We start from the raw sequence: 57,088 nt of genomic DNA on the forward strand, positions 1-57,088 counted from the left end.
GGCGTGCCGGGGCGGGGGCTGAAGATGAAGCTGAAGGACGCGTCGAAGCCGATGTCGTGCACCAGCTTCATCAGCTTGGCATGATCCTCCTCGGTCTCACCGGGGAAGCCGACGATGAAGTCACTGGCGATGCGGATGTCCGGGCGGATGGCGCGCAGCTTCTTGATCGTGCTCTTGAACTCGAGGGCCGTGTAGCCGCGCTTCATGGCCATGAGGATGCGGTCGCTGCCATGCTGGACCGGCAGGTGCAGGTGGTTGACCAGCTGCGGCACACGGCCGTAGGCCTCGATCAGGCGCTGGCTGAACTCGTTCGGGTGGCTGGTGGTGAAGCGCAGGCGCTCGATGCCGGGGATCTCGGCCGCGTATTCGAGCAGCAGGGCCAGGTCGGCGTATTCGCCCGTGTCGCCCATCTTGCCGCGGTAGGCATTGACGTTCTGACCCAGCAGATTGAACTCCACCACGCCCTGGTCGGCCAGGCCGGCAATCTCGGTCAGCACATCGTCAAACGGGCGCGAGACCTCTTCGCCGCGGGTGTAGGGCACGACGCAGTAGCTGCAGTACTTGGAGCAGCCTTCCATGATGGAGACGAAGGCCGAGGCGCCTTCGACCTTGGCCGGCGGCAGGTGGTCGAACTTCTCGATCTCGGGGAACGTGATGTCCACCTGCGGGCGGCGCTCTTCGCGGCGCGCGGCCAGCATCTGCGGCAGGCGGTGCAGGGTCTGCGGGCCGAAGACCACGTCCACATAGGGTGCGCGTTCGATGATGGCTGCGCCCTCCTGCGAAGCCACGCAGCCGCCGACGCCGATCAGAACGCCTTTTTCCTTCAGGTGCTTGACGCGGCCCAGATCGCTGAACACCTTCTCTTGCGCCTTCTCGCGCACCGAGCAGGTGTTGAAGAGGATCAAGTCGGCCTGCTCGACATCGTCGGTTTTCTCGTAGCCCTGGGCGGCTCCCAGCACATCGGCCATCTTGCCCGAGTCGTACTCGTTCATCTGGCAGCCGAAGGTCTTGATGAAGACTTTTTTGCGGGTCGGGGTGGCGTTGTTGTCGTGGCTGCTCATGGCGGTGGCTCGCAGAAAAAATGGAGAGGCCGGCCTACGCAGGCCAGCCAGATCAAACAATGGAGGGAGGCGCGCTGAAGCGCGGGCTCAGCGCTTGAGCCAGGTCTGGGTGCCCGGCTCAAAAGCCCAGCTGGCCGCTTCCAGCGGCGTGCGGGGCCAGGTCTTGTTGGCCAGCTCCACCGGGTTCAGCACCCAGACATCGAGCACCTGGCCATCGGGCGCCACGGTGTAGTGCACGGTCAGCTTCTGGCCGGCCAGGCTGGCCGGCTGCTGCAGCAGATTGTTGGGGCCGTAGACGCGCGTGCCGGGCGAGAGCCGGGCTGGCTGGCCGTTGAGCAGCACATCGGGTGTTTGCACCAGCTGGAACTCGCCGCGCAAGGTCTGCGGGCTGAACTGGCGGTGGGTCTGTGCGTGCGCGACATAGGGCGCACTCAGCGCCAGACTGGCACCCGCTGCGAGCAGCAGGGCATGGGGAACACAGCGTTGCATGGTATCTGTCCAGGGGCTGCGTGAATCGGAGCGGCTGCGCGGCGGCGGCCAGGTGGGCGGCGCCGGCGAAGGCGCAATCGTGCATTTTAGTTCAGACGAGGCTCAGGGCTCCTGCTGGCCACGCCGGTTCGTCGCCAGTCCTTCACGGCATCAGCCGACCACACCGTCGAAGAAGATCTTCCATTGCCCGTTCTGCTCACGCCAGTACTGGCGCTTGAGGCGGGCGCGCTCGTCCTGGGCGCTCTGCTCACGGTAGGTGACGATGAGCACCGGCTCCGCATGCTGGCCCGGCAGCACGCTCAGGCGCTCCAGCGATTGCACCGGCAGCTCCTGGCGGGCCATGCGCGCCAGATTCGTTTCCAGCTTGTCGCTGCTGCTGTCCGAGCCGCGTTGCAGCCCCGGTTCGTAGAGCTGGCGAAGGGTGGCGGCATCTTGGCGCAAGCGGGCCTGCTGCCATTGCTCGAAGGCCGACTCGAAACCGGCATCCAGCGCCGGCGGGCTGCTGACGCTGCTTTTCTTGACCCAGCGGATCTTGTCCATCACCAGCACCGGCGTCTCGCGCGGCGTCACGGTTTCGGCCAGCAGGCGCATCTCGTCATTGCTGAGCACGATGCAGCCGTCGGTGGACTGCGGGCTGCGCGCGTAATTGCCGGCGCGCTCGCCATGCAGCCAGATGCTGGTGCCGCCGCGGCCGGCCAGGCGGTCGATCTCGTTGGGGTAGTTCAGCGGCAGGGCGGCGGCGCCGTAGCGCGAGGCCGCCTCGTCGCGGCGCAGGCCCACGTAGTAGGTGCCCAGCGGCGTGCGCTGGTCGCCTTCGACCAGCTTGCCGGTGCCCAGCTTGCCTATCGAGATGTAGCTGTCGCGCACCAGGCGCACGCCCTGTGCGCTGTTCTCGAACAGATACAGCCGGGCGCGGCTGGTGTCCACCATGATGGCGTGGCGCACGCTGGGCGAGAGTCCGAACATCTGCTCGGGCAGGGCGTCTTGCGGCGGCCGCTCGACCAGGGCGGCCAGGCGCAGGCGCGCCTCGGTGCGCAGCAGCGCCGCCGGGTCCGAGCTCTTGGCGCCACCGGCCGCGGCCAGCTGGCGCTCGACCGCCTCGCCCTGGCCGCTGCGGGCCAGCAACAAGGTGCCGTAAACCATTTGCGCCAGAGCGAAATCGGGCTGCCGGCGCACCAGCTGCTCCACCAGGGCAAAGGCCTGGCCTTCTTCGCCGCGGGCCAGCAGCTGGTAGGTCTGGATCAGCTGGCCTTCGGGCGTTTGTCCGTCGATCTGGGCCGTCAGCAGGTCGGGCGTCTTGCTGGGCGAGGGGCTTCCGATCTTGCTGTTGGCGCTCTTGCCGCTCAGCGCCGACGGTACGCTCAACTCCACCCGCGCCGAGACAAAACCGACGGCGCCGATGGCGCCCAGCACCGCAGCGGCCAGGCCGGCGATCAGCAGGGGGCGGCGGCGGCCGGCGCGACGGCGCCGGGAGGACAGGCGCTCGGCCAGGCGGTCAAGATCGGAATTCGGAGCCGGCATGGGACAGCAGATTCGCAACAGTGCGGACGGAAATAACGGGGCGCAAGAGGAGGGGCAGGGCGATGTGGCTTCAGACCGGGATCAGCGGTTGGTCTCGTCCGAAATCTGCCAGCGCCCGTTGCGGCCGCGGTTCAGGGTGAAGCTCTTGCCGCTCTTCACGCTCAGGGCGTCGGAGTTGTAGTCCTGGCGCAGGCTGACCGTGGCCTTGTCGCCGCTGACCTTGACCTTGATGTCGCTGAGCGTGACCTTGATGCTCTTCTTGCTGGTGATGCGGTCGCGGCGCTCCTGCTCCCAGGCCTTGCGGCTGGGCGATTTGCCCTTGAAGTCGGGCGCGTAGGCGGCGTAGTAGCCGTTCATGTCACGCGAGCTCCAGGCCTTGGCCCAGGCCAGCATGGTGTTCTCGACCGCCTGGCGGTCGGCAGCGGCGCTGTTCTCGGCCTTGCTCGCTTCAGGCTTGGCGGCGGGCGCAGGCGCTGGCTTGGCGGTCGGTGTCGGAGTAGGCGCCACGACGGCCGGGGCCGGAGCAGGGGCTGGCGCGGCGACCGCAGGTGCTGGTGCAGGCTTGGCCGCCGGCGCAGGGCTTGGTGCTGCAGCAGGTGCTGGCGCTGGAGCCGGAGTCGATGCGGGAGCAGGAGCGGGTGCAGGCGCAGGTGTCGCGGCCGGTGCTGTGCTGGGCTTGGGCGCCTTGCGCGGGTCCACGCTCGATTCAAAGATGTTCTGCACCACGGCCAGCTTCAGCGGCAGCACGCCGTCGTTCTTGTCCAGGGCCAGGGCTTTCTTGTAAGCCTGGCCGGCCAGGCGGGCATAGACATCGCCGAGGTTCTGGAAGGCGGTCGCGTAGGCCGGGTTGGTGCGGATGGCCAGCTCCAGGGCCTGGCGGGCTTTTTCGTACTCGCCCTGGTTGCCGTAGAGCACGGCCAGGTTGTTGTAGGGGCCGGGTAGCTCGGGGTGGGTCTCGATCAGCTTCTGGAACACGCCGATGGCTTCGGCATTGCGGTTCAGCAGCGAGAGCGCAATGCCGCGTTGCAGGCGCAGGCGCGGGTCCTCGGGCTTGGCGGCCAGCAGCTGATCGACTTTTTTCAAGCCCTCGGCGGCCTTGCCGGCGGCCAGGATGGCCTGCACCTCGCTGACCTCGTCGGCGCGAGCGGGACCGGTGCTCATCAAACCCAGCGACAGGGCCAGCAGGCTGGCCAGGACGGTCGGGCGGAACGCGGTGCGTGTCACGGACAAGAGCTTGGAGGAGGGCATGGTCGCGGCCGAGTGGGAATTGGCGCCGATTGTAGTGGGCCGACCCCGGCGTCGCCCGGGCCGGCTGGCACCGGAACTACCCGGGTTTCCCGGCCTTGCTGGGGCTCTTGACCCAGGGGGTGCATGCTAGAGTCAGTCGCAGTTTCTGCTGGAGGCCCAGCAGCCTTGAACCGCCCTGGTGTGCATGCTGCATAACGTTGATTTTCACGAACGGATGTTCCCTCGGGCTCGCGGCCTGGCGCTGCCGGTGCTGTGCTTGCTGGCGCTGGCCGCCGGCCCCAGCCGGGCGCTGGACATCAGTCCGCCGCGTCTGCATTCGGCCCTGGGTCAGCCGCTGGAGGTGCAGATCGGCCTGCGCCTGAGCCCCGGCGACAAGATCAGCAAGACCCTGACCGACCCCTGCTTCAAGGTCGAGTTGAGCGTCGGTGAGCGCACGCTCAAGACCGCCGAGTTCATGCGCTCCATCGATTGGCAGGCGGCCGACGGCAGCATCCAGATGCGCTTGCACACCGCTGCGCCCGTGACCGAACCCCTGGTGCAGCTCAGCCTGGGCTGCCCACGCCAGCAATTCAGCCTGATGCTGGATCCTGCCCTGGCCTTGCCGCCAACGGCGGCCGGCCCGCTGCAGCCGGCGCCCGAGCGCGCGGCCGCTGGCCAATCGCCGGCCAAAGCCTCGGCACCGGCGCGGGGCCATCGCGGCGGCCCTGCCTTGCGCCTGGATGCCTCACTGTCCGAGCGTGCCCCTGACACACCCGCCGCCGCCGGCGCCGGCGCCGACTGGTTTGCCCCGCTGGCCGGCATTCGTCTCTTGCTGGCCCTGGATGTCGGTGGCCCCGAAGGCGCCACGCCCGAGACCCATCCCGGTGTCGAAGGCCCGCGGCCCGATCGCATCAAGCAGGCCGAGGCGCAGTTCCTCGCTTTGCAGAACGAGCAAAGGCAGTTGCAGGCCGAGATGGCCCAGCTCAGCAGCGAGTTGCTGGCCCGTGAGCAGCGCCGTGCCGCTGGCCAGGCGCAATCCACCGGCTGGCTGATCGGCCTGGCCGCCCTGGCGCTGCTGGCGGGGGCGGCGGCCTGGTTCTGGCAGCGCCGCCAGGCCACGGGTCAAGGCTGAGCGAGACCGGCGTCGCCGCCGGACGCAAGACCCCAGAAAAAGGGCTCCCGCGGGAGCCCTTTGCTTTGCTCGCTGCTAGCGGCTGCTGCAATCAGGCCTGGGCCTGGCTGCGGCGGCGCGAGAACAGGCCGATGGCGCCCAGGCCGGCCAGCATCAGGGCGACGCTGGCGGGCTCCGGCACCGGGGTGGTCGGCACGAAGGGCTCGTAGCCCAGCTCCAGGCGGCCGTTCGGGCCGGCGCTCAGGGAGTTGGCGATCAGGGTGCCCTCCAGGTGGCCGCTGCCGATCACATCCGCCTTCACGGCCAGCACGCTGCCGTTGATGAAGCTGGCCACGTTCAGGCTGGTGGCGTTGCTGAAGTTGTAGAGGATGCGGTCGCGGTGCTGGGCCAGCGCATCGCTGGAGTTGACCTGGTGGCCGCCGTAGTCACCGCTGAGCACCACATTGCTGAGCGTGCTGTTGATGATCACATGGGCGCCGGCCTTGACGTTCTCGAGCGTGATGGTGGTGGCCAGCGAGGTGTTGCCGAGGTTGAAGACCTGCGGGTTGTCGCTGCCGTCGCCGGTCAGCTTGAGGCCGCCCGAGCCGGGCAGGGCCTGGAAGCTGCCGTTGGCGCTCAGGCTGGCGAGCTGGGTGGACAGGCTGCTCAGCTGGGTCTTGGCGGCGCCGAAGTCCAGGTAGCTGGCGTTCTGTACGGCGCTGCCGTACTGCCAGTCGCGGGCCGTCAGGCTGCTGCCGTAGACGATCTGGCCGAAGTTCAGGGCGCCCGGCACCCAGCTGGCTTCGGACGGGCCGATGCCGGCATTGGTGTCGATGTCGGTGTTGGGGCCGTTGTAGACGGTGCCGGCCGGTCCGCCCGAGCTGTTGGTCAGCGACACGCCGCCCTTGACCACCAGGCTGGGCTGGGTGGAGCCGTAGGCATTGCGATAGCCGATGTCGAAGCCGCCGGTCAGGTTGCCGCCGACCGCCAGGCGGCCTTCCACATCCGAAGCCGCGTTGACATTGCCGAAGAAGAAACCGCTGTAGCCGCTGGCCGGGCCCAGGTCGATCACCGAGGCTTGTGCCGAACCGGCCATCAGCAGCAGGGTCGCCACGGCAGATACCAGTTTGATTCCGCCGATTGTGCGGAGGCTGTTTGTTTTCATCATGAATCCCTTGCGTAAGAACGGCGTGCAGGCAGGGAAATGCCTGCGCTGCAGCCGGCGGGATTCTAGAAATAACGCGCTATTTACTCACCCCCGGTTCGAGGGATGTGGTTTTATATTGGTATTCTGTTTGGCGCATGGCTGGCGTCACAATTTTGACTGCTGCATGCGCTGGGACAGGGCTTCGGCGCTCTCCTTGCGCTCGCTGTAGCGGTCCACCAGGCAGGGGCCGATGTCGCGGGTGAGCAGGGTGAATTTGTAGAGCTCCTCCATCACATCGACGACACGGTCGTAGTAGCTGGAGGGCTTCATGCGGCCTTGCTCGTCGAACTCCTGCCAGGCCTTGGCCACCGAGCTCTGATTGGGGATGGTCAGCATGCGCATCCAGCGGCCCAGGACCCGCAGCTGGTTCACGGCATTGAAGCTTTGCGAGCCGCCGTTGACCTGCATCACCGCCAGGGTCTTGCCCTGGGTTGGACGCACGGCACCGCTGCTCAAGGGGATCCAGTCGATCTGCGCCTTCATCACGCCAGTCATGGCGCCGTGGCGCTCGGGGCTGCTCCAGACCATGCCCTCGCTCCACAGCACCAGCTCGCGCAGCTCCTGCACCTTGGGGTGGCTGTCGCTGCTGTCGTCCGGCAGGGGCAGGCCGCTGGGGTTGAAGAAGCGCACTTCGCCGCCCATGGCTTGCAGCAGGCGGCCGGCCTCTTCGGCCAGCAAGCGGCTGAAGGAGCGCTCACGCAGCGAGCCGTAGAGGATCAGAAAGCGCGGTGCATGCGTGCTGGGCTGGGCAGGGCGCAGGGCTTCGAGGCTGGGGCGCTGGAACAACTGTGTGTCCAGAGCCGGGAAGTCTTCGGGCTTGATGGGAAGAGCGTCAGTCATGGCGTGTGGGTCGAGGTGAGAGCGCGGGGTAGGAGCGCATGGTGCAGCGCCAGGCCCAGCCCGGCGCCCAGCAACTCGGCCAGCACAAAGCCGGGCGCGCTGGCCGGGGCGATGCCGGCAAAGCTGTCGCTGAACATGCGGCCGAACACGGCGGCGGGGTTGGCAAATGAGGTGGAGACGGTGAACCAGTAGGCCGCGCCGATATAGGCCGCCACCAGGGATGAGGCCCGGCCTGCCGGCGCGCGCAGGATTACCAGCAGCAGGCCGGCAGTGGCGATGCCCTCGGCCAGCCATTGCGCCGGGCCGGCGCGCAGCTTGGCCGAGGTCTGCAGCAAGGGCAGCTCGAACATCGCGTGGGCCGCCCAGGCGCCGAGCAGCGCACCGAGCAATTGGGCGGCGATGAAGGGCGCCAGGCTGGGCCAGGGCAGCTCGCGGCGCCAGGCCATCACCAGGGACACGGCCGGGTTGAAATGGGCGCCACTGATGGGGCCGAAAACCTCGATCAGCACATAGAGCCCGCCCACGGTGGCGGCCGTGTTGGCCAGCAGGGCGAGGGCGACATTGCCGCCGGCCAGGCGCTCGGCCATGATGCCGGAGCCGATGACGATGGCCAGCAGCAGGGCCGTGCCCAGGGCTTCGGCCAGCAGTTGTTGAGTCGACAAGCGTTGGTGCATGGTGAACAGGCCCCCGCCGACTCAGCTGCGCGCAATGGCTTGCAGGGCCGCGGCCAGCTCGGCGCCGCGCAGGCGCTCCAGCGGCAGGGCCAGCAGCTGCAGCATGCGGTAGGCAATCGCCTGACGGGTCAGCTCGAAGGCGCGGCGCTTGCCTTCCTCACCGCCCTCGGCGTTCGACGGGTCGGGGTAGCCCCAGTGCACCTTCACGGGCTGCTGTTCGCCGCCGGAGAAGAACACCGGGCAGGTTTCGGCCGCGGCGCTGTCGCAGACGGTGATGACGATGGACAGCGGCGGCGCCTCCGGGCCCGTGAACTCGTCCCAGCTCTTGCTGCGGTAGCCCGCGACATCGACGCCGGCATTCGTCAAGGCTTCCAGCGCGAAGGGGTTGAGCCGGCCGCTGGGCGCGCTGCCGGCGCTGTGGGCGCGTACATCCCGGCCGAGCTTTTGGGCCCAGTGATTGAGCATGCCTTCGCTGAGCACGCTGCGCGCGGAGTTGTGGGTGCAGAGGATGAGGACGTGGGTGGTCATGGCGTAGACGAGAGGGTGGTGGGGCAGGCTTGATGAGGGTGCGGGATCAGCAGCCGCAGTCCAGCGGCTTGGGCTGCAGGCAGTCCTGGCCTTGGCAGCAGTTCTCGCCGAGGTAGGCCAGCAGGCTGTTCATCTGCGCAAAGTCGGCGCGGTAGACCAGATTGCGGCCCAGGCGCTCCTGGCTGAGCAGTCCGGCGTTGCTGAGTTCCTTGAGGTGAAACGACAGGGTGGCTGCCGGCAGGCCCAGGGCTTCGGCCAGGGCACCGGGCGTCAAGCCGTCCAGCCCGGCGACCACCAGCAGGCGAAAAATGCGCAGGCGGTGGCTTTGGGCCAGGGCGGCGAGGGCGCGGATGACGATGTCTTCTTCCATGTTTTAAATTATTCCATAACTATGGAATTATCGAAGGGTTGAGGTGTTCAGAATCGCTTGACTCTGGACTCACTCCAGGGTTTCCAATGCAAGCCATGGACACACGCGCCCCTTCTGCTTCCCGCTCCGCGACTCATGGTCATGCCCACAGCCATGACCATGACCATGAACACGGTCATGCCCAAGCCCCGGCCACGTCGGCCGCCCACGGCGACTGCTGCGGCCATGCCTGCGAGACGGCCGAGCCGGTGTTGCCTCCGGCCGCGCCCACCGCGCTGACCGGTTACACCCGCTACCGCATCGCCAGCATGGACTGCGCGGTCGAGCAGGCCGAGATCCGCGCGGCACTGGAGCCGATCGCCGGTATCGAAGCGCTGCGTTTCGATCTGCCGCACCGCCAGCTGGCCCTGAAAGCACCGGAGGCCGTGCAGGCCCAGGCCCTGGCTGCCATCCGCCGGCTCGGCTACGAGCCGCAGCTCTTGTCCCAGAATGCCGAGCCGGGCGCTGCCGCATCTTCGGGTCTTGGTGCCGGTATTTCGCGCTTGATCGCCTCCTTGCTGGCGGCTTTGGGTGCCGAAGCCCTGGCCTTTTTCGCGCCGGACACGCTGCCCTGGCAGATCGCCTCCATGGCCCTGGCCCTGACGGCCATCGGCCTGGCCGGGCTGGAGACCTACAAAAAAGGCCTGGCGGCGCTGCGTGTCGGCCGCCTCAACATCAATGCCTTGATGGCCGTGGCCGTCACCGGCGCCTTTGTCATCGGCCAATGGCCCGAGGCGGCCATGGTGATGGCGCTGTACGCCCTGGCCGAGCTGATCGAGGCACGCGCCGTGGACCGTGCGCGCCATGCCATCCAGAGCCTGCTGGCGCTGGCGCCCGAGGATGCCGAAGTGCTGCAGGCCGACGGCCAGTGGCGCCGCTTGCCCAGCGGCGATGTGCCCCTGGGCGCGACCGTGCGCCTGAAGCCGGGCGAGCGCGTGCCGCTGGATGGCCGCGTGCTGCGTGGCCAGAGCGCGGTGGACCAGGCCCCGGTCACCGGCGAGAGCCTGCCAGTGGACAAGCGGGCCGGCGATGCGCTGTTTGCGGGCACCATCAACCAGACCGCGGCGCTGGAATTCGAAGTCACGGCCCTGGCGGCCGACAGCACCCTGGCCCGCATCATCCATGCCGTCGAAGAGGCCCAGTCCAGTCGCGCGCCGACGCAGCGTTTTGTCGATCGCTTTGCGGCCATCTACACCCCGGCGGTCTTTGTGCTGGCACTGGCCGTGGCGGTTCTGATGCCCTGGCTGGCCGGCTGGACCTGGATGCAATCGGTCTACAAAGCCCTGGTGCTGCTGGTGATCGCCTGTCCCTGCGCCCTGGTGATCTCGACGCCGGTGACGGTGGTCAGCGGCCTGGCTGCTGCGGCGCGGCGCGGCATCCTGATCAAGGGCGGGGTCTATCTGGAAGAGGCCCGCAAGCTCAAGGTGGTGGCGCTCGACAAGACCGGCACCTTGACCGAAGGCCGGCCGGTGCTGACGCATTTTGAGCTGCTGCGCCCCGCCGCCGAGTTGGCGTGCGTGCAGGCCTGGGCCCAGGCCCTGGCTGCGCGCTCTGACCACCCGGTGTCCAAGGCCATCGCTCAGGGCCTCACGGTGGCCGCCATGCCCGAGGTCCAAGGCTTCCGCGCCGAAGCGGGCCGTGGCGTGGCCGGCCAGGTCGAGGGTCAGGCGCTGGTGCTGGCCAACCACCGCTGGATCGAGGAGCGCGGCCAGTGCTCGCGGGAACTGGAGGCGCAGATGGCGGTGCATGAGCAGGCCGGCCGCAGCGTCAGCCTGCTGGCCGATGCCGGCGGCGTGCTGGCCTTGTGCGCCGTGGCCGACACGGTCAAACCTTCCAGCCGCCAGGCCGTGGCCGACCTGATCGATCTGGGACTGACCCCGGTCATGCTCTCGGGCGACAACCCGCGCACCGCGCAGGCCATCGCGGCCCAGCTGGGCATCACCGAGCTGCGCGCCAACTTGCTGCCCGAGGACAAGCTGGCCGCCATCAGCGAGTTGCAGACCCGCCTGGGCCCCACGGCCATGGTGGGCGACGGCATCAACGACGCGCCGGCTCTGGCCCGCGCCGACATCGGCTTTGCCATGGGCGGCGCCGGCACGCACACAGCCATGGAGGCGGCCGATGTGGTGGTGATGAATGACGACCTGTCGCGCCTGCCCGAGACCATTCGCCTTTCGCGCCGCGCCCGCGCCGTGCTCTGGCAGAACATCGCCTTGGCGCTGGGCATCAAGGCGGCTTTTTTGCTGGCCGCTCTGTTCGGCAGCGCGACCATGTGGATGGCGGTGTTCGCCGATATGGGCGCCAGCTTGCTGGTGGTGTTCAACGGCCTGCGCATGTTGCGCGGCCCGCGCCGCTGAAATTCAGGGTTGTCCCGCATCGAATTTGCCTTGCTGGCTATACTGCGCCCGCTCTCGTTCAAGCCCTTCATGCGCCGTCTCCTCCTCACCCTGCTGGCACTGTTGATGCTGGCCCAGTCCAGCTGGGCTGCGGCAGCGCTGTGCTGCATCAAGGAGTTCCAGGCCAGTGCGCTGGAGGCGGCCGTGCATCTGCAAGGCCAGGCCCATGCCGAGCCGCGTGAGCCTCAAGTGCTCGGCGATGACAGTGATGCGCTTGAGCTCAGGGCCCAGGATGTCTGTGCCCTCGGCCACTGCCATTGCAACCATTCGCCCCTGGCTCTGTCGCCCGACGCCGATCTGGGCGCCCAGGCCGACGGCGCCGAGCGGCGCCCGCCGCCGCGCTGCGCAGCGGCGCGCTCGCACATTCCCGAGGGGCGCGACCGCCCCAACTGGCTGCGCGCCTGAGCGGCGCGTCGTCCAAGACTCTTTTTCCCTTTTGCTCGTCCTCACGCGGCCAGGCCGTGTGATGTGAGCTCGGCCTGAACGCTTCAGTTTCAGGCCTGCCGGACGCTGCGCCGACCACCCGTATGTGCTGTTTTTCCACACAAACCGGAGTGTTCGATGCGAACCCCTTTTTTGAATTCTGTTGGCCCCGTGCCGCTGCGGATGACACGCGCCGCTGCGCTGCTGTCGCTCTGCGCCCTGGCGCTGCTGAGCCCGGGCTTGCGGGCGCAAACGCCTGAACCTGTCCCCACGGCGAGCTTGAGCCTGCCGCAAGCCCTGAACCTGGCCCTGAGCCACAACCCCGACCTGGCCGCTGCGCGCCTGGAGCTGCAGGCTCAGGAAGCGGCCGAGCAGCAAGCTGGCGTGGGCCCCAACCCAGAGCTCAGCCTGCTGATCGAAGACACGCGCCGTGCCAGCCGCAGCAGCACCGTGCAGTGGAGCCAGGCCCTGGAGCTGGGCGGCAAGCGCGCCGCCCGCGTGGCCGCGGCCGCCCATGCACGCGAGCAGGCGGCCGTGGGCTTGCAGGCTCGGCAGGCCGAGCTGCAGGCCGCCGTCAGCACGGCATTCTTTGAACTGCTGGCGGCGCAGGAGCAGCAGCGCTTGAGCGAATCGGCCATGCAGCTGGCCGAGCGCAGCGTGCAGGCGGTGCAGCTGCGTTTGCAGGCCGGCAAGGTGGCGCCGCTGGAGCTGCACAAGGCGCAGGTCGCGGCCGGCGCCGTGCGTGCGGACCTGGCCCAGGCGCGCAGTGAGCTGAGCCTGGCCCGCCAGCGCCTGGCGGCGCTCTGGGGCGGCGCCGAGGCCCGCTTCGAGCGCGCCGAGGGCCAGGCCGAGCAGATGCCGCCCATCAGCGCCGAAGTCGCGCCCAGCAGCACGGCGCTCGATGAAGCGCCGGCCCTGCGCCTGGCCCGCCTGGACATCGCCCGCCGCCAGGCCCTGACGGCCGGCGAGCGCGCCAAGCGCGTGCCTGATGTGACCGTCAGTCTGGGCGCCAAGCGTGAGGCGGAAACGGGGCGAAGCATGGCCGTGGTCGGCCTGTCTCTGCCTTTGCCGCTGCGCGATCGCAACGAGGGCAATCTGCTCGAAGCGCTGAAGCGCGAGGAGCAGGCGCGCGAGCAACTGGCCGCCGCGCAAGTGCGCCTGCGCTTGGACCTGGCGCAAGCCCAGGAGCGCCTGCGCCAGACCCGCCTGCAGCAGCTGAGCCTGCGCGAGCAGCAGCTGCCGCTGGCGCAGACGGCGTTTGACACCGCGCTGCGCGGCTACGAGCTGGGCAAGTTCGCTTTCATTGATGTGCTCGATGCCCAGCGCAGCCTGTTCCAGCTGCGCCAGCAAGCCCTGCGCCAGAGCGCCGAAGCCTGGCGCGCCGCCGCCGAGATCGCCCGCCTTTTGGGGCTGCCGCCTTTCGCCGTGCAGCCCACCACCCAACAAGACCGCACATCATGAAGAACAGCACCAACACAGAGTCTACAAATCCCAGTCCGGCAGCACGCCCCAAGAAGCAGGCCCTGGCCGTGGCCGTGGTCCTGGCCATGGGCCTGGCCGGCGGCTGGGCCATCCTGCGCGGCGGGCCGGCCGTGGCCGGGGCTGAGGCCCATGCGCACGGCGAAGGTGAGGCGCCCCACGAAGAGGCGCCCTCTGTGGCGGCCCCGCCCGTGGTGGCCGCCTCGGCCCCTGCTGTGGCGGCCAGCTCCGCCGACGGCGGCGAAGAATTCGTCGAGCTCAGCGACGAGCAGCTGCAGCGCCAGGCCATCCGCCTGGAAGCCGCCGGGCCGGCCAAGCTGGCCCGCAGCCTGGAGCTGCTGGGCGAGATCAAGCTGAACCAGGACCGCAGCGTGCTGGTGACGCCGCGCCTGGCCGGCCAGGTCGAGGCGGTGCGCGTCAGCGCCGGTGACCGGGTGCAGGCCGGCCAGGTGCTGGCCGTCATCTCCAGCCAGGCCCTGGCCGACCAGCGCAGCGAGCTGCTGGCGGCGCAAAAGCGCGTGGCCCTGGCGCGCGGCGTCTACGAGCGCGAGAAGAAACTCTGGGAGGAAAAGATCAGCGCCGAGCAGGACTACCTGCAAGCCCGCCAGGCCTTCCATGAGGCGGACATCACGGCCGAAAACGCGCGCCAGAAGCTGCAGGCCCTGGGCGCCGGCGCGGCGGCCAGCGGCACCGCGGGCCTGACCCGTTACGAGGTGCGCGCGCCCATGGCTGGCGTGGTGGTCGAGAAAAAGATCAGCGTCGGCGAGGTGCTCAAGGACGATGCGCCCATCTTCCAGCTGGCCGATCTGGGCACGCTGTGGGTGGAGCTGAGCCTGCCGGTGCAGACCCTGGGCCAGCTGAAGATCGGCGCGCGCGGCCGCATCCAGGGCGCACCGGCCAGCGAGCCGGCGCTGACGCTGAGCCATATCGGCAGCACGGTGGCCGAGCAAAGCCGCAGCGCCATGGCCCGCTTGTTGCTGCCCAACCCGCGCGGCCAGTGGCGGCCGGGCCAGCCGGTGACGGTGGCGCTGCAAACCGGCCAAACGGGCGCCTCGGGTGAGGTGACGGTGCCGGTGGCGGTGCGCAACGAAGCGCTGCAAAACCGCGAAGGCCGTGACGAGGTGTACGTGCGCGAAGGCCAGCGCATGGTGGCCCGCGCCGTGCGCCTGGGCCGCAGCGACGGCAGCCACACCGAGGTGCTGCAAGGCCTGAGCGCTGGGGAGCGCTATGCCTCGGCCAACAGTTTTGTCGTCAAGGCCGATCTGGGCAAGTCGGCTGCGGCCCACGCGCATTGAAAAAGAGCGAGAGGACGCAAACCATCATGTTTGAAAAACTCATACGAGCCGCCATCGCCCAGCGCTGGGTGGTGATGCTGGGCGTGCTGGCCATGGCGCTGTGGGGCTTGTACAGCCTGCAGCGCCTGCCCATCGACGCCGTGCCGGACATCACCAATGTCCAGGTGCAGATCAACACCGAGGCGCCTGGCTACTCGCCGCTGGAATCCGAGCAGCGCGTCAGCTTCCCGATTGAGACGGCCATGGCCGGCCTGCCGAATCTGGAGCAGACGCGTTCGCTTTCGCGTTACGGCCTGTCTCAGGTGACCGTGGTGTTCAAGGATGGCACCGACATCTACTTCGCCCGCCAGCTGGTGAACGAGCGCATCCAGCAGGCGCGCAGCCAACTGCCGGCCGGCCTGGCGCCGGCGCTGGGGCCCATCGCCACTGGCCTCGGTGAGATCTATATGTGGACGGTGGAGGCCAAGCCTGAGGCGCGCCGGCCCGATGGCCAGGCCTACACGCTCAGCGATCTGCGCGAGATCCAGGACTGGATCGTCAAGCCGCAGCTGCGCACCGTGCCCGGCGTGACCGAGATCAACACCATCGGCGGCCATGCCAAGGAGTACCTGGTGGCGCCCCGGCCCGAGCAGCTGGTGGCCCATGGCCTGAGCATGGCCGAGCTGGTGCAGGCGCTGGAGCGCAACAACAGCAATGTCGGCGCCGGCTATATCGAGCGGCGCGGTGAGCAGTATTTGATCCGCGCGCCGGGTCAGCTGGGCTCGATCGAGGACATAGCCAACACGGTGATCCAGACCCGCCAGGGCCTGCCGCTGCGCGTGCGCGATGTGGCCGAGGTGGGTCTGGGCCAGGAGCTGCGCAGCGGCGCGGCCACCGAGAACGGCCGCGAGGTGGTGCTGGGCACGGTCTTCATGCTGATGGGCGAGAACAGCCGCGTGGTCGCGCGCGCGGTGGACTTGAAGCTCAAGGAGATCGCCCGCAGCCTGCCCGAGGGCGTGATCGTGCAGACGGTGTACGACCGCACGGTGCTGATCGACAAGGCGATTGCCACCGTCAAGAGCAATCTCTTCGAGGGCGCGCTGCTGGTGGTGGCGGTGCTCTTTCTCTTCCTCGGCAATCTGCGCGCGGCCCTGATCACGGCGGCGGTGATTCCGCTGGCCATGCTGTTCACGTTCAGCGGCATGGTGGCCAACCGCGTCAGCGCCAATCTGATGAGCTTGGGCGCGCTGGACTTCGGCATCATCATCGACGGCGCCGTGGTCATCGTCGAGAACTGCGTGCGCCGCCTGGCCCATGCCCAGGCCCTGGCCGGCCGACGCTTGAGCCGCAGCGAGCGCTTTGCCGAGGTGTTTGCCGCCGCGCGCGAGGCACGCCGGCCGTTGCTCTACGGCCAGCTCATCATCATGGTGGTCTACCTGCCGATCTTTGCCCTCAGCGGGGTCGAGGGCAAGATGTTCCACCCCATGGCCTTCACCGTGGTGGCGGCCCTGGCGGGCGCCATGATCTTGTCGCTGACCTTTGTGCCGGCGGCCGTGGCCTTGTTCATCGGCGAGCATGTGGCCGAAAAGGAAAACCGCCTGATGGGCTGGGCCCGCCGCGGCTATGCGCCGGCCCTGGACTGGGCCTTGCTGAACAAGCCCCTGGTGCTGGCGCTGGCGGCAGTGTCGGTCAGCCTGAGCGGCCTGATGCTCAGCCGCATGGGCAGCGAATTCGTGCCCAGCCTGGATGAGGGCGATATTGCCCTGCATGCCTTGCGCATCCCGGGCACCAGCCTGAGTCAATCGGTGGCCATGCAGGCCGAGCTGGAGCGGGTGATCCAGACCTTCCCCGAGGTGCAGCGCGTCTACGCCAAGCTGGGCACGGCCGAGATCGCCACCGACCCCATGCCGCCCAATGTGGCCGACACCTTTGTCATGCTCAAGCCTCGCGCCCAGTGGCCCGACCCCAAGCGGCCCACGGCCGACCTGGTGGCCGCGCTGCAGGCGGCCGTGGCCCAGGTGCCGGGCCAGAACTACGAGTTCACCCAGCCCATCCAGATGCGCTTCAACGAGCTGATCTCGGGCGTGCGCAGCGATGTGGCCGTCAAGGTGTTTGGCGATGAGATGGCGGTGATGGAGCGCAGCGCCGAGGCCATCGCGGCGGTGCTGCAGCGCATCCCCGGCGCGGCCGATGTCAAGGTCGAGCAGACCACCGGCCTGCCCATGCTCAGCCTGCAGTTGGACCGCGCCAAGCTGGCCCGCCTGGGCCTGAGCGTGGCCGAGGTGCAGGAGAGCGCGGCCATCGCCATCGGTGGCCAGGAGGCGGGCACGCTGTTCGAGGGTGACCGCCGCTTCGACATCCTCGTGCGCCTGCCCGAGACCCTGCGCAGCGATGTGGAGGCGCTCAAGCGTTTGCCGCTGCGCCTGCCGCCAACGTCTGCCAATGCCGCGCCGGCCTACGTGACCCTGGGTGAGGTGGCGCAGTTCGACATGGCGCCGGGCCCCAATCAGCTGAGCCGCGAACAAGGCAAGCGCCGCGTGGTCGTGACGGCCAATGTGCGCGGACGCGACATCGGCTCCTTTGTGGCCGAGGCGCAAGCCCGGCTGCAGGCCGAGGTCAAGATCCCGCCGGGCTACTGGACCCAGTGGGGCGGCACCTTCGAGCAGCTGCAGTCCGCCGGCCAGCGCCTGAAGATCGTTGTGCCCCTGGCCTTGAGCCTGGTCTTCCTGTTGCTGTTCGCCATGTTCCGCGACCTCAAGGACGGCCTGCTGGTCTTCACCGGTGTGCCCTTTGCGCTGAGTGGCGGCATCGCAGCGCTCTGGCTGCGCGACATCCCGCTGTCCATCTCGGCCGGCGTGGGCTTCATCGCCCTGTCCGGGGTGGCGGTGCTCAACGGCCTGGTGATGATTGCCTACATCCGCAGCCTGCGCGAAGAGCAGGGCATGGGCCTTGATGATGCCGTGCGCGAAGGGGCGCTGACCCGCCTCCGCCCGGTGCTGATGACGGCCTTGGTCGCCTCGCTCGGCTTCGTGCCCATGGCCCTGGCCGTGGGCACCGGCGCCGAGGTCCAGCGCCCGCTGGCCACGGTGGTGATTGGCGGCATCTTGTCGTCCACCGCGTTGACCTTGTTGGTGCTGCCGGTGCTGTATCGCTGGGTGCATGGGCGATGGGCTGCGCGCCAGAACTTGGCGCACAGCGCACAAGCGCACGAAGAGCAACAGTTGCAAGCAAACGCAAGTGCCGCTGACATCCGCGCTTAGGCCTGGCCGCTGCAAATGCTAGGCTTGCCGCCGCCGCCGCTGTTCGCTCGACTGGGCCATGCCGCCCCTTCGGGTGATGGCCAAGGGGCGCGGCGGCGGGCAAGCTGCACAGCTTCGATCGACGCAACAGACAAGAAGGAAGGGGAGGGTGCGATGCGCAAGATGGTTGCCATGCCGGCAGGCGAGATGTGGCTGGACGTGGTCGAGGGCGAGGTGGTCTCGCAGCAGAAATGGAGCGAGACCCATGTGCGAGGCTCCGGCGGCGGCGGGTACATCAACCAGGGTTCCGGTCATATCGCGAGCACACAGATCACCAGCTCGACCTCGGAGCAGCTGGAGTTCTGGGTCAAGAGCGACGACGGCAAGGAGACCGCCTTTCGCCTGTCCGATGTCGACATGGCCGTGCGCCCGGGGCAGCGTATGCGGATTGCCAGCGGGGCCAAGGCAGGTGCCAGGCAGAGCACGGTGCTGCTGGCCAAGAACTTCGCCAGCGGCGAGACCCATGGCCTGGTGTCCAACTGGCTGCACTGGGCTCTGTCGGCCGGTCTGTTGCGCCGCCCGCTCTGGTATCGCCTGCTCACCACCTGGCTGGCCCTGGGTCTGGCCCTGCTGGCCACCCTGACCTGGGTGCACATCAACAAAGATACCGCGGCCAACCAGGCGCTCGAAGCCTTGCTCGCCCCCGAACGCGGCGCGCCCTTGCCGCTGCTGCAGCTGAGCCAGACAGTGCTGGGCGATGCCATCGCCGGTGTTGGTGATGTGACGCGCGAGATCCAGCGCGCGATGGCGGCCGGCACAGAGAGCGCTCAGGGCAAGTTGGTGTCCAACCTGATGCTCTTGGTCGCCTGTGTGCTGGGCCTGTGGCTGACCTCGGCCCTGGCCCTCAAAGCCGCCGGCCGCCTGATCCTCGGTCTGACCTGGAACCGCCGCGCCGCCCGCAAGGTCCGCGAGCGCGTGCTGGCGGCCTTCGAGTGAGTCAGTCCTGAGGGACAGCTGGTCGAAGGGGGTGGGGGGGGAGGCTGCGGCGCTTTCTTCCAGCCGCTTCACGAGTGCTGATCCGGAAAAGAGAAAAGCCTTGCAAGTCGTCGACTTGCAAGGCTTCCAATTTGGTGGCGCTTCAGGGATTCGAACCCCGGACCTGCGGATTATGATTCCGTCGCTCTAACCGGCTGAGCTAAAGCGCCTCAAGCCCTCTACTATAGCACCGGTTTTTTGGGCGGCGCAAGAGTTCTTTGAAAAAATCTCAGGAAATTTGAAAACGAAAGGTGGGGCAAGGGACGGCGGCCGGCTGCAGCCGGGGCTGAAATCGGCCCCAAGCCTCGTGTCATGAGCTTTGCAGCGCGACGCGCACGGCGGCCAGGTCCCAGGCGGCATGGCCGACGGTCTTGAACAAGAGCGGCGGGCGAATCAGATCGGAGTGACGCAGTGCTTCGGCGAGGCTGTGCACGCGGCTCCAGTCGATGCCGGCCTGCAGCAGGTCGCCGGCTTCGTGGCGGGCGCCGTCGAGGTCGTCGACCCAGACCTGGCGGCGGCGTACTTCGCTGGCGGGCAGCTCGGCCATCTGCGGCGTGAAGCTGCCGATGCCGACGATCAAGGTGGTGTCGGCCACATGCGCGGGCAGCACAGCGCTGAGGCTGGTGGTGGCGGCCACCGTGACCTCGCTGTCTTCCAGCGCCTGCTCCAGGGGCAGGGCGCGCAGGCCCGGCAGGCCTTCCTTGCTCAGCTGCGCGGCGAAAGCCTCGCCCTGGCCGCGGTTGCGGCCGACGCAGCGCAGCTGCACGCCGGGCCAGCGCTGGCTCATGGCCCAGGCGTGGCTGCGTGCCTGTTCGCCGGTGCCGACCAGGGTCAGCACCGCGGGCGGGCGATGCAGCAGGGTTTCGATGCCGAGCAGGGTGACGGCGGCTGTGCGGCGCGCGGTGACCACCGAGCCGTCCATCACCAGCAGCGGTTCGCCGTGGCTGGCGCTGCTGACCAGCAAGCGGCCCTGGATGGTGGGCTGGCCCAAGGCCCGGTTGGCAGGGGTGACGGCGACCAGCTTGGTGATGGCGTACTGCGCATCGGTGCAGGGCATGGCCAGATAGCTGCCGCCATCGGGCAAGGGCAGGACGGAGCGGGTGGCCGCGTGGATCAGCCCGGCGCGCAGGTCCAGCATGGCTTGTGCCACGGCCGGCACGAGGCGATCGAAAGGCAGCAGGGCGGCTGTGGCCTGGGCGTCGAGGATGTCCATCGGGGCGCGAGCCGGGCGGCGAGGCGGCGGCTGGAAGCGTAGCGGGATTCGAGTATCCACCCGGGGCGTGGCAGTCGACCGGGTGGCCGGGCATTTCGGGCATTTCGCGGCGGCGGCTGGCGCTGGAGGGGCGCCGTTTATGATTCCGGCCGCAGCCGCAGGCGAGGGGGTCGATGCCGACGTCCCGCTGCGGTGCGAACCCCGATCACCGGGATGAGCGTCGCGCTGGCTCCGCCGGCCCACTCGCCCGCTGGCACTGCCCCGGCTTCCTGTCCTCCCGATCGTGAGGCCGCCGCAGCGCCGCAGCCCAAAGTGCCCATGTTCAGTTTCTTCAAGAAAAAGTTTTCCAGCAGCCCGGCGCCTGAGCCCGCTCCTGTCGCGGCTCCGGCTCCGACCCCAGCTCCGGTTTTGGCTCCGGCCTCGGATCCGGTGTCCGCGCCTGAGTTGGCGCCGGAGTTGGCGTCTGTGGCCGAGCCCGCCGCGCTGCCAGCGTCAGCCCCGGCCGCTGCTGCGGTGGCGACCGTGCCTGTGGCCGTTGAAGCCCCGGCGCCGGCGCCCGAGCCGCGCCGCAGCTGGATCGACAAGCTGCGTCAGGGCCTGCGCAAAACTGGCTCCAGCATCGCCCAGGTCTTCACCGGCACACAGATCGACGATGCGCTGTACGAGGAGCTGGAAGAAGCGCTGCTGATGGCTGACACCGGCGTCAAGGCGACCGAGTTCTTGTTGACCGATCTGAAACGCCGCGTCAAGGAAGCCAAGGCGACCGACCCTCAGGCCGTGCGCGGTCTGCTGGTCGAGGCTCTGGCCGAACTGCTCAAGCCGCTGGAGAAAAGCCTGGCCGTGGGCCAGCACAGCCCGACGGTGATGATGGTGGTGGGCGTCAACGGCGCCGGCAAGACCACCAGCATCGGCAAGCTCACCCGCCATCTGGCCGAGGCCGACCAAAAAGTGCTGCTGGCCGCGGCTGACACCTTCCGCGCGGCCGCGCGTGAGCAGCTGTCGGTCTGGGCCGACCGCACCCAGGTGCAGATCATCAGCCAGGAGGGCGGCGACCCGGCCTCGGTCACTTTTGATGCGGTCAGCGCCGGCCGTGCGCGCGGCTGCGATGTGGTGCTGGCCGACACAGCAGGCCGCCTGCCGACCCAGCTGCATCTGATGGAAGAGCTGAAGAAGATCAAGCGCGTGATCACCAAGGCGCAGGCCGATGCGCCGCACGAGGTGCTGCTGGTGGTGGACGGCAACACCGGCCAGAACGCGCTCAGCCAGGTCAAGTCCTTCGATGACGCGCTGGGCCTGACCGGCCTGATCGTCACCAAGCTGGACGGCACGGCCAAGGGCGGCGTGCTGGCGGCGATTGCCCGCGAGCGCGCCATTCCGGTCTATTTCATCGGAGTGGGCGAGAAGCTGGAAGACCTGCAGACCTTCAATGCGCGCGAGTTCGCGCAGGCCTTGTTGGAGTGAGCGGAGATTCTCGAGCGGGTGAACCGGTGAACCGCTCGGTTTCTGCACCATGAAAAAAGCCACCGCTTGCGGTGGCTTTTTCGTCGGTGAAGGGCCGGGGGCTTGGGGCTTCAGCCGCCGAGCCCACCCATGCCGCCCATGCCACCGCCGCCGCCCATCATGCCCTTCATGGCTTTCATGCCGCCCATCTTCTTCATCATCTTCATCAGGCCGCCGCCGCTCATCTTTTTCATCATGCCCTGCATCTGGTCGTACTGAGCCAGCACGCGGTTGACGTCCTGGATCTGCACGCCGGCGCCGGCGGCGATGCGGCGCTTGCGGCTGGCCTTGCTCTTGCCGTCCAGCAGCAGGGCGGGCTTGGCGCGCTCTTTGGCTGTCATGGCATTGAGGATGCCTTCCATGCGTTTCATGTCGCGCTCGGCGCGGTCCATGTCGGCCGCACCGGCCTTGGCGGTCATCTGGGTGGGCAGCTTGTCCATCAAGCCGGAGAGGCCGCCCATCTTCTTCATCTGCGAGATCTGGGCCAGGAAGTCGTTGAGGTCGAAGCCGCTGCCGGTCTTGAGCTTGTCGGCCAGCTTCTGCGCGGCGGCCACGTCCACGCCCTTGGTCACTTCCTCGACCAGGGCCACGATGTCGCCCATGCCCAGCACGCGGCCGGCGTGACGTTCGGCGTCGAACACTTCCAGGCCGTCGATCTTCTCGGACGTGCCCGCGAACTTGATCGGCGCACCGGTGATCTGGCGCACCGACAGCGCGGCGCCGCCGCGTGAATCGCCGTCCAGCTTGGTCAGGATGACGCCGGTCAGGGGCAGGGCTTCCTTGAAGGCCTTGGCCGTGTTGATCGCGTCCTGGCCCTGCATGGCGTCGACGACGAACAGGGTTTCAACCGGGTTCAGCACCGCGTGCAGATCGCGGATCTCGGCCATCAACGCTTCGTCGATGGCCAGGCGGCCGGCGGTGTCGACCAGCAGCACGTCGAAGTAATGCTTCTTGGCGTAGTCGATCGCGGCCAGGGCGATGTCGCGCGGCTTCTGCTCGGGGCTGGAGGCGAACCACTCGCCGCCGGCCTGCTTGGTGACGGTCTTGAGCTGTTCGATGGCGGCCGGGCGGTAGACGTCGGCCGAGACGGTCAGCACCTTCTTCTTGCGCTTCTCGATCAGGTGCTTGGTCAGCTTGGCGGTGGTGGTGGTCTTGCCGGCACCTTGCAAGCCGGCCATCAGGATAACGGCGGGCGGCTGGGCGGCCAGGTTGATGTCGGCCACGCCCTCGCCCATGGTGGCGGCGAGTTCCTTGTGGACGATGGAGACCAGCACCTGGCCCGGGTTGAGCGAGCCCACGACCTCGGCGCCGAGTGACTTCTCCTTGACCCGCGCGATGAAGTCGCGCACGACGGGCAGGGCCACGTCGGCTTCCAGCAGGGCCATGCGCACTTCGCGCAGCATCTCCTGGACATTGCTTTCGGTGATGCGGGCTTGGCCGCGCATCGTTTTCACGAGGCGACTCAGGCGGTCGGTCAAATTGGAAGCCATGGGGGGTGGCGCCGGTCCGGACGGGCGGCGCGCAAAAGTACACTGTGCCGATGATTTTATCGTCTGCCTTCATGAGCCCCTCGGCGGCTGTCACGCCGTGGCTGACTGCGGCCAGTGTGCTGGCAGCCTTGAGCTACCTCTGGGTGGGCCTGCGTGCGCCGGTCGCACGCGCCGCCAATGGTGCGCCCGAGCGTGCGCGGCTGGGCCTGGACTGGCCGGTTCTGCTGGCCTGGTCGGCGCATCTGGCCGCCCTGGTGCTGGACATCGCCGGCCTGGGCCAGGACCTGGTGGGGGCGCGTTTCGGCTTTGCGCCGGCCTTGTCGATGACGGTCTGGCTGGTGCTCAGCGTGTATCTGGTGGAGAGCCGCTTTTTGCCGCTGGCTGTGCCCGGGGTGCGCCGGGTGCTGGCTTTGCTTGCGATGGTGGTGGTGGCGCTGGCCTGGGTGTTCCCGGGCGAGGCGCGGCCGCTGGCCGGCTCGCCCTGGGCGCCGCTGCACTGGGTGCTGGGCCTGGCCTCTTACGGTTTGTTCGGTGTGGCGGTGCTGCATGCGGCCTTGCTGAGCCGGGCCGAGCGGCAGATGCGTCAGGTGGCCTCGGGCACCATGGGCCGGGCCGGCATGCTGGGCGCACGCCCCGAGCCGGGCCTGCCACTGCTGCGCCTGGAGCGCCTGACCTTTCAGTTTGTGGCGGCCGGGGTGAGCATGCTGTCTCTGGCCTTGCTGCTGGGGTGGTGGTTCACGCCACAGTGGCGCTGGGATCACAAGAATTTGTTCGCCGTGCTGGGCTGGCTGGTGCTGAGTGGCTTGCTGACCGGCCGCCAGGTCTTTGGCTGGCGCGGCCGGCGCGCCACGCGCTGGCTGTACTTCGGCGCCTTGCTCCTGCTGCTGTCTTACGCCGGCTCGCGCTTTGTGCTGGAAGTGCTGTTGCAGCGCGCGCCGCTGTGATCGGCGCCTGCTGATCGCCAGCCGCGCTGCCCGAGTCGCTGAACTGTTGTTTCGATTGCGTCCATGAAATATCTGCTTCTGATCATCCTGCTGGCCCTCCTGTTCTTTGTGCTGGGCTTCAAGCGCGCGCGCCCGGCCGCGCCGCCGGCCGAGAAGAAGAAACCCGGCCCGGCCACGCCCCAGGACATGCTCAGCTGTGCGCATTGCGGCCTGCATCTGCCGCGCGATGAGGCCTTGCCCGGCATGGGCGGGGTGTTCTGCAGCGCGGCGCATCGCAGCCAGTACGAGGCGGAGCACGGCGGCCCGCGATGAGCTTGGGCGCCATCAAGCGGGCGGATCCGGCCCAGTCCTGGTTCGGCCCGGGGCCGGAGCTGGAGGCCGCCGAGGCAGGCGATGCGGGCGAGTCGCAGTTCGACACAGGCAGTAGCCTCGGTGGCGCCTGGGACGCCATGCAGGCCGAGTCGCTGCACGAGGGCGCCGAGGATTCGCAATTCTTCTTCCAGCAGGCGCGGCGCCTGGTGCAAGCCGGAGGCAATGCGTTTTCGCGCCTGTACCGTGCGTTTCTGGCTGCGCGTGCGGCGCTGGGCCTGGTGCTGGTGGCCACGCAGGTGATTGCCGGGCTTCTGGGGGCGCCGCCGCCCCGCTGGACCCTGGGCCTTTGCCTGCTCTATGCCGCCGAGGCCCTGGCCTTGTGGCTGCTGCCGCGTTTGCAGCGAGGTGCCACGGCCAAGAATCTGGCGCGCATCTCCAGCCCGCAGTGGTGGGCCAGCATCGGCCTGGACCTCGGTTTGTTCGGCCTGCTCCATGCCTTCGATCGCCTGGCCGGGGTCAATTACGGCGCGCTCTTTGTGCTGCCGGTGCTGATGGCCGGCGTGCTGACGCCGCGCCTGCTGGCCTTGGCCACGGCGGCCATGGCGGCCTTGCTGATGCTGGCGGTGTCTGGCTGGGCGGTGCTGGAAGGCGCGGATGTGGGCCTGCGCATGACCCAGGCCGGCCTGGTCGGCAGCGGCTTTTTTGTGGTCAGCCTGCTGGCCAGCGAGCTGGCCGGGCGCCTGGCGCGCGAGGAGCGTGCGGCCCGCGGCAGCATGGAGCTGGCGCGCCAGCAGGCGCAGCTGAACCGGTTGGTGATCGAGGAGATGCAAGAGGGCGTGCTGGTGGTGGACCGGCGTGGCCGCGTGCGGGCGGCCAACCCGGCCGCGCGCATCCTGCTGGCCGATGGCGCGCCAGTGGCCGCAGCTGAGGCAGCGCCGGCCGGTCCGGCCATGGTGCGCAAGGCGCCATTCCGCCTGCGCGGCGTGCCGGCCTGGCAGCCCCTGGTGGCTTCGGTGGAGCAGGCCTTTGTGGCTGGCAACTGGCCCGAGCTGGGGCGCGATGTCAGCCTCAGCTTCCCCAGCGGCTGGCAGCGCAGCCTGCGCCTGCGCATGCGCTTCACGCGCCGGCGCGAGTCGCACACCACCGAGGATTTGTGCGTGCTGCTGATCGAGGACAACCGCCAGGTCCAGGCGCGCAGCCAGCAGGAAAAGCTGGCGGCCATGGGCCGGGTCTCGGCCGGCATTGCGCATGAGATCCGCAACCCGCTGGCCGCCATCGATCAGGCCAATGCCTTGCTGGCCGAGGACACCAGCGGCGAGCCGCGTGCGCAGCAGCTCACGCGCATGGTGGCCTCCAATGTGCAGCGGCTCAAGCGCATCGTCGAGGATGTGCTGGAGGTGGCGCCCGGCGCCGTGCCCACGCCCACGCCGGTCGATGCCAGCACCCTGGTCAACGAGACCTGCCTCGACTGGGCGCGCACCAACCAGCTGGCGCCGGGGCCGCTGGACCCGCTCAGCTGTGTCGTGCCCTTGCAGCCTTTGGTGGTCAGCTTCGACCCCGAGCACCTGCGTCGCGTGCTGGTCAATTTGCTGGACAACGCGCTGCGCCATGCCGACCCGGGGCCGGCTTCGGTGCAGGTCTTGCTGGAAGAAGAAGCGGCCGCCAGCGGCCCGGGCTGGGCGCGTCTGGTCATCTTCAACGCCGGCCGGCCGATCGCGCCCGAGGTGGAGCGCCATCTGTTTGAGCCCTTCTTCTCCACGCGCAGCCGCGGCTCGGGCCTGGGCTTGTACATTTGCCGGGAGCTGTGCGATCGCTACGGCGCCCGCATCGATGTGCAGCGCCGCCATGACCCGCAGTTGCCCGGCAATGAGTTTGTGCTGCGCTTGCGCCGCGTGCCGCCGCCGAGCACCCCGCCGGCTGCTTTCACCCCCTCCCCAACGAATTCGAGATGAGCATGAGTAGCAGCAGTTCGCCTGCAGCCGTCGGCCCCACGCACCGCCTGCTGGTGGTCGATGACGAACCCGATCTGCGCACGCTCTACGAGCTGACCCTGCTGCGCGAGGGTTATGAGCTGGAGACCGCCGGCAGCGTCAGCGAAGGCCTGGCGCGCCTGCAAGCGCAGAGCTACAGCGCCGTGATCACCGATATGCGCCTGCCCGATGGCAGCGGCCTGGATCTTCTGCACTGGCTGGAGCAGCAAGGCCGTGGCGAGAAGACCCTGGTGATCACCGCCTACGGCTCGGCCGAGAACGCCGTCGAGGCGCTCAAGGCCGGGGCCTACGATTACCTGACCAAGCCGGTGGACCTGCGCCAGTTCCGCCTGGTGGTGGCCTCGGCCTTGGGTCGTGTGCCGGCCGCGCCGCCGGTGGTGGCCAAGTCGCCGATCGCTGCACCTGCCGCTGCGCCGATTGCTGCACCCGAGCCTCAGGCATCACCTGTGGCCAAGACGCCGGCGCCGCGGGCTGCCGCAGCGTCCTTGCCGGCCAGCAACTCGGCTCTGTCCCGCCTGGCCGGGCAATCGCCGGCCATGCAGGAGGTGAGGGCCTTGATCGACAAGGTCTCGCGCAGCATGGCGCCGGTGCTTTTGCAGGGCGAGTCGGGCACCGGCAAGGAGCTGGTGGCCCGCGCCATCCATGACAGCGGTGTGCGGGCGCGCCAGCGCTTTGTGGCCGTCAACTGCGGCGCCATTCCCGAGCAGCTGCTGGAGGCCGAGTTCTTTGGCTACCGCAAGGGCGCGTTCACCGGCGCGCACGAAGACCGCGAAGGCTTCTTCCAGGCGGCCGATGGCGGCACCTTGTTCCTCGATGAAATCGGCGATCTGCCCCTGGCCATGCAGAGCAAGCTGCTGCGTTCCATCCAGGAGCGTTCGGTGCGGCCGGTGGGCGCGGTGGTGGAGGCGCCGGTCAATGTACGCATCCTCAGCGCCACCCACAAAGACCTCAGCGCCGAGGTGGCCGCCGGACGCTTCCGCCAGGACTTGTTCTACCGCCTCAATGTGATCCAGCTGCGCGTGCCGCCGCTGCGCGAACGCATCGAGGACGTGGCCCAGATCGGCGAGCGGGTGCTGCAGCGCATTGCCCAGGATGCCGGCGTGTCGCCGGTGCCGCGCCTCAGCGCCGATGCCCTCGAGCTGCTCAGTCGCTATGCCTTTCCCGGCAATGTGCGGGAGCTGGAGAACCTCCTGCACCGCGCCCTGGCCCTGTCGGGCGGCGAGTGGATCATGGCGGCCGACCTGGGCCTGCCCGAGGATGTGCTCGATGACTCGCAGCTCGGCGCGTTCGATGCGCTGGAGCCGGCGGAGGCCGGCGCTGTTGCAGGGCTGGGTGAATCGGATGAGGCGCTGGACCAGGGGCAGAGCCAAGAACTGCCTGCCGATCTGGCCGTCTACCTGGATGAGGTGGAGCGCGAGATCCTGCTGCGCGCCCTGGCGCGGCACCGCTTCAACCGCACAGCGGCCGGCGCGGCCCTGGGCCTGAGCCTGCGGCAGATCCGCTACCGCATGGCCCGCCTGGGCATCACGGCGGGCGACTGATCGCGGGGCCTTGAGATGCCCCTGATGCGGACTCGGTAAAAAAACGTAAGTCTGGGCGCTGGCCGCGCTGCTGCACGGGCCCTTGGCTGCCTGGATGGGCCGCGCCAACGGGGCTGTGGACCGGCTTCGGGCTGACGTGCTGGGGCTCGAATTCTGGCCAAGCGCCTTCGCGCCGAGCCAGCATTGACGCGCCTTGGCGAGCGATTTCGGCCGCCAGGCCTGATTCGATGCGGGTTGGCGCGCGCGTTGCGCGTGGCCATCGAATTCAGACCGTGATTTCCTGCTCAAAACAGGCGACAAGCCCCGGTTTCTCGGGCTTGTCGGGGGCTGAGGCATAGCGCGTTCATACGGGGTCGTCAACCGGATTGATACGCTATCGGTAGTGCTTGAGGGGGTGGTCGGCCCCAGATATAGTGTTCTTCATGGTATCCTTCAATCTTGGCTGCGGTGCTCTGGAGTCACCTCTTCACGCCTTCGGGCGGCAGGGGCTGGAGCAGGGCCCAAGACTTGATTTCGAGGCTTCGAACGGCGCTCGCCGACCCGCCGGTCGGTGCGGCAGCCGCGGCGAAGCAGGCGCCACCCGCCGATGGATCGCGGGTTCTTGCGTCAACCTCGCAGCAGTCGGCCGAGCCGGCCGGTGCTCCCCAGGAGCCCGATCCGCTTCGCGCCAGCAGCCGGAAACAACCATTGCCCGACCCGAGGCGGTCCGGCGTGTGCCAGCGATGCCCCTGACGGGCGCGCAACACGCCGCCGCCCCGCTATGTATTGACTGAATCAAACGTGACCTCACAAGGAAGATCCATGCAGACACAAGCCGCTCCCGCTGTGAACCCGGCGCCTGAAGGCGCCAGCCGCCTGGCGTCGTCCACCCTGAGCCTGGCCGCCCAGTCGGCGTTCCAGGCCTATCAGATCCTGCGCCGCAACGGCGCGGTGGTGGCCTTCGAGCCGAGCAAGATCGCCGTGGCCCTGATGAAGGCCTTTCTGGCCGTGCACGGCACGACCGGCGCGGCCTCGGCCAGCGTGCGCGAGACGGTGGACGGCCTGACCGAAGCGGTGGTGCGCGCCCTGCTGCGTTCGCGCCCGAGCGGTGGCACCTTCCACATCGAAGACATCCAGGACCAGGTGGAACTGGGCCTGATGCGCGGCGGCCATCATGAAGTGGCACGTGCTTATGTGCTGTACCGCGAGCGCCGCTTCCAGGAGCGCCAGCGCCAGGGTCTGGTGGAAACCGCGCCGGCTGAGAGCACGCTGACCGTGATCGACAACGGCCAGCGCGTGCCGCTGGATCTGCCCCATCTGCAAAGCCTGATCGTGTCGGCCTGTGCCAACCTCGGCGCCGATGTGAAGCCCGAGCCCATCCTGGCCGAGACCAAACGCAATCTGTACGACGGCGTGCCCATTGACGAGGTCTACAAGGCCTCCATCCTGGCCGCCCGTACCCTGATCGAAAAAGACCCGGGCTACAGCCGCGCCACCGCACGCCTGCTGCTGCACACCATCCGCCGCGAAGTGGTGGGTGGCGAGATCAGCCAGGAGCAGATGCAAGAGCGCTACGCCGAGTACTTCCCCAAGTACATCAAGAAGGGCGTGGCCGCCGAGCTGCTGGACGAGAAGCTGGCCCAGTACGACCTGGCCCGTCTGGGTGCGGCGCTGAAGGCCGAGCGCGATCTGCAGTTCGACTACCTGGGTCTGCAAACCCTGTACGACCGCTACTTCCAGCACATCGATGACAAGCGCATCGAAATGCCGCAGGCCTTCTTCATGCGCGTGGCCATGGGCCTGGCGCTGAACGAGATCGACCGCGAAGCGCGCGCCATCGAGTTCTACGAAGTGCTGTCCAGCTTCGACTTTATGTCCAGCACCCCGACCCTGTTCAACTCGGGCACGCGCCGCTCGCAGCTGTCGAGCTGCTACCTGACCACGGTGGCCGACGATCTGGACGGCATCTACGAGGCGCTGAAAGAGAACGCGCTGCTGAGCAAGTTCGCCGGCGGCCTGGGCAATGACTGGACCCCGGTGCGCGCGCTCGGCTCGCACATCAAGGGCACCAATGGCAAGTCGCAAGGCGTCGTGCCTTTCCTGAAGGTGGTGAACGACACGGCTGTGGCCGTGAACCAAGGCGGCAAGCGCAAGGGCGCCGTCTGCGCCTATCTGGAAAGCTGGCACCTGGACATCGAAGAGTTCCTGGAGCTGCGCAAGAACACCGGTGACGACCGCCGCCGCACCCACGACATGAACACCGCGAACTGGATCCCCGATCTGTTCATGCGCCGTGTCATGGACGGTGGCGACTGGACCCTGTTCAGCCCTTCGACCTGCCCGGACCTGCACGATCTGTTCGGCAAGGAATTCGAAGTCGCCTACACCGCCTACGAGGCCAAGGCCGACCGCGGCGAGATCAAGCTCTTCAAGCGCATGCCGGCCAAGGACCTGTGGCGCAAGATGCTCTCGATGCTGTTCGAGACCGGCCATCCCTGGATCACCTTCAAGGACGCCTGCAATGTGCGTTCGCCCCAGCAGCATGTCGGCGTGGTGCACTCGTCCAACCTTTGCACCGAGATCACGCTGAACACCAACGACAGCGAAATCGCCGTCTGCAATCTGGGCTCGGTCAACCTGGTCCAGCATTTGAAGGACGGTGGCGTTGACCACGAAAAGTTGAAGAAGACGATCGCCACGGCCATGCGCATGCTGGACAACGTGATCGACATCAACTACTACGCCGTCAAGAAGGCGCGTGACTCCAATCTGCGCCACCGCCCGGTGGGCCTGGGCCTGATGGGCTTCCAGGACGCGCTGTATGCGCTGCGCACGCCCTACGCCTCGCAAGAAGCGGTGGAGTTCGCCGACCGTTCGATGGAAGCGATCTGCTACTACGCCTACTGGGCCTCGACCCAGCTGGCCGAAGAGCGCGGCCGCTACTCGTCCTACCGCGGCTCGCTGTGGGACCGCGGCATCCTGCCGATCGACTCGCTGGAGCTGCTGGCCGAAGCCCGCGGCGGCTATGTGGAAGTGGACCGCTCGACCAGCATGGACTGGGATGCGCTGCGTGCCCGCATCGCCACCCACGGCATGCGCAACAGCAACTGCGTGGCCATCGCCCCGACCGCGACCATCTCCAACATCATCGGCGTGGACGCATCCATCGAGCCTTGCTTCGGCAACCTCTCGGTCAAGTCCAATCTGTCGGGCGAGTTCACCGTCATCAACGAAGCGCTGGTGCGTGACCTCAAGGCCCTGGGCCTGTGGGACGACGTGATGGTCATGGACCTCAAGCACTTCGACGGTTCGCTGCGCCGCATCGACCGCGTGCCGGAAGAGCTGAAGAACCTCTACGCCACCGCCTTCGAAGTGGAAACGCAGTGGCTGGTGGAAGCCGCCGCGCGCCGCCAGAAGTGGATCGACCAGGCGCAGAGCCTGAACATCTACATGGCCGGCGCCTCGGGCAAGAAGCTGGACGAGACCTACAAGCTGGCCTGGCTGCGCGGCCTGAAGACCACCTACTACCTGCGCACCATGGGTGCGACCCATGCCGAGAAGAGCACGGTGACCAAGTCCGGTCAGCTCAACGCGGTGTCCTCGGGTAGCGCGTCGGGCCTGTCATCGGCACCGGTGGCTGCTGCACCGGTGGCCGCTGAACCCGAGTTGCCCGCCACGGACATGAAGTTCTGCTCGATTGACAACCCCGATTGCGAGGCTTGCCAGTAAGCAGATGAAAAAGAGGCGATGTGAGATCGCCTCTTTTTGTCTGCGGCCCGCGATGTCAATGTTCATCGATGTCGCCGGTCTTTTGTATGCATAGATTTGAAGTTATGTGTTGAGCGTGATCTTGTGCGCGGAATCGAAAATTCGATGCAGCACAGCAACGCACAAGGCGTCTTGATGTCAAGAAGTCCTTGGTGTTTGAACACAACACTCTGATAATTCGACACGATAGGAAGTCCACCATGTTGGTTTGGGAAGAAGACCTGAAGCCTGCTGATTCAGCCACTGCAAATGCCGCATCCAGCCCCGCTGCGAATGCGCGTGTTGATGCCTCCGTCGGCGCCGCCCATCTGGCCGCCGCGGGCGCCGCCCCAGCAGCTGGCCTAACCTCCTCCTCACCCGCCACCGCGGCGGTGCTGGCATCGTCGCCGGCTCAAGCTGCCGAGCGCCGCGTCAAGGCCGCCGACAAGCGCATCATCAACGGCCAGACCGACGTCAACCAACTCGTACCCTTCAAGTACAAGTGGGCCTGGGAGAAGTACCTGGCCACCTGCGCCAACCACTGGATGCCGCAGGAAGTGAACATGTCGCGCGACATCGCGCTGTGGAAGAGCCCGAACGGCCTGTCCGAAGACGAGCGCCGCATCATCAAGCGCAACCTCGGCTTCTTCGTCACCGCCGATTCGCTGGCCGCCAACAACATCGTGCTGGGCACCTACCGCCACATCACGGCGCCCGAGTGCCGCCAGTTCCTGCTGCGCCAGGCTTTTGAAGAAGCCATCCACACCCACGCCTACCAGTACATCGTGGAGTCGCTGGGTCTGGACGAGGCCGAGATCTTCAACGCCTACAACGAAGTCAAGTCCATCCGCGACAAGGACGAGTTCCTGATCCCCTTCATCGACGCGATCATGGACCCGAACTTCCACACGGGCACGCAGCAAACCGACCAGACCCTGCTGAAGAGCCTGATCGTGTTCGCCTGCCTGATGGAAGGCCTGTTCTTCTACGTCGGCTTCACCCAGATCCTGGCCATGGGCCGCCAGAACAAGATGACCGGTGCGGCCGAGCAGTACCAGTACATCCTGCGCGACGAGTCCATGCACTGCAATTTCGGCATCGACCTGATCAACCAGATCAAGCTCGAGAACCCGCAGCTCTGGACGGCCGAGTTCAAGGCCGAGATCAAGGCCCTGTTCATGAAGGCCGTGGAGCTCGAGTACGCCTACGCCGAAGACACCATGCCGCGTGGCGTGCTGGGCCTGAATGCATCGATGTTCAAGGGCTATCTGCGCTACATCGCCAACCGTCGTGCCACCCAGATCGGTCTGGAGGAACTCTTCCCGAATGAAGAGAACCCCTTCCCCTGGATGAGCGAAATGATCGACCTGAAGAAGGAACGCAACTTTTTCGAAACCCGCGTCATCGAGTACCAAACCGGTGGCGCGCTGAGCTGGGACTGAGGTCGTTGAAGGCTGAGGCCTTCTTCGCTCCCGTTTCAGCTCGCCGAAAAAGATCAGAAGAAAGATGTGTGTATTGGCCAGTTCTGCGCGCCGCTGAACCGACAGCGGCTCGCGTGACCGGCACCCCCATTTGCCGTACCGGGGCACTCCTCCTGGGTGACATTCGGACGGCAAATAACTGCGCTGCAGCGGCCTCGCTGACTGTAGGCAGTGCTCTTTTCACTTGATCAAGGAGAACTGAAATGGCAACTGCGAAGAAGGCTCCGGCCAAGAAGGCCGCCGCTCCGGCGAAGAAGGCTGCTGCTGCGCCGAAGGCTGCTGCTGCACCGGCGAAGAAGGCTGCTGCTGCACCGAAGGCTGCTGCTGCACCGGCGAAGAAGGCTGCTGCTCCGGCCAAGAAGGCCGCCGCTCCGGCGAAGAAGGCTGCTGCTCCGGCCAAGAAGGCTGCTGCACCGGCGAAGAAGGCTGCTGCTCCGGCGAAGAAGGCCGCGGCTCCTGCCAAGAAGGCTGCTGCTCCGGCGAAGAAGGCTGCTGCACCTGCCAAGAAGGCTGCTGCTCCGGCGAAGAAGGCCGCGGCTCCTGCCAAGAAGGCTGCTGCTCCGGCGAAGAAGGCCGCGGCTCCTGCCAAGAAGGCTGCCGCTCCCGCGAAGAAGGCCGCTGCTCCCGCCAAGAAGGCCGCTGCACCGATCAAGCCTCCCGTGAAGAAGGCTGCTGCGCCGATCAAGCCGCCGGTCAAGAAGGCCGCCGCGCCGATCAAGCCGCCGGTGAAGAAGGCTGCTGCTGCGCCCAAGGCCGCTGCTGCTCCGAAGGTTGCTGCTGCAAAGCCGGCTGCCAAGAAGGCCGCTGCCAAGCCCGCTGCTGCCGCTCCGGCCGCCAAGACCGCGCTGAGCCCGCAAGCCGCTTGGCCTTTCCCCACCGGCAACAAGCCCTAAGTCGCGCGCTGCCGCGCCATGCAGGCCACCTCAGGGCGGCTTGCGGCGGCACCCGCTTCTTCTCAAACCCGGCCTCGGCCGGGTTTTTTCATGCCTGCACGCGATGCGCAGGTCGAAGCGCTTTAGCTGGAGCTGGGCAAAGGGGAGAGCGGCGATCGGGCGCAGCGGCGACCCGCTGGCCGCGCGCTCCGCTGAGGCTCAGGGGTAGAACAGCTCGACGCTGTAGCCGCTGACGGCCTTGTCGCCGGTGGTCAGCAGGGCTTGCACGGGCAGCTCGGTCGCTGCGGCAAGTGCATCCTGGCTCAGATTGAAGTCCTTGGGCGCGAGCGCGCGGCGCGCGATCAGCTGGCCGTTGGCATCGGTCAGGCTCAGCTCCACCCAGGGCAGGGCGAGCTCGTATTCGCTCTTGTTGCGCAGGGTCAGGGCCAGCTTGTAGTGGTGCCCCGAACCGGCTTGGCTCAGTGCGCTGGCGTCGACGCTGAAGCTGTCCAGGCGCTGCCAGGGCTTGATTTCGCAGTGGGCCACGGCACAGAAGGCTTGCAGATCGGCGCGCAGCTGCGGGTAACGGGCCACCAGGGCGTCACGGAACTGCCAGGTGGCCTGCAAGCCCAGGGCTGCCAGCGCCAGGCCGCAGAGCAGGCCCAGGCTGACGCGCACCCAGAGCCGGTTCCAGATCGTGGCCTGGCGCGCCGGGCGCATGAAGGTGGGCAGCTCCGAAGGCGCGCCACCGCTGTTGCTTTCGCCGCCAGCGGCTGTGCCTTCTGGTTTCACCGCCTTGGTGGCTTCAGCCTCGGCGGCGGCCAGCAACTCGCCGTTTTCGCCCAGGGTGGTGGGCTGAAAGCCGTGGTCGCCTTCGCCCGGGCTGTGTGGGGCTGGCGTGGCTTTTTGTTGCGCCAGCTGGGCCAGCTGGGCCTGCGCGCGCTGGCTGGCTTCGGCCGCAGCCAGCTCGGCCTGCAGCCGGGCCTGCTCTTCTTCGTAAGCCTGTTGCTGGATGTCGGCTTCGGCCTGGGCCTGGGCTTCCAGCTGAGCGCGCTGTGCACTCAGCCGGGCCATTTCCTGCTCGACCTCTTGCGCCACCTGCTGTTCCAGCGAGGGCTCGATCTCGGGCTCGGTCCAGCGCGGGGCGGGGTCCTTGGCGCCGCCCGCGTCGAGACCGGGCTCATCGACCCAACGGGGTTCGTGGCGCGAGTCCATGGCGGCCGCGACGATGGAGTCGTGGCCCGGGCGAGGCTCCTTGTGCGGTGGTGCAGCCGTCAGGTCCACTGGCCGCGGTGGCGGTGGTGCGTAGGCGGATGCCGGGATCGGGACCGGAGGGCTTGAGGTGGGCGGCGGGCTCGGCGCCCAGCGGCCATCGTCCTGCGTCGACAAATCGACCGCAGGTGTGTCGTGGGCAGGGGCGGGCGGCCAGGGCGGTGGGGCCTCGAGATCGATGTCGAAGAGCTGCTCGCGGGCGTCGAACACTTCGGCGCAGCGGCCGCAACGCACCCAGCCTTCCGAGACCCGGAGCTGGTCTTCCACGACGCGGAAAATGGTTCCGCAAGCGGTGCAACGGGTGGCAAGACTCATGGCGAGATCATGCCATGAGTCCGCCGAAGCTCAGGGCTAGGCAAGCCCGAACTCGATCGTGAATTCGGGCTCCGCACCACGCCCGAATCAAGCCGCAGGACGCTGGGCCGTCATCAGGATCCAGCCCTCTTCCTCGTCGCTGACCTCGAGCTTCAGCCAGGGGGCGTAGGCTTCCTTCAGCTCCTCGGCCTGGCGGGCCAGGATGCCGGCCAGGATCAGATGTGCGCCCGGGGCGAGGTGGGCCGCCAGCAGCGGCGCCAGCAGCTTGAGCGGCGTGGCCAGGATGTTGGCCATGACCAGCGGGTACTCGCCTTGCGCGGCATCGGGCAGGGCGGCCTTCAGTGCCACCTGGTTGGCCTTGGCATTGTCCTGGCTGGCGGTGATGGCGGCCGGATCGATGTCCACCGCATCGATGTTCTGCGCACCATGCAGGGCCGCGCCGATGGCGAGGATGCCGGAGCCGCAGCCGTAGTCCAGCACGCGGGTCCAACCGGGGCTGAGCTCGCTGTGCGTGGCGATCCAGCGCAGGCACATGCGCGTGGTCGGGTGGGTGCCGGTGCCGAAGGCCAGGCCCGGGTCCAGGCGCATGACGCGCGTGGCCTGGGCCGGGGCTTCATGCCACGACGGCACGATCCAGAACTCGGGCGTGATCTCCACCGGCGAGAACTGCGACTGCGTCAGGCGCACCCAGTCCTGCTCGGCCACGGCTTGAATCGCCTGCACATGCACATCGGCCGCCCAGTCCTGGCTGAGGATCAGGGTGGCGCATTCGGTGGCTTCGTTCTCGTCCGGGAACAAGGCCTTGACCACCGAGCGCTGCCAGCCGCCGCGCGGCGCCGGCATACCGGGCTCGCCGAACAGGGCTTTCTCGGCATCGGTGTCGGCATCGGCGTCTTCCACCGACACGGCCAGCGCGTCCAGCTCCATCAGTGCGTCGCTGACGATCTCGACATCGTCCTCGCCGCAGATCAGCAGCAGTTCGTGCAGGGTGGCCGAGTTGGGTTCCTTGGCCGCGTCCGGTGCAGAAGAGGTGTCGTCGCTCATCGCTTGTGTTGGCTCATCCAGCCTTCGAGGTAATGGATGTTGGTGCCGCCTTCAATGAACTTGGCGTCGACCATCAGCTCGCGGTGCAGCGGGATGTTGGTCTGGATGCCTTCCACCACGGTCTCGCTCAGGGCGATGCGCATGCGGGCCAGGGCCTGCTCGCGGGTGTCGCCGTGGACGATGATCTTGCCGATCATCGAGTCGTAGTGCGGTGGCACGACGTAGTTGGTGTAGACATGCGAATCCACGCGCACACCCGGGCCGCCCGGTGCATGCCACATGGTGATGCGGCCCGGCGAGGGCGTGAACTTGAAGGGGTCTTCGGCGTTGATGCGGCACTCGATCGAGTGGCCGCGCATGGTGATGTTGCGCTGGGTGAAGGGCAGCTTCTCGCCGGCCGCCACCTTGATCTGCATCTGCACGATGTCGATGCCGGTGACCAGCTCCGTCACCGGATGCTCGACCTGCACGCGGGTGTTCATCTCGATGAAATAGAACTCGCCGTTTTCGTACAGGAACTCGAAGGTGCCGGCGCCGCGGTAGTTCATCTTGCGGCAGGCGGCGGCGCAGCGGTCACCGATCTTCTCGATGATGCGGCGCGGAATGCCGGGTGCCGGTGCTTCTTCGAGGATCTTCTGGTGGCGGCGCTGCATGGAGCAATCGCGCTCGCCCAGCCAGACGGCGTTCTTGTGCTCGTCGGCCAGCACCTGGATTTCCACATGCCGTGGGTTTTCCAGGAACTTTTCCATATAGACCTGCGGGTTGCCAAAGGCTGCGCCGGCTTCGGTGCGGGTCATCTGCACCGCGTTGACCAGGGCCGCTTCGGTGTGCACCACGCGCATGCCACGGCCACCGCCGCCGCCTGCGGCCTTGATGATGACCGGGTAGCCGATGGCGCGGGCGATCTTGATGATCTCCTTCGGGTCTTCGGGCAGGGCGCCGTCCGAACCGGGCACGCAAGGCACGCCGGCGCGGATCATGGCCTGCTTGGCCGAGACCTTGTCACCCATCATGCGGATGGATTCGGGCGTCGGGCCGATGAAGGTGAAGCCGCTGCGCTCCACGCGTTCGGCAAAGTCGGCGTTCTCGCTCAGGAATCCATAGCCGGGGTGGATGGCTTCGGCATCGGTCACCTCGGCGGTGGCGATGATGGCCGGCATGCTGAGGTAGCTCTGCGAGGACGGCGCGGGGCCGATGCAGACGGCCTCATCGGCCAGCTTCACATACTTGGCGTCGCGGTCGGCTTCCGAGTAGACGACCACCGACTTGACGCCCAGCTCGCGGCAGGCGCGCTGAATCCGGAGGGCAATCTCCCCCCGGTTCGCGATCAGAATCTTCTTGAACATCGCAAATCCTTATTCGATGACGAACAAGGGTTGGCCGAATTCGACGGGCTGGCCGTTTTCGCACAGCACCTTGGTGATCGTGCCGCTGAAGTCGGCGTCGATCTCGTTCATGATCTTCATCGCTTCGATGATGCAGATCGGCGAGCCTTCCTTGATCGGCTGGCCGACTTCGGCGAAAGGCTTGGCGTTCGGGCCTGAGGCGCGGTAGAAGGTGCCGACCATGGGCGACTTCACCACATGGCCGGTTTCGGCCGGAGCTGCAACAGGCGCGGCCGGTGCGGCGGCCACCGGGGCTGCGGCCACAGGGGCGGCAGCCACCGGCGCGGCGGCGGGCGCGGCCATCATCATGGGCACGGCCACCGAGCCGTCCGACTTGACGATGCGGACCTTGCCATCGGCTTCGGTGATTTCGAGTTCAGAAATATTCGACTCGGACACCAAATCGATCAGGGTCTTGAGCTTGCGCAGATCCATAGAATTTCTCCAGCGATTGATATTTATTGTTGGAAAACAAAGGCGGCTTCGTGAGCCGCCACCCTCGACGACTCAGGGCTGCGAGTGCTGCTGCAGCTGTGTCAGTGCGTAGCTCAGGGCCAGTTGGTAGCCCTGCGCGCCCAGACCGCAGATCACGCCGACCGCGAGGTCGGACAGATAGCTGTGCTGGCGGAACGCTTCGCGTTTGTGAACGTTGGACAGATGGACTTCGATGAAAGGCAGGGCCACGGCGGCCAGCGCATCACGAATGGCCACGCTGGTGTGCGTGTAGGCGGCCGGATTGATGATGATGAAGCGGCTGCCGTCCTGCGCGGCGGCCTGGATGCGATCCACCAGGGCGCCTTCGTGGTTGCTTTGGAAGGATTTTAGTTCATGCCCAGCATCCGCCGCCATTTTCAGCAGATCAGCGTCGATCTGCGCCAAAGTCTGCGATCCATACACCGCTGGTTCCCGGCTGCCCAGGAGGTTCAGATTGGGTCCATGAATGACGAGAATTTGCATCGGCGTGGGCTGAGGCGCATCCCGAAAGATTTAGAGCCGCAGCACTAGAAACGAAGAAGGCCGGACTTTACGCGTTTTAGGGGCCGTTCGACGCAGGTCGGTGTAAATAAATTGCTTGACCCTTTTTCCCAAATGCGCTTGCCTTTTGGGGCGGATCCGGCCGGCTTGGCCGCCCTGGATCAGCTGAGATTCAGCGTTTTGCAGCCGGTGAAGCCGCCATCTCGCGCAGCTCGGCCAGGCTGGTGGCACCGGTTTTGCGCCATTGGATCAAGCCGTCGGCACCCAAGGCCACGCTGAAGGGCAGGCCGCCCTGGCTGTTGCCGAGTGTGCGTGCCAATTGCGTACCGGTCAATCCGGCCAGGCCCTGGGGGAAGTCCAGCGGCAGCTTTTGCAGGAAGGCGCGCACCGGGGTCGGTGCGTCGACGGCCAGGCCGACGACCTGCCAGCCCTGGGCCTTGAACTCCCGCTGGAACTCGGCCAGTTCGGGCAGCTCTTTCACGCAAGGCGGGCACCAGGTGGCCCAGAAATTGATCAAGAGCTTCTGTCCGCGGAAGTCGGCCAGGCGCAGCTCGCCGCCTTCCGGGCGCTCGAAGCTCGCCGCCCAGAGCTCGGTCTCGGCGGCCGGCAGGCTGGCCGCGCCTGCCGGTGGCAGGGCGGCGCTTGGCGCTGACCCGGCCGGAGCGGGGGCTTGCGGTGCGGTGCGAATGCCCAGGTAGAGGCCGCCCAGACCGGCGGCGCCGGCCAGGGCGCGCAGGGCCCAGCGGCGCCCGCTGGAGACCGGCGGGGTGTCGCTGCTGCTGGTGGCGGGGGGCTGCTTGCTCATGGCTGGTGATTGCTTTCAGTGTCGTCGGGTTCGTCGAGCAGGCGTTGCAAGGCGGACAGATCGCCGCGTTCGCTGCGTCCGCGGCTGTCCAGCTTGAGGGCGCCGCGCAGGTCGTCGAAATCCAGAATGCTCAGATGCACCGTGATCTGCTCCTGCAAGGCGCGGCAGGGCGCGGCCAGGGAGAGCACATCGATCTGCCGGCCGCGGGCGTCGTGGCTGGCGCCGACCTCGTAGTCCACGCCCAGATTGATCAGGGCGATCTCGGCGGCCTTGCTGTCGTCGCAGTAGAGCTGCAGGTGGATGTTGTTCAGCCGGGTGGCCGTGCCGCGCCAAACGGCGCCGCAGAGATGAGGGCGGAACTCGGCCAGCCGAGCCATCCACTGCGCCGCCAGCTCGCGCAGGGCGCGCAGCTCGGCGGGTTGGGTGTCGCTGCAGAAGATGGACAGGTACTCGCGCACCTCGTCTTCCAGCTCTTCATTGCTGGGCAGGGCGGCGCGGCCGTGGCGGCTCAGGCCCAGCGCCTTCAGCGCGCGCTGCTTGGCCGGGCCGTATTCCAGGCCTTCTTCCACCACCAGGCGGGCGGCGGTGGCGGCGATTTCTTGGCTGAGGGTGGATTCGCTGGACATCGGGCTCAGGGTAGCTCAACCGCGGGCATGCGTGCTTCGATGGTCGCAGCACGCGACAACACGTAGGGAGATGCGGGGCGTTTTTCAAAGCGCTTGGGCGCCGGCAGCATCACGGCCAGGCGGGCGGCCTGGTTGGCCCCCAGCCGGCTGGCGTCCAGGCGGAAGTAGTGGCGGGCGGCGGCCTGGGCGCCGAACAGGCCTTCACCCCATTCGACGTTGTTCAAATAGATGTCGAGGATGCGCTGCTTGCTCAGCAGGCCTTCCAACATATAGGTGATCAGGATCTCCTGACCTTTGCGCACGAAGTTGCGCTCGCCGCTGAGGAATAAATTCTTGGCCAACTGCTGGGTGATGGTCGATCCGCCCACCACCTTGGCCGGCTTCACGGCCTTGGCGGTCGGGCCGGCTTGGGCCAGCTTCTTCTCCAGCTTGGCCTGGGCGCGCTGGTTGCGTTCCCAGGCTTTTTCCAGCGCGTCCCAGTCCACGCCGCTGTGCTCGGCAAAGCTGGCGTCCTCGCTGGCAATTACCGCGCGGCGCAGCTGGGGCGAGATCGCCTCGCCATCGACCCAGGTCTGGCTCCAGGGCAGGGCGCCTTGTTCGGTCAGGATGCGCCAGGCCTCGGCCCGCTGGAAGGTGGTGGATTGGGGCGCCAGCACATTCATCAAGGCGATGCGGCCTGCAAAGTAGAGCTGCAAGGCCAGCGCCCCCAGCAGCAGCAGGGCGGCCAGCCGGGTGAGGAATTGCCAAGGCTTCATGGCTTTGAAGCCAGTTCCTGGCGCAGGGCTTGCAGCACCGGGCCGGTGTCCGGCCGGATGCCGCGCCACAGGGCAAAGGCTTCGGCCGCCTGCTCGACCAGCATGCCCAGGCCGTCGCGGCCCTCGGCGCCCTGGGCCGCGGCCCAGCCCAGGAAGGGCGCGGCGGCCGGGCCGTACATCATGTCCAGTGCCAGGGCGCCGGGGGCCAGCACGCCGTCCGCCACCGGCACGGCAGCGCCGGCCAGGCTGGCGCTGGTGCCGTTGATCAAGACCTGGAAGCCGCTGCCGCAGCCTTGCAAGCTGCTCGCCTGCAGGTCCACGCCGTGCTGTGCCGCCCATTCGGCATGCTGGGCCACCAAGCTGGCGGCCTTGTCCACGCTGCGGTTGGCCACGGTGATGGCGGCCGGCCGCGCCGCGATCAGGCTGCCCAGCACGCCGGCCGAGGCGCCGCCGGCGCCCAACAGCAGGATGCGCTGGCCGGCCAGGCGGCGGCCGGCATTGTGCTCGATGTCGCGCACCAGGCCGGCGCCGTCGGTGTTGTCGCCGAACCAGTCGGGCTTGCCGTCAGCGGCCGTGTCGAAACGCAAGGTGTTGACCGCCCCGGCCAGGCGGGCGCGCTCGCTCAGGCGCGAGGCCAGGGCATGGGCTTCAAACTTGAAGGGCACGGTGACATTGCAGCCGCGCGCGCCACCGGCGGCAAAGGCTTGGATGTGCGCGGCAAAACCATCGAGCGGGCAGAGCAATCGCTCGTAGCGCAGCGCCTGGCCGGTCTGAGCGGCGAACTGGGCGTGGATGGCGGGCGAGCGGCTGTGGGCCACCGGGTTGCCGGCCACGGCATACAGATCCATCGCAGGCGCACTCATGGTTGCGGGCTCAAGCTGGTTTCCAGGCCGTCCTCGCGGGTGAAGCGGAAGCGCGAGGTGATGACCAGCACTTCGGCGCCCTTGCGCATGGCCTGGCTGAAATTGCCGAAAGGGCTGGCGGCGCGGACGATGGCCACGGCCCGGCGGTCGAGGTTGTTGTTGCCCGAGGAGGCGACGATATCGGTCTCGATCACGCGGCCGCGGTGGTCCACATGGATGTTCATGGTCAGCTCGCCGTAGAGCTTGCGGCCTTTGTAGGTGGGGAAGTCGCGCGTGCCGCGCGCCTCGACCTTGCGCCGCAGGCTGTCGTAGTACTGGGCGTAGACCACCTCGCGCGTGGCCGGGCTGACATAGCGCTTGCGCGGCCGCGCGTTCTCTTCGTTGACGCGGCGCTCGATCTCGGCCAGCAGCTGCACCAGTTGGCGGCGGCGCTCGGCCTGCTCGCGCGCTTCGGCCGTGCCGCGGTCGCGTTCCTGGTCGGGCAGGGGCAGCAGGGCCAGCTCGCGCCGCACCCGGGCCAGCAGCTGCTGTTGCTGTTGCTGCAGCTCGGCGATCTGGGCGTGCTGCACCTCGTTCGCCTCGCCCACCTCCAGCAGCTTGGACGGCGGCAGGGGCGAGGTGGCGCGGCCCGTCTCGGCCTGGCCGCCACCGGCCAGATTGGCCTGAGCCAGGGCCATGGCCTTGGTCGGTGCTTCGGTGCTGCGGCTGTTGACCAGCACCACCTCCAGCGGCGTCTCTTCGAACAGGCGGTTGAAGTTCTCGGGATCGACCCAGCGGAAAGCCAACAGGCCGGCGTGCAAGCCGGCCGAGATAAACAACGCGATCTGGAGGGTGGAGAACTTGCCGCGCCGCATCGTCGTCAGGTCGCAGCCGCCTCGGCAGACGTTCCGCCGCCCGTGCCGGGGCTGTCGCCCTCGCCCTCGCCGCTCATGTCCAGCGCCAGGGTCAGCGGCCCCGCGCCTTCCGCGGCCTCGTCGTCTTCGGACTCGGCAGCCGGGTCTTCGCCCGCGCCGGCGTCTTCGGCCTCCAGGCGCTCGATCAGGGTGGCGTGCACATCCAGCGTCATCTCATCGGTGCCGGTGATGCGCACCCGCACATGCGCGCCGCGCGGCAGCGGCTCGCAGCCCAGGGCCTTGAAGACCAGGGGCAGGGTGTCGGCGCGCACCAGGCCGTCCTTCATGACAGTGGCGGTCAGCTCGGTGATCTCGTTCTGCACCAGATAACGCAGGGTCCAGAAGCGCTCGATGCCGTTCTGGAAGCCGTTGTAGGCGGTGTAGGCCGCGTCAAAGCCCGAGATGATGGAGAACAGCTGCGCGTCCTTGGGCTTGAACGGTGCCACCAGGGCGGCCGTGCGGCCGTTCTTGGCGCAGGCAATGATCTGCCACTGGTTGACCAGGTCCACATAACGGCGCAGCGGCGAGGTGGCCCAGGTGTACTGCGCCACGCCCATGCCGGCGTGGGGCAGGGCCTTGGTGCCCATGCGCACCTTCACGCCCGGCGCCATGCTGGCCTGGCTGCGGTAGATGCCGGGCAGGCCCATGTCATTGAGCCAGCCGCCCCAGGTGGAGTTGGCCAGGATCATGGCCTCGGCCACGATCAGGTCCAGCGGCGAACCGCGTTGGCGGGTGCTGATGCTCACCACTTCGCTGCCATCCGGCTCGCGCTCGCCGTTGGAATCGAGGCGGAAGTTGTAGTCCGGCCGGTTGAAGTTCTCGGGCTTGCCGCGCACGACCTCGCGCTGTGCCTTCAGGTGGTTGGCCAGGCGGAAGGTGAAGGCCAGCTCGGGCGCGAAGGCGTAGTCGGCCGGGGCGGCGCCGGTCAAGGTGTCGGCGGTGATGACGCCGTCCAGCTTGTCGTGGCGCAGATTGGCCTTGATGGGCACGCGCTCCAGCTTTGTCTCGCTGCCGGTCACGGCCAGCGTGGCCTCGTCCATGGTGACGTAGAGCGACACCGCCGGGCAGTCGCGCCCTTCGATCAGCGTGTAGGCCTGCACCACCTCGTCCGGCAGCATGGTCAGCTTCCAGCCGGGCATGTAGACGGTGGACAGGCGCTCGCGCGCCACCTTGTCCACGGCCGAGTCGGGCTGGAAGGCCAGGCCCGGCGCGGCGATGTGCACGCCGAAGACGATGGTGCCCGTGCCCAGACCCTGCACCGACAGCGCATCGTCGATTTCGGTGGTGGCCGAATCGTCGATCGAGAAGGCCTGCACCGGCGACAGCGGCAGCTCGTCCTTGATCTCGGGCGCCTGCAGGGCCGGGAAACCCGTGCCCTTGGGGAACTGCTCGAACAGGAAGCGCTTCCAGTGGAACTGATAGGGGCTGGCGATGGCGCCGGCCGACTTGAGCAGATCCAGCGGCGCCTTGTGCGAGCGGCGCGTGGCCTCGACCACGGCCTTGTACTCGGGGCCGTTCTTGTCGGGCTTGAAGAGGATCTTGTAAATCTGGTCGCGGATCGCGTCGGGGCAGCGGCCGGCGGCCAGCTCTTCGGCCCAGGCTTCGATCTGCAGCGCCTGCTGGCGCTTGCGTTCGATGCCCAGCAGGGCGGCCTTCACCACCTCTTCGGCTGCCTTCTTGAACTGGCCCTTGCCGGCGCGGCGGAAGTAATGCGGCGCTTCGAAGAGGCGGAACAGGGCCGCCGCCTGGTGCGTCACCCCGGCCTTGGCGTCGAAGTAATCGCGTGCCAGATCGGCGAAGCTGAACTCGCTGTCGGGCGCGAACTCCCAGGCCAGGTCCAGGTCGATCTCCTGGGCCAGGCGCTGGCCTTCCGCGATCAGCTCCGCCGGGGCGGGCTTGTCGAACTTGAGCAGCACATTGGCTGCCTTCACTTTGACGCGCTTGCCCGACTCCAGTTCGATCTGCATCGAACTTTCGGCTTCGGACATGACACGGCCGGCGAGGAATTTTCCGGCTTCATCGAACAGGGCAAACATATGGGCGGCATTGTCGCTGATCAAACCGCTGCTTTTGGCCGCGCCCGCAAGTGGGGCGGTGCAATGGCCCGGAACGAGCCGGCGCACGGAGGTGCGTGGCGAGCCAGTTCTTGACCGCGTCTGCACTGAGCCGGCCGATGTCAGGCCGGGCCTCCCGATGTGGTTCGCCCGAGGGCGGCCCAGGCCGGGCCAAACTTTCGGCATACCTGCGAGCACCAGCGGACACCTAAGATGACCCGGTTGTCTGGGTTTTTGTCATCTTGTTGTCAAGTTCTGTTGGAGCTTTCGATCGTGATTCCTCTCTTGAAACAAAAAGCAAGTTTGCTCGCACTCTGTCTGGCGGCTTCGGTGAACGGCGCGTTTGCGGCTTCACTCGCGCAGCCTCCCTATCCCGCCACCCCGCTCAAACCCGTCACCGATGTCTATCACGGCACCGCCGTGGTCGACCCCTACCGCTGGATGGAGGACATGAAGTCCGCCGAGTTCCAGACCTGGCTGCGCGCGCAGGCCGACTACACCAAGGCTGGTCTGGCCCAGCTGCCCGGCCGCGCCGCCTTGCGCGAGCGCCTGGGCCAGCTCTCCGACGCAGGCGAAAGCACCGGCGGCTACAAGTCCGTGGCCGGCCAGCTCTTTTATATGAAGCGCGCGCCGGGCCAGAACCAGTCGCGGCTGTGGCTGCGCGCGGGGGTGGAGGGCGCCGAGCGCGAGCTGCTGGACCCGAACAACATCCCCGGCGAGCCCGGCAAGCATGCGATCGACTGGTACACGCCCTCGCCGGACGGCAAGCGCCTGGCCATCGGCCTGTCCAGCGGCGGCTCGGAGAACAGCGTGCTGCGCGTGCTCGATGTGGCCAGCGGCAAGTTCTTGAGCGAGGCCATCGCCCACACCGGCCTCAACCAGTTCGGCGTGGCCTGGTTCAAGGACGGCAGCGGCTTCGCCTACAACCGCCACCCGGCGGAAGAGCGCTACAACAAGAGCGCCGTCTTCCTGCACAAGCTCGGCGCCGATCCGGCGCAAGACGCGCCCCTGTTCGGTTGGGAGGTGAACGCCCAGGAGAAGCACGCCCTGGCCGATCTGCCCTACGTCTATCTGAGCAAGGACTCGCGCTGGGCCCTGGCCGAGGTGCTGCATGGCGATGCGGTCGAGCGCTCCTACTGGGTGGCGCCGGCTGAGGACCTGCTCAAGAAGGGCGCAGCCACCCCCTGGCGCCGCATCATTCGCCCGGAAGACAAGGTCACGGAGGCCACGATCTCGGGCGACCAGATCTATGCCCTGAGCCAGAAAAAAGCCTCGCGCCGCGAGCTGCTGCAGCTGGACCTGCGCCTGCGCACCACGCTCTTCCGCCCCCTGCTACCGGCGGGCGAGAGCGTGCTGCAGGACATCAAGCTGGCTGGCGACGCCGTCTACGTGAAGGCCCTGGATGCCGGCGTGAGCAAGCTCTGGCGGGTGGAAAAGAACATGCCCGGCAAGGGCAAGAAGCCCGCCATCTCGACCGTGGCCTTGCCGTTTGAAGGCACGCTGCGCGAGATCAGCCCCTTGCCCGGCGGTGAGCTGCTGGTGCTGCACGAGGGCTGGACCCAGCCGCCGCAAAGCCTGGTCTTGACGAAGCCCGGCGCCGCTGACGCATCGGCGCGGCGCGTGAACCTGCAAAAGCCGGTGGCCGTGGACACCTCGGGCGTGCAGGCCGAGCGCGTCATGGTCAAGAGCCATGACGGCGTGATGGTGCCCTTGTCCATCATGTCTTCCAAGAGTGCGCCGCGCGACGGCAAGCGCCCCACCATCTTGATCGGCTACGGCGCCTACGGCTCCACCCAGGAGCCGCGCTTCGGCGCCACCCGCCTGGCCTGGCTGGAGCGCGGCGGCGTCACCGCCATCTGCCATGTGCGCGGCGGCGGGGAGCTGGGCGAAGAATGGCACCGCGGCGGCCATATCCTGACCAAGCAGAACACGGTCTCGGACTTCATCGCCTGCGCCGAATACCTGATCGCGCAGAAGTACGCCTCACCCGCCACCCTGGCCGGCACCGGCGGCAGCGCCGGCGGCATCACCATCGGCGGCGCCATCACCCAGCGGCCTGACTTGTTTGCCGCGGCTCAGAGCGCGGTCAGCCTGTCCGACATGCTGCGCATGGAAACCACACCCAACGGTGCGCCCAATATCGCCGAGTTCGGCACAGTGACCAACCCCGCGCATTTCAAGAGCATGTATGCGCTCAGCCCCGTGCACCGCGTGCGCGACGGCGTGAACTACCCAGCCGTCATCGTCACCACCGGCGCCAACGACCCCCGCGTCGAAGCCTGGATCCCCGCCAAGTTCGCCGCCCGCCTGCAAGCCGCCCAACCCGAGCGTTACGCCAGCAAGCCCGCGCTGCTGCGCGTGGACTTCGAAGGCGGCCACGGCATGGGCTCGGGCGTGGCGCAGCGCCTGGACGAGACGGCGGATGTGTGGAGCTTCTTCCTGTGGCAGTTTGGGGATGAGGGGTTTGCGCCGAAGAGGTGAGGGTGCATATAGGGGAGGGCGGGTGACGCGCAAGCGGCGTGCCCGTCTTGCTCTGCCCGGTTCTGCGCCAGGCGTCGTAAGCACCCAAAGTTGTGGCGCGAGATAGACGAGGCCTGCATTGGCAATTCAAGCGATTGCTTCCAGTAGCCCAGTCACGGCACCCATAGATTTCCTCTCGCGCCCAATGTCCTTGGAGTTGGGGCGTCGTTAATTGGCATTGAAAAAGATGAAACTAAATACAAAACAGCTTCTTGGAACCACTGCACTGCTTACATGCTTTGCTTCGAACGGTGCTTTCGCCGAAGACCTCAGCAAGTGCATCGTGGGTTGGAGGTCAACCGAGGCCGGCAATCATTTGGACGCAGTAGCTCACTTCCAAGCGTGCATTGCGCAAGGCCAGTTGACTGACTCATCCTTGGCTCGCACTTATCGAAATATCGGAATTGCATACCGTCGGGCAAAAGAGCCTATGAAGGCGATTGAGGCATATGACAAGGCGATAGCACTCAAACCTGGTGACGTTGCCAGTGACTACATCAATCGAGGCAATGCTTACGACGAAGCAAACATGTTCAAGGAGGCGATGGCCGACTACGACAAAGCACTTGAGCTCAAGCCAGGATTCGGCGAAGTCTTTTACAACCGCGGCATTTCATATGAACGCCAACAAATGCGAGAAAAAGCCAAGGCTGAGTTCATTGCCGCATATGAGCACGGCCTCCGTTCACCGGGCTTGTATGAACGGTTCGTTGTCTACGGCCTGACAAAGCCAAGCCAGCAATAAGGTTGAACTACTTTGACCTACGTCCAGCACCCTAGGAGCTAGCCTATGGATTACGTCAGACGGTTTGCATCGCTGACGGTGCTCATGCTGATGGCAAGTTGCGCTTCCAACATCAATCCTCTAGGCGAGGAATCCTGCAACGTCCTAGTTCCACCGCCTGATGCGGGTGAGTTGGCCGTTCACGGAAAGTTGATGAGGGTGCATCCGAGAATTTCGAACATGCCAGCCGACTTCAACGGATGCCAAACCGTGTGGGTAGAAGATCAAGGTGGCTGGGTGATCTCACGAATTCTGGTTCAGCGCGGGCGGGTTGCAAAATTGGTTGGCTCGAAACTCGAATGCACGTACGTGGGAGGGAAACTTCAAAGCGTTTCATCGGCAGATTGCCCCGTCTACGAACCAGAGCTCGTGCCATCGAAGCCTGCTGGGTGCATTTCGCAGTATTCAGGTGGTCAGGAGCCCCGTGCTGCTTGCGTTGTTGATGCTCCGTTCCCATAGTTTTTTGTCAATCTGACCCATTGTGGAAGGTTAACTTAGGGACTCAATGCCCTCGGGCCTGCGGTGCAGGGAGGTTCGGGGTCACGACGTTCGAGGTCGTCCTAAGTGCTAACGCCTTGCCACTGCATGCTGAGTGCCTCTGAGTCGCGAGCCTTACGCGGCTGCACGGTGTCCGTGGCGCAGCGACAGAAGACCATGAAGTGCAGTCTCGCGCAATGGCTGGCTCAGGGGGCTAGCCGCGAGTAGGCGCTGAGACGAGCACTCGCTCAAGGTGGCCTGACGTTGACTGCGATGGCCGGCGAACTCAGCTTGAGGGTGGCTCGCGTGAGCCAGATGGCGAGCCGGGGGGGCGGGAGACTGATGACGGGGCGAAGACTTAACAATTAAGACTTGACCCCGAGTTCGGACCAAGACATGGGCTGGAGTTTCGCGACACCGGCGCAGGCCTACACAGACCCGGTGTACCAGCTCTACCCCGACCGAGTGGCAGCGGGCCAGAGTCTGCTCTTGTCGCTTGCAAAAACACTGGGCTTGGGCAAGTTCGACGGCTGGCTGCGCCTGCATGACGACGGTGATTTCGAAATGGCTGCACTCAAAGCCAAAGGTTTGTGATGTGGTGAATGTGCCGGTGAGTATTGAGTCGGCCCAGAGCAAGTCAATTCACGACCTGCGCCGAGCTTGACCTGTCACCATGTCGAACTTGGGTGGCTGGGAAGCCTGGCGCATTGAAAGAGCATGCTTGCCCTGAGCCCGGTGCGCCGCCTGAGCTACCCGGCCGTCATCTTCACCACCTGCGCCAACGACCCACGCGTCGAAGCCTGGATCCCCGCCCAAGTTCGCCGCCTGCCCGCCTGCGAGCCGCCCAGCCGGAGCGTTACGCCAGCAAGACCGAGCTGCTGCGCGTGGACTTCGAAGGCGGCCACGGCCTGGGATCGGGTGTGTAGCGGCGGCAGGACCGGGGTTCTGAGGACTACCATCAGGCCTGCGGAGCCCCGATCGCTTCGTCGAGTTTGCTGACCGTCTCGAGCATGCGTCGAACGATCGCGGCGTCGAACTCTTCCGCTCGATCCTCTTCGTGAGTTCCTTTGTTCAGGTAGTTCCATTCGATTTGATGCCTCTCCCCGTATCCAAGCATCTCGCCCAGATACGGTATGGCCTCTTGGAACACGGTCACTTCCTTCCTGCCGAGGAACTGGTGGAGTCCCGTCGCCAAGCTCATGAGGTCTGGTTCTCCCGGCCCCCTCATCCCGACATTTACTTGCGCCGACAGTTTCCTATTTGCGATCTTTTTCCAAAGACGATTCAGTACGTCTTCGAATGCCTTCCGGATGTAACTTAGGGAGTCGCGCGTATGTCCGTCTTCGTAACTTCGAGTCGCCACCATGAGGTAGTGGCGGGGCGAGTCGAGCTTAACGGTGATCTTCTTGGCGGCGAGCGGCACAAGGAAATCGATCCGAGTCACTGTTTCGTTGTACTTTTTCATCGGCACGGCATTCTCGAGGCGCTTTACGAAATCCTCACCGTGGGTTGTGACGATAAGTTGCCTATTGCCGACCTCTTCCGGATTCAAGATCAGGTCAATGATTGCACTCCGATGCTCGTCGTCGATCGAGTTCACGACATCATCGAAAATTAGAAACGGGAGGCAGTCCCTGGTGATTTTCGCCAATAGGATCGCGAGCCCGAGGCACCGAATATGACCTTCGCTGAGCACCTGTAGAGCGTCGCATGGGGGGCCACTCTGGAACTCAATCTCAATTTTTTCCCCAACAGCTGTAGGCAACCGCAGGGACTTGAGCCTATCGGAAGGGTGGTCGTTCTTATTGATCTCGTTGTAGAACTTGAGCGTTTTCTCGTTGAGATCTGCGGACAAGGCCAAAGGTAGCTCAGCGTTGTATGCCAGGAGCTTTGCACGGAGCGCCTCGTAGGCGACGCTGTAGCACAGGCTCCGATCAACTCCGGGCTTCTCGGCTTCTGCCTCACTGATCAGCTCCTCGTTCTCGCGGTTGAATTTCTCAATGGCCTGGGTGGCGTCCGAATTGCTTTTCGCGTTCGCAGCGACGAGGGTCGCGATTGCTACGATTTCTTCCAGGTCTTTGGAGATCAAGAGGTTGGCGTCCTCGAGCGTCTTGATCGCGGCCACGGACTGCTCGACCTTTTCGTTATGGGTCACGGCCGCGTCCATTAGTGCTTGAAGGAGTTCCTGTTTTCCTGGCACGGTTCGGAGGAAGACTTCGATGCCCGCAGAGTTCTTGACTTCGGAGGCCTCGGTGCTAAACGAGGTTATCTCGGGCGCTCTGTCGAACTCAATAGCTGCTGCTGATGCTGGAAGTTTGGCTATGTTCGAAAGCAGGTCCTGCCAATGGACGTCGATGGTCTCCCGGATCTCCATGATCCGCTCTTCCGCCTTCAGGGCTGCGTCGAACTGCTCCAGTTTTTCCTTCGCGTTGGAGTACGGATCAATCGGAACAGCAAGGCGACCGTCGCGGTAGAGGTCAGATGCGCACGCGGGACACTCGTTCCCGAACCTATCTCGGTTCCTCAGCATCGCGGCGTAAAGGTCCCGGAGTGAAAGCTGGTCCTTGTACTGGTTGACAAGCTCTTCTGCTTCAGCCTTCTCTTTGAAGAGCCGGAGCAGGTTTTCAGTGACGTCGAGGACGCCGGGCGTCCCGGGAACTGTGGCCGGTTTGAGGTTCTGTAGGCGGCCAATCTCGACGTTGTTCGCTTTTCGCTTGCCGCCATTACCTTCGGGGCCAGCTAGGGCAACTTTTACCTCCTCGAGGTCCTTGCACTCCGGATGCTTTGCGAGCAGTGCGGCACCTCGTGTCTCGACGATTTTGGTTTTTTCCGGAAGGCTTGCGAGGATCGCTTGGTGTGCTGCGAGGCTCTTTGCACGTTCCGCTAGCTCTTTGCCCTTCTTTCCGACTAACTCGGCTAAGTAACTGCCGAGGCTCTCATTGAACTGCGTTGCGAAGGTGTTGAACTCTTCCAAGCCGAATAGTGCTGCCAACCGACCCTGCTGAGCAGAGGGTGTATTGGCAGCCACTCGCGCGAATCCGTCGATCCGGTTCTTTTCGATGAAGCAGAACTCGAAAATTCGCGGATCCGCTTTTACCTCGACAACCTGGTCTTCTGCAGTTTCTCCATACAGGACGGGCTTTGCGGCTTTCCTCGATGTGGCGTTCCTGATGTAGTCCAAGACGGGAATCCGTTTCGATTCTGCTTCGTGGATTGAGGCGAGCAAACCAAATTCGAGCGCCTCACAAAGACTCGACTTTCCTGTCCCGTTCGGCCCGTAAACGAAGGTGTACGGGTTTTTGAACTCGAAAGTATGCTTGTCGGTAAACCCTCGGAAATTCTCGACCTCCACTTTGGTAATTCGGACTATTGGGAGCTCGTTGGCTCCCCCTTCGTCATTCACGATTTCGAGTGCTGTTGGCGCCTTTTCTCCCTTGTCGACGATTAGTTTTGCCAAGACTTTCCCACGCCGACCTCCAGCAGTCCCGACCGCCGCAATTTCGTCGAATGCAACCAGCATCAGGTTAGCCAGCTTTTTCTCGTGTTCGGATAGAGCCGGGGACGATTTTTCCAAGAAGCGTTTGAATTCCGCTAGGGATTTGGTCATGTGCGTTCTCGCGGCGGTTGTTATTGGTTGTGTGCTTGTGCTTGGACTGTTAGCACAATGCGTGCAATTCATGAGGTATTTTCGTCGAACGTCGTGACCGACGTCTTGCGATAGACGGTTATGTGGCAATCAACGGCTCTTGGCTCATTGCTGAGGTTTCCAGGGTTTCTGATTCAGAGGTCTTCCCTCCATGAACTCGTTTGAGCACACGACTGGGGTCTCCGGGATGCTGCGACCGGATCACCCACTAAGCAGTACGCCGGGTTGATGGCCTACCCCCGCCCCGCCCTCTGCAAATGCCTGAAGTGCTCAAACAACCAGGAGCGCATGCCCATCACCAGGGTGTACTGGCGCTTCTCGGCCTCGGGCAGTTTCTGGTCCAGCAGGTGCTGGCGGGCGAAATCGTGGGCCAGGCGTTGCAGGCGCTCGACCAGTTCGCGGGCCTTGGCCTGGCTGAGGCGGCCGTGCACCAGGCTCAGCAACTCGGCCTCGCCGTCGAAGCCGCCTGAGAAGAAATCACCCGCCACTTCTTCGCGGAAGAAGTTCATCACCGGCCCATGCGGGCGCCAGCGGAAGGTCTTGGCCACGCGCAGCTTGTAGCGGTTCAGGGGCTTGAGCTCGATGATGTCCAGCCGGTCCAGCTCGGCCAGGTGCAGGGTCACCTCGGCCTCGCTGAGGCGGTAATGCTGGTGCATCTGCTCGGCCGTCCACTGGCTCAGGCAGCAGATGGCCACCAGCAGCAGCTTGGGGTCGGCCACCACGGCCTTTTCCTGCGCCAGGCTCAGCTCCATGCGCAGGGGCTGGCGTTCGCTGAGAGAGCGGCTCAGTTCGCCGAAATCGGTGTTCAGCACCCGGCAGATTTCATCGACCCGCGACAGCGGCATCTCGCCGCCGGGCGCAAACATGCGCTTGACGCTGGATTCCGACAGCTCTAGCTCACGGGCCACATCGGCATAGCTCAGGCCCTGGCTCTTCAGCTCGGCCTTGATCACTTCGATCAGGGTTTGGGTGGTGGACATGCGGGCATCGGTGCGAAGAAGAAGAACAAGAAAAAAACGGTGTGGCGCTGGGCGCGGCAGTAGCGCATGGTGCCACCGTCGGGGCCAGGTCTTGCCACCGAGCGGCATTTTTCGCTCGCCAGCGCCGCGCCGCCGCGAGCATCGCTTCCATTCCAAGCCCAGCCGGGCTCGATCCCATCAAGACGGAGTGAGACACGCGATGCACCACGATGCTGCCTTCCAAACCACGCGGCGCCGCCACCTGCAATGCTGCGGCGCCGCGGCGGTGGCCGGCCTGTTCAGCAGCCTGGTGCGCCCAGCCCAGGCCGGCTATCTGCGCAACCCCTGCCGTGGCGCCTTGCCCGAGGCCCTGCGCCAGCATCCGGCCTTGCAACAGCTCTGGCAGGACATCGACGCCCGCCAGCTCTGGGACGTGCATTGCCATCTGCTCGGCACGGGCGACGCCGGCAGCGGCTGCCGCATCCACCCGGCCATGCACCAGTGGTGGCACCCGGGCGAGAGCCTGCGCCGGCGCGTCATCATGGACGGCGCCTGCGTGCCGGCCGATGCGCCCAGCGTGGACCGTGCCTATCTGCAGCGCCTGCGTGCGCTGACCGAAGACTTCCCCGAGGGTGCCCGCTGGATGCTCTATGCCTTTGACGAGGCCCACGACGAGCAGGGCCGAGCCCAAGCCGACTGGACCACCTTCCATGTGCCCGATGCCTACGCTCGCAGCGTGGCGCAGGCCGGCCCGCAGCGCTTCGCCTGGGTGGCCTCCATCCACCCGTACCGCGAGGATGGGCTGACCCGCCTGGACGCAGCCATCGCCGGCGGCGCCGTGGCGATGAAATGGCTGCCCAGCAGCATGAACATCGATCTGCGCGACCGCCGCCTGCGCCCCTTTTACGAACGCCTGGCCGCCGCCCGCCTGCCGCTGATCGTGCACTGCGGCGAAGAGAAAGCCGTGCCCGGCGCCGGCCGCGATGAACTGGGCAACCCGCTGCTGCTGCGCCAGCCTTTGTCGCGAGGCGTGCGCGTGATCGCGGCGCATTGCGCCTCACTCGGCGACGCGCTGGATCTGGACCAGCCCCGGCCGCGCCTGCGCCCGGCTTTTGATCTCTTCGCCCGCCTGATGGACGAGCCGGCCTGGAGCGGCCTGCTGCTCGGCGATGTCTCGGCCCTGTTCCAGTTCAACCGCCGGCCCGAGGTCTGGCGCAGCGTGCTGAGCCGGCCAGACTGGCACGGCCGCCTGCTCCATGGCTCGGACTACCCGCTGCCCGGCGTCGGCCCGCTCTACCGCCTGGGCAGCCTGGTGCGGGCGGGGCTGCTGGACGAAGCGCAGCAGCCTTTTCTGGAGCAGCTGCGCGAGCACAACCCGCTGCTGTTTGATCTGCTTTTGAAGAAGTCGGTTCGCTGGCGAGGCCAGGGCCTGCGCACGGAAGTCTTTCACTCGCGCCGCCATTTCGAGCATGGAGGCTGAGCGCGGCCTGCGATGATGCGCCCGCCAGCGCGCATGCCAATCCCTGCGCCGGCGGCGTGCGTGACGTAAGCACCCAGTCGAAAGCCGGGGTACTGCAAGACCCTTGAATCGGGAGTTATGAAGATGAAGAAGAAAGCCAAGTCCTTTTCCTGCTCTGCGGGTCTGCTGCTGAGCCTGGTCTTGCTGCAAGCGCCACAGGCGCAAGCCCAGACCACGGCCTCGGAGGCCAGCGCCTTGTCGGCTGTGCCTGTGGCGGTCTCGGTGGCGGCGCCTGCGGTGCTCTTGTCGGCGGGGGCGAACTTGACGGTCGTGGCCGTCGAGGCCTCGGCCCAGGGCACGGTGTGGGTGTTGGAACGCGCGTCGGATGGCGTCCGCGCCAGCGTTCGTTTCGCCGGCAAGGCCAGCACCGCCTTGGGCGCCGTGGTGGTGGTCTCGGTGATCGGCAGTGGCTACGTGCTGTCTGTGGCGGGCGAAGCGGTCGCCCTGGTGCCCAATGCCGTCGGCAAGGCCCTGCTGCACCACGAGCAGATCACCCGATGAAGCGCTGCGTTTGGCTGGTGTTGTTGATGCTGCCGGCCGGCTGGGCTCAGGCCGGGCGGCCTTGTGAAGACAAGCCGCTCACCGTGCAGCAGATCGAGCGCGGCATGAACTTGGCCGAAGCCACGGCTCGGCAGTTGGAGGCCAGCGGTGCGCAAGTCGTGTTGCTGGCTCGCGCGGGGCAAGACCTGAGCAAGTACGGGGTTCAGTGGTCCCACCTGGGCATTGCCTACCGCGACAGCCAGGGTGATGCGCAGGCTGCGCAGCCGGTCTGGCGCGTGCTGCACAAGCTCAACCACTGTGGCAGCGCCCGCGCCGATCTGTTTCGCCAGGGCCTGGGTGAGTTCTTTTTGGATCGGCCGCACCGCTACGAGGCTGCTTTTGCTCGGTTGAGCCCGGCGCTTCAGTCGGCGCTGATGCCGCTGCTGCGCGACAAGGCACGCGTGGCCACCCTGCACGAGCCGCGCTACAGCATGGTGTCTTACGCCTGGGGCAGCAAGTACCAGCAAAGCAATCAATGGGTGCTGGAGACCCTGGCCTTGGCGGGCCAGAGTGCTGAGAGCCGCGCCCAGGCCCAGGCCTGGTTGCGCGAGCGGGACTACCAGCCCGGCCTGCTGCGGCTGTCCACGGCCACGCGCCTGGGCGCACGGGTGAGCATGGCCAATGTCGAGTTTGACGACCATCCGAGCGCCCAACGTTTTGCCGGGCGAATTGAAACGATCACAGCCGATTCGGTGTTCGCCTGGCTGCCCCGCGCGGGAGCTGGCGATGCGGTCGAGCTGGTCAAACCATGAATTGAAAAAGCGGAGGCAACAGCATGTCGGAATCCCATGGTGGTCAGTTCGCGCTCTTGGCGCAGCGCCGCTTCGCCCCGTTTTTCTGGACCCAGTTCCTGGGCGCGGCGAATGACAACCTGTTCAAGTTCGCCTTCACCGTGCTGCTGACCTACCAGCTGCAGCTGAGCTGGTTGAAGCCGGCCCAGGCCGGGCTGGTGATCGGCGCCTTGTTCATCTTGCCTTTTGTGCTGTTCTCGGCCACCAGCGGCCAGCTGGCCGACAAGCATGACAAGACGCGGCTGATCCAGTTCATCAAGAGCCTGGAGATCGCCATCATGGCGCTGGCGGCCTGGGGCTTTTACGCGACGAATGTGCCGGCCCTGTTGGTCTGCGTCTTCCTGCTGGGTCTGCACTCGACCCTGTTCGGCCCGGTCAAGTACGCCTACCTGCCGCAGCAGCTGAACGAGCGCGAGCTGACCGGCGGCAATGGCATGGTGGAGATGGGTACCTTTGTGGCCATCCTGCTGGGCAATGTAGCCGGTGGCGTGCTGATCGCCCGGCCCGAGGTCGGCGCGCATCAGGTGGCCCTGGCCTGCCTGGGCCTGGCGGTGCTGGGCCGGCTGACGGCGCAAGCCATTCCAGCTTGCCCGGCGACCGACCCCGGCCTGGTGATCAACTGGAACCCGGTCAGCGAGACCTGGTGCAACCTCAAGCTGGCCGGTGAGCAGCTGGCGGTGTTCCGCTCGTTGCTGGGCATCTCCTGGATGTGGTTCTTCGGCGCCGTCTTTCTGGCCAATTTCCCGGCCTTTGCGAAGGAAGTGCTGCACGGCAATGAACAGGTGGCTTCGCTGCTGCTGGTGGTGTTCTCGATCGGCATTGGTGTGGGCTCGCTGCTGTGCGAGCTGTTTTCGCGCCGCCATGTCGAGATCGGCCTGGTGC

46 protein-coding genes and 1 tRNA gene (2 of these 47 running past the window's edge) are annotated in these 57,088 nt (G+C 66.6%); 22 read left to right on the plus strand and 25 right to left on the minus strand.

Translation table 11 applies throughout. The features are described from left to right. The 4 genes from miaB to OOB33_RS09190 form a co-directional block, all read right to left on the minus strand. On the minus strand, positions 1–1,061 hold the 5' portion of the coding sequence (gene miaB / locus OOB33_RS09175; protein ID WP_102767891.1) for a tRNA (N6-isopentenyl adenosine(37)-C2)-methylthiotransferase MiaB. It extends 316 nt beyond the left edge of the window; only the first 1,061 of its 1,377 coding nucleotides appear in the window; it begins with the start codon at positions 1,059–1,061; its stop codon lies beyond the left edge, outside the window. Positions 1,062–1,148: 87 nt separating this feature from the next. Then, positions 1,149–1,550, minus strand: a complete 402-nt coding sequence (locus OOB33_RS09180) for a hypothetical protein (protein WP_102767890.1) — start codon at positions 1,548–1,550, stop codon at positions 1,149–1,151. A 150-nt stretch (positions 1,551–1,700) separates the two neighbouring features. After that, a complete protein-coding gene (locus OOB33_RS09185) occupies positions 1,701–3,071 on the minus strand; it encodes a L,D-transpeptidase family protein (protein ID WP_102767889.1) in 1,371 nt (456 codons plus the stop codon). An 81-nt stretch (positions 3,072–3,152) separates the two neighbouring features. Continuing rightward, a complete protein-coding gene (locus OOB33_RS09190) occupies positions 3,153–4,319 on the minus strand; it encodes a YybH family protein (protein WP_271008444.1) in 1,167 nt (388 codons plus the stop codon). A gap of 214 nt (positions 4,320–4,533) precedes the next feature. Between OOB33_RS09190 and OOB33_RS09195 the strand changes: the two genes are divergently transcribed. Further along, positions 4,534–5,430, plus strand: coding sequence for a type IV pilus assembly protein FimV (locus OOB33_RS09195; protein ID WP_271008445.1), 897 nt, complete (start codon positions 4,534–4,536; stop codon positions 5,428–5,430). Positions 5,431–5,521: 91 nt separating this feature from the next. Here the strand turns inward: OOB33_RS09195 and OOB33_RS09200 are convergent, their stop codons facing one another. The 5 genes from OOB33_RS09200 to OOB33_RS09220 form a co-directional block, all read right to left on the minus strand. Then, positions 5,522–6,523 carry a choice-of-anchor A family protein gene (locus tag OOB33_RS09200; protein ID WP_165794560.1) on the minus strand — a complete coding sequence of 334 codons (1,002 nt, stop codon included), beginning with the start codon at positions 6,521–6,523 and terminating at the stop codon, positions 5,522–5,524. A gap of 198 nt (positions 6,524–6,721) precedes the next feature. Beyond that, entirely contained in the window at positions 6,722–7,456 is a 735-nt protein-coding gene (gene arsH / locus OOB33_RS09205; protein WP_271008446.1) for an arsenical resistance protein ArsH, read from the minus strand. Further along, positions 7,453–8,118, minus strand: a complete 666-nt coding sequence (locus OOB33_RS09210; protein WP_271008447.1) for an aquaporin — start codon at positions 8,116–8,118, stop codon at positions 7,453–7,455. The genes arsH and OOB33_RS09210 overlap by 4 nt, the downstream gene beginning before the upstream one ends. 33 nt (positions 8,119–8,151) lie before the next feature. Then, entirely contained in the window at positions 8,152–8,658 is a 507-nt protein-coding gene (locus tag OOB33_RS09215; protein WP_271008448.1) for an arsenate reductase ArsC, read from the minus strand. A gap of 46 nt (positions 8,659–8,704) precedes the next feature. Then, positions 8,705–9,028 (minus strand): ArsR/SmtB family transcription factor, encoded by a 324-nt coding sequence (locus OOB33_RS09220; protein ID WP_271008449.1) that lies wholly within the window; start codon positions 9,026–9,028, stop codon positions 8,705–8,707. 86 nt (positions 9,029–9,114) lie between these two features. Between OOB33_RS09220 and OOB33_RS09225 the strand changes: the two genes are divergently transcribed. From OOB33_RS09225 to OOB33_RS09250, 6 genes are all read left to right on the plus strand, one after another. Continuing rightward, positions 9,115–11,424 carry a heavy metal translocating P-type ATPase gene (locus OOB33_RS09225; RefSeq protein ID WP_442952997.1) on the plus strand — a complete coding sequence of 770 codons (2,310 nt, stop codon included), beginning with the start codon at positions 9,115–9,117 and terminating at the stop codon, positions 11,422–11,424. Positions 11,425–11,493: 69 nt separating this feature from the next. Further along, the gene (locus tag OOB33_RS09230) at positions 11,494–11,868 is read left to right on the plus strand and encodes a hypothetical protein (protein ID WP_271008451.1); all 375 of its coding nucleotides are present in this window, start codon (positions 11,494–11,496) and stop codon (positions 11,866–11,868) included. A gap of 201 nt (positions 11,869–12,069) precedes the next feature. Then, positions 12,070–13,347 (plus strand): TolC family protein, encoded by a 1,278-nt coding sequence (locus OOB33_RS09235; protein WP_271008452.1) that lies wholly within the window; start codon positions 12,070–12,072, stop codon positions 13,345–13,347. Then, positions 13,344–14,660: an efflux RND transporter periplasmic adaptor subunit gene (locus OOB33_RS09240; protein WP_271008453.1), complete on the plus strand. Its 1,317-nt coding sequence runs from the start codon at positions 13,344–13,346 to the stop codon at positions 14,658–14,660. The genes OOB33_RS09235 and OOB33_RS09240 overlap by 4 nt, the downstream gene beginning before the upstream one ends. Positions 14,661–14,686: 26 nt before the next feature. Then, a complete protein-coding gene (locus OOB33_RS09245; protein WP_271008454.1) occupies positions 14,687–17,899 on the plus strand; it encodes an efflux RND transporter permease subunit in 3,213 nt (1,070 codons plus the stop codon). Between the two features lie 153 nt (positions 17,900–18,052). Continuing rightward, the gene (locus tag OOB33_RS09250) at positions 18,053–18,874 is read left to right on the plus strand and encodes a hypothetical protein (protein WP_102767879.1); all 822 of its coding nucleotides are present in this window, start codon (positions 18,053–18,055) and stop codon (positions 18,872–18,874) included. Positions 18,875–19,006: 132 nt separating this feature from the next. Here OOB33_RS09250 and OOB33_RS09255 read toward each other — a convergent pair. Next, a tRNA-Met gene (locus OOB33_RS09255) sits at positions 19,007–19,083 on the minus strand. A gap of 140 nt (positions 19,084–19,223) precedes the next feature. Beyond that, positions 19,224–20,126: a delta(1)-pyrroline-2-carboxylate reductase family protein gene (locus OOB33_RS09260; protein WP_102767841.1), complete on the minus strand. Its 903-nt coding sequence runs from the start codon at positions 20,124–20,126 to the stop codon at positions 19,224–19,226. A 213-nt stretch (positions 20,127–20,339) separates the two neighbouring features. Between OOB33_RS09260 and ftsY the strand changes: the two genes are divergently transcribed. Further along, positions 20,340–21,587, plus strand: coding sequence for a signal recognition particle-docking protein FtsY (gene ftsY, locus OOB33_RS09265; RefSeq protein WP_333780323.1), 1,248 nt, complete (start codon positions 20,340–20,342; stop codon positions 21,585–21,587). 110 nt (positions 21,588–21,697) lie between these two features. On the opposite strand, the gene ffh is transcribed toward ftsY, so the two are convergent. After that, positions 21,698–23,116 (minus strand): signal recognition particle protein, encoded by a 1,419-nt coding sequence (ffh, locus tag OOB33_RS09270; RefSeq protein ID WP_102767839.1) that lies wholly within the window; start codon positions 23,114–23,116, stop codon positions 21,698–21,700. A 50-nt stretch (positions 23,117–23,166) separates the two neighbouring features. On the opposite strand from ffh, the gene OOB33_RS09275 reads away from it, so the two are divergent. The 7 genes from OOB33_RS09275 (at position 23,167) to OOB33_RS09305 (ending at position 34,004) form a co-directional block, all read left to right on the plus strand. Next, positions 23,167–24,060 carry a cytochrome C assembly family protein gene (locus OOB33_RS09275; RefSeq protein WP_271008455.1) on the plus strand — a complete coding sequence of 298 codons (894 nt, stop codon included), beginning with the start codon at positions 23,167–23,169 and terminating at the stop codon, positions 24,058–24,060. Positions 24,061–24,123: 63 nt separating this feature from the next. Then, a complete protein-coding gene (locus OOB33_RS09280) occupies positions 24,124–24,372 on the plus strand; it encodes a PP0621 family protein (RefSeq protein ID WP_102767837.1) in 249 nt (82 codons plus the stop codon). Continuing rightward, complete coding sequence (locus tag OOB33_RS09285; RefSeq protein WP_271008456.1) at positions 24,369–26,324, plus strand: sensor histidine kinase; 1,956 nt, start codon at positions 24,369–24,371, stop codon at positions 26,322–26,324. Before OOB33_RS09280 ends, OOB33_RS09285 begins: the two co-directional genes overlap by 4 nt. Positions 26,325–26,326: 2 nt before the next feature. Next, positions 26,327–27,904 carry a sigma-54-dependent transcriptional regulator gene (locus tag OOB33_RS09290; protein ID WP_271008457.1) on the plus strand — a complete coding sequence of 526 codons (1,578 nt, stop codon included), beginning with the start codon at positions 26,327–26,329 and terminating at the stop codon, positions 27,902–27,904. Positions 27,905–28,705: 801 nt separating this feature from the next. Then, the gene (locus OOB33_RS09295; RefSeq protein ID WP_271008458.1) at positions 28,706–31,612 is read left to right on the plus strand and encodes a ribonucleoside-diphosphate reductase subunit alpha; all 2,907 of its coding nucleotides are present in this window, start codon (positions 28,706–28,708) and stop codon (positions 31,610–31,612) included. 239 nt (positions 31,613–31,851) lie between these two features. Beyond that, positions 31,852–33,072 carry a ribonucleotide-diphosphate reductase subunit beta gene (locus OOB33_RS09300; RefSeq protein ID WP_102767833.1) on the plus strand — a complete coding sequence of 407 codons (1,221 nt, stop codon included), beginning with the start codon at positions 31,852–31,854 and terminating at the stop codon, positions 33,070–33,072. Positions 33,073–33,314: 242 nt separating this feature from the next. Next, positions 33,315–34,004 carry a hypothetical protein gene (locus OOB33_RS09305; RefSeq protein ID WP_271008459.1) on the plus strand — a complete coding sequence of 230 codons (690 nt, stop codon included), beginning with the start codon at positions 33,315–33,317 and terminating at the stop codon, positions 34,002–34,004. Positions 34,005–34,202: 198 nt separating this feature from the next. Here the strand turns inward: OOB33_RS09305 and OOB33_RS09310 are convergent, their stop codons facing one another. The 11 genes from OOB33_RS09310 to OOB33_RS09360 all read right to left on the minus strand — a co-directional run bounded on the left by OOB33_RS09310 (position 34,203) and on the right by OOB33_RS09360 (position 44,952). After that, positions 34,203–35,570: a DUF3426 domain-containing protein gene (locus OOB33_RS09310; protein ID WP_271008460.1), complete on the minus strand. Its 1,368-nt coding sequence runs from the start codon at positions 35,568–35,570 to the stop codon at positions 34,203–34,205. A gap of 87 nt (positions 35,571–35,657) precedes the next feature. Continuing rightward, the gene (prmA, locus tag OOB33_RS09315; protein ID WP_102769589.1) at positions 35,658–36,557 is read right to left on the minus strand and encodes a 50S ribosomal protein L11 methyltransferase; all 900 of its coding nucleotides are present in this window, start codon (positions 36,555–36,557) and stop codon (positions 35,658–35,660) included. Positions 36,558–36,610: 53 nt separating this feature from the next. Continuing rightward, positions 36,611–37,960 carry an acetyl-CoA carboxylase biotin carboxylase subunit gene (gene accC, locus OOB33_RS09320; RefSeq protein WP_102767830.1) on the minus strand — a complete coding sequence of 450 codons (1,350 nt, stop codon included), beginning with the start codon at positions 37,958–37,960 and terminating at the stop codon, positions 36,611–36,613. A gap of 9 nt (positions 37,961–37,969) precedes the next feature. Continuing rightward, positions 37,970–38,434, minus strand: coding sequence for an acetyl-CoA carboxylase biotin carboxyl carrier protein (gene accB, locus OOB33_RS09325; protein WP_102767829.1), 465 nt, complete (start codon positions 38,432–38,434; stop codon positions 37,970–37,972). 72 nt (positions 38,435–38,506) lie between these two features. Next, on the minus strand, positions 38,507–38,956 hold the full coding sequence (aroQ, locus tag OOB33_RS09330) for a type II 3-dehydroquinate dehydratase (RefSeq protein WP_102767828.1): 450 nt from the start codon (positions 38,954–38,956) through the stop codon (positions 38,507–38,509). A 190-nt stretch (positions 38,957–39,146) separates the two neighbouring features. Further along, positions 39,147–39,779 carry a TlpA disulfide reductase family protein gene (locus OOB33_RS09335; RefSeq protein ID WP_271008461.1) on the minus strand — a complete coding sequence of 211 codons (633 nt, stop codon included), beginning with the start codon at positions 39,777–39,779 and terminating at the stop codon, positions 39,147–39,149. Next, on the minus strand, positions 39,776–40,405 hold the full coding sequence (locus tag OOB33_RS09340; RefSeq protein ID WP_271008462.1) for a hypothetical protein: 630 nt from the start codon (positions 40,403–40,405) through the stop codon (positions 39,776–39,778). Before OOB33_RS09340 ends, OOB33_RS09335 begins: the two co-directional genes overlap by 4 nt. Positions 40,406–40,410: 5 nt before the next feature. Further along, a complete protein-coding gene (locus OOB33_RS09345; protein ID WP_102767825.1) occupies positions 40,411–41,160 on the minus strand; it encodes a transglycosylase domain-containing protein in 750 nt (249 codons plus the stop codon). Beyond that, a complete protein-coding gene (gene aroE, locus OOB33_RS09350; RefSeq protein ID WP_271008463.1) occupies positions 41,157–42,023 on the minus strand; it encodes a shikimate dehydrogenase in 867 nt (288 codons plus the stop codon). Before aroE ends, OOB33_RS09345 begins: the two co-directional genes overlap by 4 nt. After that, positions 42,020–42,877 (minus strand): cell envelope integrity protein TolA, encoded by an 858-nt coding sequence (locus OOB33_RS09355; protein ID WP_271008464.1) that lies wholly within the window; start codon positions 42,875–42,877, stop codon positions 42,020–42,022. Before OOB33_RS09355 ends, aroE begins: the two co-directional genes overlap by 4 nt. Positions 42,878–42,882: 5 nt before the next feature. Then, complete coding sequence (locus OOB33_RS09360; protein WP_271010033.1) at positions 42,883–44,952, minus strand: ribonuclease catalytic domain-containing protein; 2,070 nt, start codon at positions 44,950–44,952, stop codon at positions 42,883–42,885. Positions 44,953–45,300: 348 nt separating this feature from the next. Here OOB33_RS09360 and OOB33_RS09365 point away from each other — a divergent pair, with 348 nt between their 5' ends. The 3 genes from OOB33_RS09365 (at position 45,301) to OOB33_RS09375 (ending at position 49,345) form a co-directional block, all read left to right on the plus strand. After that, on the plus strand, positions 45,301–47,451 hold the full coding sequence (locus OOB33_RS09365; RefSeq protein WP_271008465.1) for a prolyl oligopeptidase family serine peptidase: 2,151 nt from the start codon (positions 45,301–45,303) through the stop codon (positions 47,449–47,451). 211 nt (positions 47,452–47,662) lie between these two features. Further along, positions 47,663–48,235 (plus strand): tetratricopeptide repeat protein, encoded by a 573-nt coding sequence (locus OOB33_RS09370; protein WP_271008466.1) that lies wholly within the window; start codon positions 47,663–47,665, stop codon positions 48,233–48,235. Between the two features lie 912 nt (positions 48,236–49,147). Then, on the plus strand, positions 49,148–49,345 hold the full coding sequence (locus OOB33_RS09375) for a hypothetical protein (RefSeq protein WP_271008467.1): 198 nt from the start codon (positions 49,148–49,150) through the stop codon (positions 49,343–49,345). A 364-nt stretch (positions 49,346–49,709) separates the two neighbouring features. Here OOB33_RS09375 and OOB33_RS09380 read toward each other — a convergent pair whose 3' ends face one another. Together OOB33_RS09380 and OOB33_RS09385 are read right to left on the minus strand one after the other, a co-directional pair. Beyond that, entirely contained in the window at positions 49,710–52,358 is a 2,649-nt protein-coding gene (locus OOB33_RS09380; RefSeq protein ID WP_271008468.1) for an AAA family ATPase, read from the minus strand. Positions 52,359–52,630: 272 nt separating this feature from the next. Further along, positions 52,631–53,377 (minus strand): helix-turn-helix domain-containing protein, encoded by a 747-nt coding sequence (locus tag OOB33_RS09385; protein WP_263564681.1) that lies wholly within the window; start codon positions 53,375–53,377, stop codon positions 52,631–52,633. A gap of 199 nt (positions 53,378–53,576) precedes the next feature. Between OOB33_RS09385 and OOB33_RS09390 the strand changes: the two genes are divergently transcribed. The 4 genes from OOB33_RS09390 to OOB33_RS09405 form a co-directional block, all read left to right on the plus strand. Next, positions 53,577–54,836, plus strand: coding sequence for an amidohydrolase family protein (locus OOB33_RS09390; RefSeq protein WP_271008469.1), 1,260 nt, complete (start codon positions 53,577–53,579; stop codon positions 54,834–54,836). Between the two features lie 123 nt (positions 54,837–54,959). Further along, positions 54,960–55,376, plus strand: a complete 417-nt coding sequence (locus OOB33_RS09395; protein ID WP_271008470.1) for a hypothetical protein — start codon at positions 54,960–54,962, stop codon at positions 55,374–55,376. Then, positions 55,373–56,167, plus strand: a complete 795-nt coding sequence (locus tag OOB33_RS09400; protein WP_271008471.1) for a DUF2145 domain-containing protein — start codon at positions 55,373–55,375, stop codon at positions 56,165–56,167. Before OOB33_RS09395 ends, OOB33_RS09400 begins: the two co-directional genes overlap by 4 nt. A gap of 23 nt (positions 56,168–56,190) precedes the next feature. Then, positions 56,191–57,088, plus strand: partial view of an MFS transporter gene (locus tag OOB33_RS09405; RefSeq protein WP_271008472.1) — the 5' portion only. Its footprint extends 1,031 nt past the window's final position; 898 of the gene's 1,929 nt are visible here — the first part of the coding sequence; its start codon is at positions 56,191–56,193; its stop codon lies beyond the right edge, outside the window.

Origin of the sequence: Paucibacter sp. B51 (genome assembly GCF_027863535.1) — a bacterium.
GTDB classification, from domain to species: domain Bacteria; phylum Pseudomonadota; class Gammaproteobacteria; order Burkholderiales; family Burkholderiaceae_C; genus Paucibacter_A; species Paucibacter_A aquatilis.

What these genes read in the sequence shown, in the direction of transcription:
- OOB33_RS09220 (WP_271008449.1), bottom strand. Translation starts at nt 9,028, where the DNA reads ATGGAAGAAGACATCGTCATCCGCGCCCTCGCCGCCCTGGCCCAAAGC.
- OOB33_RS09280 (WP_102767837.1), top strand. Translation starts at nt 24,124, where the DNA reads ATGAAATATCTGCTTCTGATCATCCTGCTGGCCCTCCTGTTCTTTGTG.
- OOB33_RS09355 (WP_271008464.1), bottom strand. Translation starts at nt 42,877, where the DNA reads ATGCGGCGCGGCAAGTTCTCCACCCTCCAGATCGCGTTGTTTATCTCG.
- OOB33_RS09375 (WP_271008467.1), top strand. Translation starts at nt 49,148, where the DNA reads ATGGGCTGGAGTTTCGCGACACCGGCGCAGGCCTACACAGACCCGGTG.
- aroE (WP_271008463.1), bottom strand. Translation starts at nt 42,023, where the DNA reads ATGAGTGCGCCTGCGATGGATCTGTATGCCGTGGCCGGCAACCCGGTG.
- ftsY (WP_333780323.1), top strand. Translation starts at nt 20,340, where the DNA reads ATGAGCGTCGCGCTGGCTCCGCCGGCCCACTCGCCCGCTGGCACTGCC.
- accC (WP_102767830.1), bottom strand. Translation starts at nt 37,960, where the DNA reads ATGTTCAAGAAGATTCTGATCGCGAACCGGGGGGAGATTGCCCTCCGG.
- OOB33_RS09250 (WP_102767879.1), top strand. Translation starts at nt 18,053, where the DNA reads ATGCGCAAGATGGTTGCCATGCCGGCAGGCGAGATGTGGCTGGACGTG.
- OOB33_RS09295 (WP_271008458.1), top strand. Translation starts at nt 28,706, where the DNA reads ATGCAGACACAAGCCGCTCCCGCTGTGAACCCGGCGCCTGAAGGCGCC.
- OOB33_RS09185 (WP_102767889.1), bottom strand. Translation starts at nt 3,071, where the DNA reads ATGCCGGCTCCGAATTCCGATCTTGACCGCCTGGCCGAGCGCCTGTCC.
- OOB33_RS09190 (WP_271008444.1), bottom strand. Translation starts at nt 4,319, where the DNA reads ATGCCCTCCTCCAAGCTCTTGTCCGTGACACGCACCGCGTTCCGCCCG.
- OOB33_RS09340 (WP_271008462.1), bottom strand. Translation starts at nt 40,405, where the DNA reads ATGTCCAGCGAATCCACCCTCAGCCAAGAAATCGCCGCCACCGCCGCC.
- OOB33_RS09245 (WP_271008454.1), top strand. Translation starts at nt 14,687, where the DNA reads ATGTTTGAAAAACTCATACGAGCCGCCATCGCCCAGCGCTGGGTGGTG.
- OOB33_RS09215 (WP_271008448.1), bottom strand. Translation starts at nt 8,658, where the DNA reads ATGACCACCCACGTCCTCATCCTCTGCACCCACAACTCCGCGCGCAGC.
- OOB33_RS09290 (WP_271008457.1), top strand. Translation starts at nt 26,327, where the DNA reads ATGAGTAGCAGCAGTTCGCCTGCAGCCGTCGGCCCCACGCACCGCCTG.
- OOB33_RS09285 (WP_271008456.1), top strand. Translation starts at nt 24,369, where the DNA reads ATGAGCTTGGGCGCCATCAAGCGGGCGGATCCGGCCCAGTCCTGGTTC.
- OOB33_RS09390 (WP_271008469.1), top strand. Translation starts at nt 53,577, where the DNA reads ATGCACCACGATGCTGCCTTCCAAACCACGCGGCGCCGCCACCTGCAA.
- OOB33_RS09260 (WP_102767841.1), bottom strand. Translation starts at nt 20,126, where the DNA reads ATGGACATCCTCGACGCCCAGGCCACAGCCGCCCTGCTGCCTTTCGAT.
- OOB33_RS09180 (WP_102767890.1), bottom strand. Translation starts at nt 1,550, where the DNA reads ATGCAACGCTGTGTTCCCCATGCCCTGCTGCTCGCAGCGGGTGCCAGT.
- OOB33_RS09395 (WP_271008470.1), top strand. Translation starts at nt 54,960, where the DNA reads ATGAAGAAGAAAGCCAAGTCCTTTTCCTGCTCTGCGGGTCTGCTGCTG.
- OOB33_RS09195 (WP_271008445.1), top strand. Translation starts at nt 4,534, where the DNA reads ATGTTCCCTCGGGCTCGCGGCCTGGCGCTGCCGGTGCTGTGCTTGCTG.
- arsH (WP_271008446.1), bottom strand. Translation starts at nt 7,456, where the DNA reads ATGACTGACGCTCTTCCCATCAAGCCCGAAGACTTCCCGGCTCTGGAC.
- aroQ (WP_102767828.1), bottom strand. Translation starts at nt 38,956, where the DNA reads ATGCAAATTCTCGTCATTCATGGACCCAATCTGAACCTCCTGGGCAGC.
- OOB33_RS09235 (WP_271008452.1), top strand. Translation starts at nt 12,070, where the DNA reads ATGACACGCGCCGCTGCGCTGCTGTCGCTCTGCGCCCTGGCGCTGCTG.
- OOB33_RS09360 (WP_271010033.1), bottom strand. Translation starts at nt 44,952, where the DNA reads ATGTTTGCCCTGTTCGATGAAGCCGGAAAATTCCTCGCCGGCCGTGTC.
- OOB33_RS09385 (WP_263564681.1), bottom strand. Translation starts at nt 53,377, where the DNA reads ATGTCCACCACCCAAACCCTGATCGAAGTGATCAAGGCCGAGCTGAAG.
- OOB33_RS09240 (WP_271008453.1), top strand. Translation starts at nt 13,344, where the DNA reads ATGAAGAACAGCACCAACACAGAGTCTACAAATCCCAGTCCGGCAGCA.
- OOB33_RS09300 (WP_102767833.1), top strand. Translation starts at nt 31,852, where the DNA reads ATGTTGGTTTGGGAAGAAGACCTGAAGCCTGCTGATTCAGCCACTGCA.
- accB (WP_102767829.1), bottom strand. Translation starts at nt 38,434, where the DNA reads ATGGATCTGCGCAAGCTCAAGACCCTGATCGATTTGGTGTCCGAGTCG.
- OOB33_RS09345 (WP_102767825.1), bottom strand. Translation starts at nt 41,160, where the DNA reads ATGAAGCCTTGGCAATTCCTCACCCGGCTGGCCGCCCTGCTGCTGCTG.
- OOB33_RS09305 (WP_271008459.1), top strand. Translation starts at nt 33,315, where the DNA reads ATGGCAACTGCGAAGAAGGCTCCGGCCAAGAAGGCCGCCGCTCCGGCG.
- OOB33_RS09335 (WP_271008461.1), bottom strand. Translation starts at nt 39,779, where the DNA reads ATGAGCAAGCAGCCCCCCGCCACCAGCAGCAGCGACACCCCGCCGGTC.
- OOB33_RS09225 (WP_442952997.1), top strand. Translation starts at nt 9,115, where the DNA reads ATGCAAGCCATGGACACACGCGCCCCTTCTGCTTCCCGCTCCGCGACT.
- ffh (WP_102767839.1), bottom strand. Translation starts at nt 23,116, where the DNA reads ATGGCTTCCAATTTGACCGACCGCCTGAGTCGCCTCGTGAAAACGATG.
- OOB33_RS09310 (WP_271008460.1), bottom strand. Translation starts at nt 35,570, where the DNA reads ATGAGTCTTGCCACCCGTTGCACCGCTTGCGGAACCATTTTCCGCGTC.
- OOB33_RS09275 (WP_271008455.1), top strand. Translation starts at nt 23,167, where the DNA reads ATGATTTTATCGTCTGCCTTCATGAGCCCCTCGGCGGCTGTCACGCCG.
- OOB33_RS09230 (WP_271008451.1), top strand. Translation starts at nt 11,494, where the DNA reads ATGCGCCGTCTCCTCCTCACCCTGCTGGCACTGTTGATGCTGGCCCAG.
- OOB33_RS09400 (WP_271008471.1), top strand. Translation starts at nt 55,373, where the DNA reads ATGAAGCGCTGCGTTTGGCTGGTGTTGTTGATGCTGCCGGCCGGCTGG.
- OOB33_RS09380 (WP_271008468.1), bottom strand. Translation starts at nt 52,358, where the DNA reads ATGACCAAATCCCTAGCGGAATTCAAACGCTTCTTGGAAAAATCGTCC.